Origin of the sequence: Gluconacetobacter entanii (assembly GCF_013155425.1) — a bacterium.
In the GTDB taxonomy this organism is placed as follows: Bacteria; Pseudomonadota; Alphaproteobacteria; order Acetobacterales; family Acetobacteraceae; genus Novacetimonas; species Novacetimonas entanii.
The window spans coordinates 1-56,437 of the sequence record NZ_JABJWD010000020.1 but is presented as its reverse complement, the minus strand read 5'-3'; the positions used below and the strand labels follow the sequence as shown (position 1 = coordinate 56,437).

55 protein-coding genes and 1 tRNA gene (1 of these 56 cut by a window edge) are annotated in these 56,437 nt (G+C 62.6%); 29 read left to right on the top strand and 27 right to left on the bottom strand.

Annotation, left to right across the window (positions count from 1 at the left end; genetic code table 11):
• From hpaD to HNH97_RS04655, 7 genes are all read left to right on the top strand, one after another.
• Positions 1-217 carry the final stretch of a 3,4-dihydroxyphenylacetate 2,3-dioxygenase gene (hpaD, locus tag HNH97_RS04690; protein ID WP_171790056.1) on the top strand. Its footprint begins 764 nt before the window's first position, so the window shows 217 of its 981 coding nt (coding positions 765-981); its start codon lies off the left edge, out of view; its stop codon occupies positions 215-217.
• Positions 218-267: 50 nt separating this feature from the next.
• Entirely contained in the window at positions 268-1,146 is an 879-nt protein-coding gene (locus HNH97_RS04685) for a fumarylacetoacetate hydrolase family protein (protein WP_171790055.1), read from the top strand.
• Positions 1,140-1,943, top strand: a complete 804-nt coding sequence (gene hpaH / locus HNH97_RS04680; protein ID WP_171790054.1) for a 2-oxo-hept-4-ene-1,7-dioate hydratase — start codon at positions 1,140-1,142, stop codon at positions 1,941-1,943. Before HNH97_RS04685 ends, hpaH begins: the two co-directional genes overlap by 7 nt.
• A gap of 13 nt (positions 1,944-1,956) precedes the next feature.
• Positions 1,957-2,757 (top strand): 4-hydroxy-2-oxoheptanedioate aldolase, encoded by an 801-nt coding sequence (gene hpaI / locus HNH97_RS04675; protein ID WP_171790053.1) that lies wholly within the window; start codon positions 1,957-1,959, stop codon positions 2,755-2,757.
• 348 nt (positions 2,758-3,105) lie between these two features.
• Complete coding sequence (locus HNH97_RS18280) at positions 3,106-4,596, top strand: SphA family protein (protein WP_193712777.1); 1,491 nt, start codon at positions 3,106-3,108, stop codon at positions 4,594-4,596.
• Positions 4,597-4,755: 159 nt separating this feature from the next.
• Positions 4,756-6,342: a phosphoenolpyruvate carboxykinase (ATP) gene (pckA, locus tag HNH97_RS04660; RefSeq protein WP_244949310.1), complete on the top strand. Its 1,587-nt coding sequence runs from the start codon at positions 4,756-4,758 to the stop codon at positions 6,340-6,342.
• A gap of 519 nt (positions 6,343-6,861) precedes the next feature.
• On the top strand, positions 6,862-7,230 hold the full coding sequence (locus HNH97_RS04655) for a con-10 family general stress protein (RefSeq protein WP_216657528.1): 369 nt from the start codon (positions 6,862-6,864) through the stop codon (positions 7,228-7,230).
• A gap of 160 nt (positions 7,231-7,390) precedes the next feature.
• On the opposite strand, the gene msrQ is transcribed toward HNH97_RS04655, so the two are convergent.
• From msrQ to HNH97_RS04640, 3 genes are all read right to left on the bottom strand, one after another.
• Positions 7,391-8,008: a protein-methionine-sulfoxide reductase heme-binding subunit MsrQ gene (msrQ, locus tag HNH97_RS04650; RefSeq protein ID WP_171790049.1), complete on the bottom strand. Its 618-nt coding sequence runs from the start codon at positions 8,006-8,008 to the stop codon at positions 7,391-7,393.
• Position 8,009: 1 nt separating this feature from the next.
• The gene (msrP, locus tag HNH97_RS04645) at positions 8,010-8,963 is read right to left on the bottom strand and encodes a protein-methionine-sulfoxide reductase catalytic subunit MsrP (protein ID WP_171790048.1); all 954 of its coding nucleotides are present in this window, start codon (positions 8,961-8,963) and stop codon (positions 8,010-8,012) included.
• Positions 8,964-9,238: 275 nt separating this feature from the next.
• Complete coding sequence (locus tag HNH97_RS04640) at positions 9,239-10,630, bottom strand: NAD-dependent succinate-semialdehyde dehydrogenase (RefSeq protein WP_171790047.1); 1,392 nt, start codon at positions 10,628-10,630, stop codon at positions 9,239-9,241.
• A 90-nt stretch (positions 10,631-10,720) separates the two neighbouring features.
• Between HNH97_RS04640 and HNH97_RS04635 the strand changes: the two genes are divergently transcribed.
• The gene (locus HNH97_RS04635; protein ID WP_171790046.1) at positions 10,721-10,873 is read left to right on the top strand and encodes a hypothetical protein; all 153 of its coding nucleotides are present in this window, start codon (positions 10,721-10,723) and stop codon (positions 10,871-10,873) included.
• A gap of 41 nt (positions 10,874-10,914) precedes the next feature.
• Here the strand turns inward: HNH97_RS04635 and HNH97_RS04630 are convergent, their stop codons facing one another.
• Positions 10,915-11,970, bottom strand: coding sequence for an NAD(P)-dependent alcohol dehydrogenase (locus HNH97_RS04630; RefSeq protein WP_171790045.1), 1,056 nt, complete (start codon positions 11,968-11,970; stop codon positions 10,915-10,917).
• Between the two features lie 301 nt (positions 11,971-12,271).
• Positions 12,272-13,612, bottom strand: coding sequence for a B12-binding domain-containing radical SAM protein (locus HNH97_RS04625; protein WP_171790044.1), 1,341 nt, complete (start codon positions 13,610-13,612; stop codon positions 12,272-12,274).
• 580 nt (positions 13,613-14,192) lie between these two features.
• Here HNH97_RS04625 and HNH97_RS04620 point away from each other — a divergent pair.
• Entirely contained in the window at positions 14,193-15,869 is a 1,677-nt protein-coding gene (locus tag HNH97_RS04620) for a SulP family inorganic anion transporter (RefSeq protein ID WP_171790069.1), read from the top strand.
• A gap of 196 nt (positions 15,870-16,065) precedes the next feature.
• Here HNH97_RS04620 and aroA read toward each other — a convergent pair whose 3' ends face one another.
• Positions 16,066-17,331 (bottom strand): 3-phosphoshikimate 1-carboxyvinyltransferase, encoded by a 1,266-nt coding sequence (gene aroA / locus HNH97_RS04615; RefSeq protein WP_171790043.1) that lies wholly within the window; start codon positions 17,329-17,331, stop codon positions 16,066-16,068.
• Positions 17,332-17,498: 167 nt separating this feature from the next.
• A complete protein-coding gene (locus HNH97_RS04610; protein WP_244949313.1) occupies positions 17,499-19,640 on the bottom strand; it encodes an FUSC family protein in 2,142 nt (713 codons plus the stop codon).
• A 280-nt stretch (positions 19,641-19,920) separates the two neighbouring features.
• Between HNH97_RS04610 and HNH97_RS04605 the strand changes: the two genes are divergently transcribed.
• Complete coding sequence (locus HNH97_RS04605; protein ID WP_227744258.1) at positions 19,921-20,355, top strand: RrF2 family transcriptional regulator; 435 nt, start codon at positions 19,921-19,923, stop codon at positions 20,353-20,355.
• Between the two features lie 123 nt (positions 20,356-20,478).
• Here HNH97_RS04605 and HNH97_RS04600 read toward each other — a convergent pair whose 3' ends face one another.
• The 3 genes from HNH97_RS04600 to HNH97_RS04590 all read right to left on the bottom strand — a co-directional run bounded on the left by HNH97_RS04600 (position 20,479) and on the right by HNH97_RS04590 (position 22,886).
• Positions 20,479-21,630, bottom strand: a complete 1,152-nt coding sequence (locus HNH97_RS04600) for an SMP-30/gluconolactonase/LRE family protein (RefSeq protein ID WP_171790040.1) — start codon at positions 21,628-21,630, stop codon at positions 20,479-20,481.
• Between the two features lie 311 nt (positions 21,631-21,941).
• The gene (locus HNH97_RS04595) at positions 21,942-22,481 is read right to left on the bottom strand and encodes a DUF1269 domain-containing protein (protein WP_171790039.1); all 540 of its coding nucleotides are present in this window, start codon (positions 22,479-22,481) and stop codon (positions 21,942-21,944) included.
• A gap of 216 nt (positions 22,482-22,697) precedes the next feature.
• A complete protein-coding gene (locus HNH97_RS04590; RefSeq protein WP_216657527.1) occupies positions 22,698-22,886 on the bottom strand; it encodes a hypothetical protein in 189 nt (62 codons plus the stop codon).
• Positions 22,887-23,545: 659 nt separating this feature from the next.
• On the opposite strand from HNH97_RS04590, the gene HNH97_RS04585 reads away from it, so the two are divergent.
• Together HNH97_RS04585 and fumC are read left to right on the top strand one after the other, a co-directional pair.
• On the top strand, positions 23,546-25,870 hold the full coding sequence (locus tag HNH97_RS04585) for a TonB-dependent siderophore receptor (protein ID WP_407716822.1): 2,325 nt from the start codon (positions 23,546-23,548) through the stop codon (positions 25,868-25,870).
• A gap of 102 nt (positions 25,871-25,972) precedes the next feature.
• On the top strand, positions 25,973-27,421 hold the full coding sequence (gene fumC / locus HNH97_RS04580) for a class II fumarate hydratase (RefSeq protein ID WP_171790036.1): 1,449 nt from the start codon (positions 25,973-25,975) through the stop codon (positions 27,419-27,421).
• 83 nt (positions 27,422-27,504) lie between these two features.
• Here the strand turns inward: fumC and HNH97_RS04575 are convergent, their stop codons facing one another.
• From HNH97_RS04575 to HNH97_RS04560, 4 genes are all read right to left on the bottom strand, one after another.
• Positions 27,505-28,698 (bottom strand): SMP-30/gluconolactonase/LRE family protein, encoded by a 1,194-nt coding sequence (locus HNH97_RS04575; protein WP_171790035.1) that lies wholly within the window; start codon positions 28,696-28,698, stop codon positions 27,505-27,507.
• Positions 28,699-28,843: 145 nt separating this feature from the next.
• Entirely contained in the window at positions 28,844-29,179 is a 336-nt protein-coding gene (locus tag HNH97_RS04570) for an antibiotic biosynthesis monooxygenase family protein (protein ID WP_110914051.1), read from the bottom strand.
• Positions 29,180-29,222: 43 nt separating this feature from the next.
• A complete protein-coding gene (locus HNH97_RS04565) occupies positions 29,223-29,981 on the bottom strand; it encodes an SDR family NAD(P)-dependent oxidoreductase (RefSeq protein ID WP_171790034.1) in 759 nt (252 codons plus the stop codon).
• Between the two features lie 113 nt (positions 29,982-30,094).
• Positions 30,095-30,451, bottom strand: coding sequence for a YidB family protein (locus HNH97_RS04560; RefSeq protein ID WP_110914072.1), 357 nt, complete (start codon positions 30,449-30,451; stop codon positions 30,095-30,097).
• A 286-nt stretch (positions 30,452-30,737) separates the two neighbouring features.
• On the opposite strand from HNH97_RS04560, the gene HNH97_RS17840 reads away from it, so the two are divergent.
• Positions 30,738-31,076: a hypothetical protein gene (locus tag HNH97_RS17840; protein WP_227744259.1), complete on the top strand. Its 339-nt coding sequence runs from the start codon at positions 30,738-30,740 to the stop codon at positions 31,074-31,076.
• A gap of 167 nt (positions 31,077-31,243) precedes the next feature.
• On the opposite strand, the gene HNH97_RS04550 is transcribed toward HNH97_RS17840, so the two are convergent.
• Positions 31,244-31,591, bottom strand: a complete 348-nt coding sequence (locus HNH97_RS04550; RefSeq protein ID WP_171790033.1) for a DUF3147 family protein — start codon at positions 31,589-31,591, stop codon at positions 31,244-31,246.
• Positions 31,592-31,692: 101 nt separating this feature from the next.
• On the opposite strand from HNH97_RS04550, the gene HNH97_RS04545 reads away from it, so the two are divergent.
• Positions 31,693-33,180, top strand: coding sequence for a cryptochrome/photolyase family protein (locus tag HNH97_RS04545; RefSeq protein WP_171790032.1), 1,488 nt, complete (start codon positions 31,693-31,695; stop codon positions 33,178-33,180).
• 17 nt (positions 33,181-33,197) lie between these two features.
• Here HNH97_RS04545 and HNH97_RS04540 read toward each other — a convergent pair whose 3' ends face one another.
• Together HNH97_RS04540 and HNH97_RS04535 are read right to left on the bottom strand one after the other, a co-directional pair.
• Entirely contained in the window at positions 33,198-34,100 is a 903-nt protein-coding gene (locus HNH97_RS04540) for an ion channel (protein ID WP_171790031.1), read from the bottom strand.
• Positions 34,101-34,210: 110 nt separating this feature from the next.
• Positions 34,211-34,678: an Lrp/AsnC family transcriptional regulator gene (locus tag HNH97_RS04535; protein WP_110914048.1), complete on the bottom strand. Its 468-nt coding sequence runs from the start codon at positions 34,676-34,678 to the stop codon at positions 34,211-34,213.
• Between the two features lie 112 nt (positions 34,679-34,790).
• Between HNH97_RS04535 and HNH97_RS04530 the strand changes: the two genes are divergently transcribed.
• Positions 34,791-35,747, top strand: a complete 957-nt coding sequence (locus HNH97_RS04530; protein ID WP_171790030.1) for a DMT family transporter — start codon at positions 34,791-34,793, stop codon at positions 35,745-35,747.
• Positions 35,748-35,763: 16 nt separating this feature from the next.
• On the opposite strand, the gene HNH97_RS04525 is transcribed toward HNH97_RS04530, so the two are convergent.
• Together HNH97_RS04525 and HNH97_RS04520 are read right to left on the bottom strand one after the other, a co-directional pair.
• The gene (locus HNH97_RS04525) at positions 35,764-35,901 is read right to left on the bottom strand and encodes a hypothetical protein (RefSeq protein ID WP_171790029.1); all 138 of its coding nucleotides are present in this window, start codon (positions 35,899-35,901) and stop codon (positions 35,764-35,766) included.
• Positions 35,902-35,915: 14 nt separating this feature from the next.
• A complete protein-coding gene (locus HNH97_RS04520; RefSeq protein ID WP_110914046.1) occupies positions 35,916-37,640 on the bottom strand; it encodes an ABC transporter ATP-binding protein/permease in 1,725 nt (574 codons plus the stop codon).
• 298 nt (positions 37,641-37,938) lie between these two features.
• On the opposite strand from HNH97_RS04520, the gene HNH97_RS04515 reads away from it, so the two are divergent.
• Positions 37,939-40,116, top strand: coding sequence for an EAL domain-containing protein (locus tag HNH97_RS04515; RefSeq protein ID WP_171790028.1), 2,178 nt, complete (start codon positions 37,939-37,941; stop codon positions 40,114-40,116).
• Positions 40,117-40,459: 343 nt separating this feature from the next.
• Positions 40,460-40,909 carry a DUF2501 domain-containing protein gene (locus tag HNH97_RS04510; protein ID WP_110914070.1) on the top strand — a complete coding sequence of 150 codons (450 nt, stop codon included), beginning with the start codon at positions 40,460-40,462 and terminating at the stop codon, positions 40,907-40,909.
• Between the two features lie 268 nt (positions 40,910-41,177).
• On the opposite strand, the gene HNH97_RS04505 is transcribed toward HNH97_RS04510, so the two are convergent.
• Genes HNH97_RS04505 through HNH97_RS04490 form a run of 4 tightly spaced genes read right to left on the bottom strand, consistent with a single transcriptional unit; the run spans position 41,178 to position 46,504 of the window.
• Positions 41,178-42,857 (bottom strand): ABC transporter substrate-binding protein, encoded by a 1,680-nt coding sequence (locus tag HNH97_RS04505; protein ID WP_171790027.1) that lies wholly within the window; start codon positions 42,855-42,857, stop codon positions 41,178-41,180.
• Positions 42,854-43,474: an SCO family protein gene (locus tag HNH97_RS04500; RefSeq protein ID WP_171790026.1), complete on the bottom strand. Its 621-nt coding sequence runs from the start codon at positions 43,472-43,474 to the stop codon at positions 42,854-42,856. The genes HNH97_RS04505 and HNH97_RS04500 overlap by 4 nt, the downstream gene beginning before the upstream one ends.
• On the bottom strand, positions 43,474-46,263 hold the full coding sequence (gene polA / locus HNH97_RS04495) for a DNA polymerase I (RefSeq protein ID WP_171790025.1): 2,790 nt from the start codon (positions 46,261-46,263) through the stop codon (positions 43,474-43,476). Before polA ends, HNH97_RS04500 begins: the two co-directional genes overlap by 1 nt.
• Before the next feature lie 16 nt (positions 46,264-46,279).
• Positions 46,280-46,504, bottom strand: a complete 225-nt coding sequence (locus HNH97_RS04490) for a zinc-finger domain-containing protein (protein ID WP_110913927.1) — start codon at positions 46,502-46,504, stop codon at positions 46,280-46,282.
• A gap of 71 nt (positions 46,505-46,575) precedes the next feature.
• On the opposite strand from HNH97_RS04490, the gene HNH97_RS04485 reads away from it, so the two are divergent.
• Positions 46,576-47,694: an alpha/beta hydrolase gene (locus HNH97_RS04485; protein WP_171790068.1), complete on the top strand. Its 1,119-nt coding sequence runs from the start codon at positions 46,576-46,578 to the stop codon at positions 47,692-47,694.
• Between the two features lie 58 nt (positions 47,695-47,752).
• A tRNA-Arg gene (locus HNH97_RS04480) sits at positions 47,753-47,829 on the top strand.
• A gap of 34 nt (positions 47,830-47,863) precedes the next feature.
• Here the strand turns inward: HNH97_RS04480 and HNH97_RS18275 are convergent.
• Positions 47,864-48,922: a tyrosine-type recombinase/integrase gene (locus HNH97_RS18275; RefSeq protein ID WP_265176063.1), complete on the bottom strand. Its 1,059-nt coding sequence runs from the start codon at positions 48,920-48,922 to the stop codon at positions 47,864-47,866.
• A gap of 336 nt (positions 48,923-49,258) precedes the next feature.
• Between HNH97_RS18275 and HNH97_RS04470 the strand changes: the two genes are divergently transcribed.
• From HNH97_RS04470 to HNH97_RS04445, 6 genes are all read left to right on the top strand, one after another.
• A complete protein-coding gene (locus tag HNH97_RS04470) occupies positions 49,259-49,726 on the top strand; it encodes a hypothetical protein (RefSeq protein ID WP_171790024.1) in 468 nt (155 codons plus the stop codon).
• A 4-nt stretch (positions 49,727-49,730) separates the two neighbouring features.
• Entirely contained in the window at positions 49,731-50,621 is an 891-nt protein-coding gene (locus HNH97_RS04465) for a YdaU family protein (protein ID WP_171790023.1), read from the top strand.
• Positions 50,618-50,800 (top strand): hypothetical protein, encoded by a 183-nt coding sequence (locus HNH97_RS04460; protein WP_171790022.1) that lies wholly within the window; start codon positions 50,618-50,620, stop codon positions 50,798-50,800. Before HNH97_RS04465 ends, HNH97_RS04460 begins: the two co-directional genes overlap by 4 nt.
• 225 nt (positions 50,801-51,025) lie before the next feature.
• Positions 51,026-51,214, top strand: a complete 189-nt coding sequence (locus tag HNH97_RS04455; protein ID WP_171790021.1) for a DUF2213 domain-containing protein — start codon at positions 51,026-51,028, stop codon at positions 51,212-51,214.
• Positions 51,215-51,245: 31 nt separating this feature from the next.
• Entirely contained in the window at positions 51,246-51,740 is a 495-nt protein-coding gene (locus HNH97_RS04450; RefSeq protein WP_171790020.1) for a hypothetical protein, read from the top strand.
• A 107-nt stretch (positions 51,741-51,847) separates the two neighbouring features.
• Complete coding sequence (locus HNH97_RS04445) at positions 51,848-52,294, top strand: hypothetical protein (protein ID WP_171790019.1); 447 nt, start codon at positions 51,848-51,850, stop codon at positions 52,292-52,294.
• Here the strand turns inward: HNH97_RS04445 and HNH97_RS04440 are convergent.
• Together HNH97_RS04440 and HNH97_RS04435 are read right to left on the bottom strand one after the other, a co-directional pair.
• Positions 52,230-52,604, bottom strand: a complete 375-nt coding sequence (locus HNH97_RS04440) for a PDDEXK family nuclease (protein ID WP_171790018.1) — start codon at positions 52,602-52,604, stop codon at positions 52,230-52,232. The two genes, HNH97_RS04445 and HNH97_RS04440, sit on opposite strands and share 65 nt — an antisense overlap.
• A gap of 278 nt (positions 52,605-52,882) precedes the next feature.
• Positions 52,883-53,419: a hypothetical protein gene (locus HNH97_RS04435; RefSeq protein WP_171790017.1), complete on the bottom strand. Its 537-nt coding sequence runs from the start codon at positions 53,417-53,419 to the stop codon at positions 52,883-52,885.
• A 179-nt stretch (positions 53,420-53,598) separates the two neighbouring features.
• Between HNH97_RS04435 and HNH97_RS04430 the strand changes: the two genes are divergently transcribed.
• Positions 53,599-54,603 (top strand): P63C domain-containing protein, encoded by a 1,005-nt coding sequence (locus tag HNH97_RS04430; RefSeq protein ID WP_171790016.1) that lies wholly within the window; start codon positions 53,599-53,601, stop codon positions 54,601-54,603.
• Between the two features lie 8 nt (positions 54,604-54,611).
• On the opposite strand, the gene HNH97_RS04425 is transcribed toward HNH97_RS04430, so the two are convergent.
• Positions 54,612-55,286, bottom strand: a complete 675-nt coding sequence (locus tag HNH97_RS04425) for a LexA family transcriptional regulator (RefSeq protein WP_171790015.1) — start codon at positions 55,284-55,286, stop codon at positions 54,612-54,614.
• Between the two features lie 97 nt (positions 55,287-55,383).
• Here HNH97_RS04425 and HNH97_RS04420 point away from each other — a divergent pair, with 97 nt between their 5' ends.
• The 3 genes from HNH97_RS04420 to HNH97_RS04410 are packed head-to-tail and all read left to right on the top strand — an operon-like array spanning position 55,384 to position 56,187.
• Positions 55,384-55,593, top strand: coding sequence for a Cro/CI family transcriptional regulator (locus tag HNH97_RS04420; protein WP_216657526.1), 210 nt, complete (start codon positions 55,384-55,386; stop codon positions 55,591-55,593).
• Positions 55,590-55,769, top strand: coding sequence for a hypothetical protein (locus HNH97_RS04415; RefSeq protein WP_171790013.1), 180 nt, complete (start codon positions 55,590-55,592; stop codon positions 55,767-55,769). Before HNH97_RS04420 ends, HNH97_RS04415 begins: the two co-directional genes overlap by 4 nt.
• Before the next feature lies 1 nt (position 55,770).
• On the top strand, positions 55,771-56,187 hold the full coding sequence (locus HNH97_RS04410; protein WP_171790012.1) for a helix-turn-helix domain-containing protein: 417 nt from the start codon (positions 55,771-55,773) through the stop codon (positions 56,185-56,187).
• Positions 56,188-56,437 lie beyond the last annotated feature (250 nt).

Here is a 56,437-nt window from a genome sequence, read left to right as displayed (position 1 = left end):
CCTCGACCCAGACGGGCACAGGATCGAAATCTACTGCTCTGATTACCAGACGGTGGACCCCGACCTTGAACCCATCAAATGGGACCTGAAGGATCCGCAGCGCCAGACATTGTGGGGGGCGCCCGCGCCGCGTTCATGGTTCGAACATGGCAGCGTCTTTACGGGGGCACGGGTGGAAGACCCCCTGCTGAAGGCCCAGCCAATCATCGCACCGTAATGCCGTCCCCTATCGCAAGGGCAGTTCCCGCCAGAGCAGGATCGCGTGAAATGTTTTCGAAATTCATCAGTTTTTCAAATCAGGGACGTCCCGGTTACGGTCTGGTGCGCGAGGACGGGATCGTGGACCTGTCGCGCCATTATGGTGACCGATGGCCCACATTGCGCGCCGTTGTGGCCGCAGGTGCGCTCGACGAACTGGCCCATGATGCGCAGGGATGGGTGGCGGATCTTGTGCACACCGCCATTCATTATGAAATTCCCATTCCTGATGCGGAAAAGATCATCTGCGTGGGTGTGAACTACCCTGACCGGAACGCGGAATATAAGGACGGGCAGGAGGCCCCACCCTATCCGTCGCTGTTCCTTCGTCTTGCACGCAGTTTCGTCGGCCATGACGAACCGCTGCGTCGGCCGCCGGAATCCGTGCAACTGGATTATGAGGGTGAGATTGTCGTGGTGATCGGCAAAGGGGGGCGGCGTATTCCCGCCGAACGCGCGCTGGAGCATGTGGCGGGCCTGTCGCTGTGTAACGAGGGGACGATCCGTGACTGGGTGCGGCATGCGAAATTCAATGTGACACAGGGCAAGAATTTCGATGGGTCGGGTGCGATCGGCCCGTATCTGGTGCCGTTTTCCGATCCGGCGCAGGTGGCCGACATCACACTGGAAACCCGTGTGAACGGTGCGGTGCGCCAGCATGACCGCACGGGGCGGATGATATTCCCGGTTGCGTATCTTGTTTCCTATATCTCGACCTTTACCACCCTGACACCCGGCGACATGATCGTGACCGGCACGCCCACCGGGGCAGGCGCACGCCATGACCCGCCCATCTGGCTGAAACCCGGCGATGTGGTGGAGGTGCAGGCCGATGGGCTTGGCACCCTGCGCAACAGCGTGATCGACGAAGGGGAAAGCCCATGCTGACGACGGCCGAGCGTGAGGCGCAGGTCGCACTGCTGGACACGGCGGAGCGAAACGGTGTGCAGACCGGCCTGATTTCGGGCCGGCATCCCGATGCGGACCTTGACGATGCCTATGCCATCCAGGCGGGGTGGATAAAGCGCAAGATCGAGGCAGGCAGGCGGGTCATTGGGTGGAAGATCGGCCTGACCTCCCGGGCGATGCAGTCGGCGCTGAATATCGAAACCCCGGATTCCGGTGTCCTGCTTGACGACATGATGTTCGAGGACGGGGCACATATCCCGGCGGGACGCTTCATCCAGCCCCGGATCGAGGCGGAGATTGCCTTTGTCATGAAAACCCCGCTGCGGGGTGCGGATGTCGGGATATGCGACGTGCTTGATGCAACGGCCTACGTGGCCCCCGCGCTGGAAATCCTCGATACCCGTATCGTGCGCGTGGACCGTGAAACCGGGCGGGCCCGGACGGTTATCGACACGATTGCGGATAATGCGGCCAATGCCGGGATCGTACTGGGCGGGCAGGCGATCAGGACCGGGGACGTGGACATGCGGTGGATGGGGGCGATCGTTTCGCGCAATGCGGTGGTGGAGGAGACGGGACTGGGCGCGGGTGTCCTGAACCATCCGGTACGCGGGATTGTCTGGCTGGTCCGTCGCCTTGCGGCCTATGGGCAGGGGATTGATGCAGGGCATGTCGTCCTGGCCGGGTCCTTCATCCGCCCCATCGAGGCGCGGCATGGTGACACCATTGTGGCGGATTATGGTCCCCACGGCACGCTGAGCTGTTATTTTGAATAGGGAGACACGGAAAATGCCTGCTCCTGACAACAGGTTCAAGAACGCCATCCGGAATGGGGAATGCCAGGTCGGGTTATGGCTGGCGCTGGCCAATCCCTATACCGCCGAAATCTGCGCCGGTGCGGGGTATGACTGGCTGCTGCTGGATGGGGAACATGCCCCCAATGACATCCCGACCCTGATGGCGCAGCTTCAGGTCCTGCATGGTGGCAGCCATCCGGTGGTGCGGCCCCCGACGGGGGCGGTGTGGATGATCAAGCAGATCCTCGATCTCGGGGCGCAGACGGTTCTGGTTCCCATGATCGAAAGCGCCGGACAGGCGCGCGAGATGGTGCGTGCGGTGCGGTATCCCCCGCAGGGTGTCCGCGGCATTGGCGCGGCGCTGGCGCGGGCTTCGGCGTTCAACCGTATTCCCGACTATCTTGCCACCGCGAATGCGCAGGTCTGCCTGCTTTTGCAGGTGGAAAGCCGCGCGGGCCTTGCCGCGATCGAGGAAATCTGCGCGGTGGAGGGGGTGGACGGGGTGTTTGTCGGTCCCGCCGACCTTGCCGCCGATATGGGATATCTGGGCCAACCCGGTGCGCCTGCGGTGCAGGAAGAAGTGGAAAAGGCCATCCTGCGTATCCGCGCTTGTGGCCGGCCCGCAGGTGTGCTGACGTCTGATCAGGCGCTTGCGCGGCGTTATGCCGAACTTGGGGCAAGCTTTGTCGCCATCGGGAGCGATGTCGGCCTGCTGGTGGCGGCCACGTCGCGGCACCTGCAGGAGTTCCGCACAGGCATGGCGCCGCCTGCGGAACAGGGCGCGGTCTATTGAACAGACCTTCCTGAAAACATGAAAAAAGTTTTTGGTGAAGCTTTTTTCAAAAAGCTTCGAGAAACATCGCCTTTCAGAGAAAAGGCAACGCCCGGAAACGTCTGAATCTCAAGCTTCAAACACGAACGGATGCCCATGCTGCCCCCTCCCGCGTCGTAATGGTGGCGCGGGCCAAGGCATGGGGCCGGAATCTCGATAAAGTCGGTCTGAAAAATTCTCCAGAATAACAAGAAAAAATGGAGTGCAGGTGACATGGCGACGAACGGGTATGCTGTTGTCCCGCCATCGCGTACAGGGCGATATGCCATATATGATGCTGTGGCAGCGGTTTATTTCATTCTTGCAAGTGTGGTTTTCATCGGTCTGGGTGAACATGCCCATGACTATCCATGGGTCATGGCGCATCCCTATATCCTTGCGTTCCTGAAATTCGCCTGCCTTGCGACATTCGGGGAATGCCTGCGCGGGCGCATTGCCTCGGGCCGGTGGATCCCGCGTGCATTGCTGGCGCGCGTGGTGATCTGGGGATGTCTTGGGGTCTGGATCGCCTTTGCCTTTCAGGTGATTGATGCAGGTGTGGGCCACCTGCTTGGCCCGGGCGCGCATTCTGCCCTATGGCGTGCGCTGTGTGCGAGCGTGTGGATAAATATCCTGTCCGGTTATGGTTTTTTCATGATGACCGCGCATTTCGTGACGGACCGGGTCATTGATGACGGGTGGCAATCCCCATGGCACGCCCTGCAACATCCCAGCTTTTCGCCATGGGCGCGCATCGTCCTGCTGACGCTGGTGTGCTTCTGGGTGCCCGCGCATACCATCACGTTCCTGCTGCCGCCTGCATGGCGTGTCGTCTTTGCGGCCTATCTGGGGATTGCGCTGGGGCTTCTGCTGTCCTTCAGCAATGCGCGCGCGCGCAGGCAGGCGCGGATGGACGCCGGCATGGCGGGGCATGGGGTGGCGCTTGCGCTGGGGTGTCTGGTGGTGCTGGCGGCAGGTCGTGCGTACGCCACCGAGGGCGGGGGCAGCGTCTATCCCACCGGGGTCAATACCGTGATGCCCGCCATCCTGCCCGGCCCGAACGAGACGGAACTGTTCAACTATATCGTTGATGTGCCGATGCCTTCGCTGAACAATGCAAAGGGCAAGTCCACCGTGCCGTTCCGTGCCAACCTGTTCGCCTATGCCCCGCGCCTTGTCCATGGATGGAACGTCGATTACCACGGCCTGCACCTTGAAACCGGTATCTCCCCCGTTCTGCAGCGCAAGAGCGTTCGTGTGGGGGACAGCAGCGATTTCGCGATGAACATGTCGTCGTTCGACCTGCAGGCGCTTTACCTGACATGGTCGCGTGGGAATGTGCATCTGATGGTGGGGCAGGATTTCTGGTTTCCCGGCTCCACCTTCAACCGTCGCGCGCTGGCCAATGTCAGCCCGAACAAGGTGACCTTCATGCCCGAGGGCGCGGTGACATGGATGCCGGGACGATGGGAAGTGTCCGTGGAATTCACGGGACAGTTTTCAACCATAAACCCTGCCACCCATTACCATGATGGTGCGCTGTTCGATCTGGATTACGGCATCGGTTATCGCCCCTTTCGCAAAATCCCGAAGCTGCAGATCGGGTTCCAGGGCAATTTCGCCAACCAGTTCAGCGATGACATGCAGTACGGCGTGCCGTACGAAAATGGGTACCGCATGCGCAACTTCACCATCGGGCCACAGTTTGTCTATAGCATCAGGCGCGGCGTGGGCGTGGCGCTGAAGTGGCAGCATAATGTCATCTCCCACAATACGGTGGGCGGGGAGCGGTTCTGGGTGCAGTTCGCGTTCCCGCTGTGAAATGGCTGATGAATAAAACAAAGGTTTTTGGCGAAGCTTTTTTCAGAAAGCTTTGAAGGATGCTGGTCTGTCAAAAAAATCAGCCCCCAAAAACGTCTTCACGGGTTTTGGACATGTCCGGATCCGGCTGTCAAACAAGAAAAAACGGGAGCGAACCTGATGAGCGGTTCCATCACCATGCAGACCACGTCCCCCCATGACGGCGCCTTCACCGATGCGCTGGCCGGGGCGCGGCATGTATTTCACAACCTGTCGGCCGGGGAACTGGTGGAACATGCCCTGCTGCAGGGGGGCGCGCACCTGTCGGATGGCGGCGCGCTGATGGTTGATACGGGGGAGCATACCGGGCGTTCGGCGCGGGACAAATTCATCGTCGATGAACCCGCCACCACATCGGAAATCTGGTGGGGCGAGGTCAACCAGCGCATGACACCCGCCCATTTCCAGCGCCTGCGCACCCGGGCGGAGGACCATCTGCATCGTGGCGTGGTCTATGTGCAGGACGTGTTCGCCGGGGCGGATCCGCAATACCGCATTGCCGTGCGCCTGGTGACCGACAGCGCCTGGCATGCCCTGTTCGTGCGCAACATGTTCCTCCGCCCCACGCCGCAGGAGCAGGAGGGATTTGCCCCGCATTACACGATCGTGCATGCGCCCGGCCTGCATGCCGTCCCGGCGGAGGACGGAACGCATGGCGGCACCGCGATCGCGCTTTCGCTGGAGCAGAAATGTATCGTGATCGTGGGAACCCGGTATGCGGGGGAGATCAAGAAATCCGTCTTTACCCTGATGAACTGGCTGTTGCCGCCCCACGGCGTCCTGCCGATGCATTGCAGCGCTAATATCGGTGAGGGCGGGGATGTCGCGGTATTCTTTGGCCTGTCGGGCACGGGCAAGACGACCCTGTCATCCGATCCGCTACGCCGCCTGATCGGGGATGACGAACATGGGTGGAGCGCGCAGGGCGTCTTCAATTTCGAGGGCGGGTGCTATGCCAAGGTCATCGGCCTGGACCGTGACAGGGAACCGGCCATCTGGCAGGCATCGACGCGTTTTGGCGCGATCCTGGAAAATGTGTCGTCGCATGGGGGTGTCATTGATTTCGATGACGGGTCGCATACGGAAAATACGCGCTCGTGCTATCCGATCGACGCCATCGACCATATCCAGTCCGATGGATGTGGGGGCATCGCGCGCCATGTCGTGATGCTGACGGCCGATGCGTTCGGCGTGCTGCCGCCCCTGTCACGCCTGACGCCACAGCAGGCGATGTATCATTTCATGACCGGCTATACCGCCAAGGTCGCGGGCACCGAAAAGGGACTGGGCGCGATCCCGCAGGCGACCTTCAGCACCTGTTTTGGCGCACCGTTCCTGCCGCGTCCGCCGGAAGTATATGGCGCGATGCTGAAATCCCTGATCGAGGAGCATGGCGTGAACTGCTGGCTGGTCAATACGGGCTGGACCAGCGGGCCATGTGGCACGGGGCAGCGTATGTCGCTGGCCCATACGCGCAGGCTGCTCAATGCCGCACTCGGCGGGGAGCTTGATGGGGCCGTGTTTGAGGAGGACGGGTATTTCGGCCTCCTGATCCCCACGGAGGTCCATGGCGTTCCCTCCCACCTTCTGCGCCCACAGCATGCATGGGCCGATGCGCAGGCCTATGCCCGCGCGGCGGGGGAACTGCTGGAGATGTTTGCGAAAAACGATGCCCTGAAAAAGAAAGTGGCGTCCGGGCGTGCATAGCACGGTCACGGGGCCGTTGTCCGGTCCATGAAACGTCACGGGTTCCTGGTGAAGGTTTTTCCAGGAATATTCAGGCGAACGCTGCCTTTTTAGGGAAAGGGCAGCGTTTTTCATTGGGATCATGGGCATGCACCCCGCAGACCGGGGTTTTTGTCGTGTGTCGGTTCCTGCCGGCACAGTGTTGCGGCATGCCATTTGTCCCCTCCTTCCATCTTTTTCATGCTGTCCATGTCCCATGCCGGTGGGGATGGAGGAAACCGGTCAATAATATTGACACATAATCCGGTGTGTTATTACCAATATAATTCGTTATACATACGATATATATTTACATACGAGCACAAAACGATCATTTTTATTATGCGGATTCTTTTCGGAATGCCGGAACTGCTGCCATGACGCATCGTTGAGTCGTCCACAGCGGCCCTGAAGGGATTGCTTTCCCATTCATGTTTTTCGCACGTGATGGGGAAAAACAAGGGTTCCGAAGCGTCGCTGCGATCTCTGGAGGAGATGACCATGACATATCGTACAGTCAACAGCCTCAATATCGGTACCATTGCCTTCGCTCCGGCGGACAGTCACGGTGGGGGTGGTGCGGCGAACAACCCCGGCAACTTCGCCAATGACCCCAAACGCGCGGCGGAAGCGGGCCATAAGGGCGGGCAGCACAGTTCCGGCAACTTTGCCAACGATCCCGAACGCGCGGCCGAGGCCGGGCACAAGGGGGGGCAGCACAGTTCGGGCAACTTCGCCAATGACCCCAAACGCGCGGCGGAGGCAGGCCACAAGGGCGGGCAGCACAGTTCCGGCAACTTTGCCAACGACCCGGAACGCGCGGCCGAAGCCGGAAGGAAAGGCGGCCTTCACAGCCACGACAAGTCGTGAAGGCAGGCTGAAAGGACGGGACCCGCAATGGGTCCCGTTTTTTTGAAAATCTGCTAAAAGTAACAAAAGTTTTTGGTGAAACTTTTTCCAAAAAGCTTCAGAAGACGCTGCCTTTTTGAAAAAAGTCAGCACCCAGGAACTTTCACCGCATCGGTCCCGGTCACCTGCGCCGCCGTATGATCCACCGGCCCCGCCACAGCACCAGCAGGCACAGCATGGTGGCATAGCCGACACTGGTGGGGGTATAGGTCTTGAACGCCATCAGGAAATGTACCGCGGCAAGGATCGCCACGACATAGACCAGGCGATGCAGCATCCGCCACCGGCGGCCCAGCCTGCGGATCGACCACGTATTCGATGTCACCGCCAGCGGGAGCAGAAGCGTAAACGCACCCGCCCCGATCATCAGGAAAGGCCGGTGCGTGATGTCCCGCCACAGGACGGCCATGTCGAACTGCTGGTCCAGCGCGACATAGACCGCCACATGCATGCAGGCATACCAGAAGGCCAGCAGCCCGAACGTCCGGCGATAGCGCAGCAGGCTGTATCCGCTGACCTCCCGCACGGGGGTGATGCACAGTGTCACCAGCAGGAACCGCACCGCCCACAGCCCCAGCCAGCGTTCAAAGACATTGACCGGGTCCGCCCCCAGCCGGTCATGCGCGCCATACCAGAAATACAGTGCCGCAGGCCCGAGGCCGAGCAGCGTGATGACCCATGTCTCGAACCGCCATGGCATGACGGTCCGGTTGCGCGGTGTGCCGGTCAGGTAGGGCATGTCAGAAGTGGGTCCGCAGGTTCATCTGCCCATACAGGCCCGCGACCTGTTCGCCATATCCGTTGAACATCTGTGTCCTTTTGCGGCCGCCGCCGAAAAAGCCGCCCGCGCCGATCACGCGTTCTGTCGCCTGGCTCCATCGTGGGTGGTCCACATCCGGATTGACGTTGGCAAAGAAACCATATTCCGAAGGGGCCATGCGGTTCCATGTCGTGGTGGGCATCTGCTCCACCAGCCGGATGCGCGTGACCGACTTGATCCCCTTGAAGCCGTATTTCCACGGCACCACCAGCCGTACCGGTGCGCCGTTCTGGTTGGGCAGCGTCTGCCCGTACAGCCCGACCGCAAGGAAGGTTAGCGGGTGCATCGCCTCGTCCAGGCGCAACCCCTCCACATAGGGCCACGGCAGGGCGTCAAGGAGGTTGCGTTGCCCCGGCATTTCCCCGGGGCGCAGCACGGATTCGAACGCGACGTAGCGTGCGCTGCCCAGTGGCTGCGCCTGCTTCAGCAGTGCCGCCAGTGCGAAGCCATCCCACGGGATGACCATCGACCATGCCTCCACGCAGCGCATGCGATACAGCCGTTCCTCCAGCGGCATTTCGGCCATCAGGCGGTCGATGTCCCACACGCGCGGGCGTTCCACCAGCCCCTCGACGGACAGGGTCCATGGGCGTGGCCGGAATGCGCCGCCATAGGTGGACGGGTCGCTTTTCCCCATGCCGAATTCATAGAAATTGTTGTAATGCGTGACATCTTCCAGCGGCGTTGGCGTTTCGGCCGCCTGATACGGGCCGGGCAGCGTATGCAGGGCCGCCGCCATGGCCGGGCCGGCATGGCCGAACGGGGCGGCCAGCGCGGCGGACGACGCGGCAGCCATGAAATGACGACGCGATAGCCATGCCGCGTGTGGCGTGATCTCGCTGGAAGGTGGGCGGGGATAGGACCAGCGTGCCATGGATGCCTCTTTCCCAAAGGGGGACAGCAGCCATATTGGGTGTTGCCCATGCTGGAGGCAAGGTAAGAGGTCGCGTTTGCAGGGGATGGCGGAGGGATTGGGCGCCGTATTTTCAAAAAGGCGATGTTCTTTGAAGCTTTTTGGAAAAAGCTTCACCAAAAACTTTTGATAATAAGAAGTTTTCTGGTTCTTTTTTCAAAAAGGGACATGAAGGTACGACCGGGCCTGCGGAACATGCTGTCCCGCAGGCCCGTGGTCCCCGCATCCCGTGAAGGTCAGGCGGCAGCGTCGATCGGCACGACGTCGATCAGTTTCTTGTTGACGAATTCCTGGATCCCCAGCGACGAAAGCTCGCGCCCATATCCCGACCGCTTGATCCCCCCGAACGGCAGGTCGGCGCGGGTCCAGGTCGGGTGGTTGACGAACACCATGCCGGTTTCGATCTGCCGCGCGATCTCCGTCCCATGGTCGGTATCGCGGGTGAAGACCGATCCCCCCAGGCCGAACGAACTGTCATTGGCGATCCGGATCGCCTCATCCTCGTCGCGCACGCGAAAGAACATGGCGACGGGACCGAACAGTTCCTGGTGGAAGACGGGGTTGTCCGGTGTGATGTCCGTCAGGATCGTGGTCTGCACGAATGCGCCGCGCTGGGGCGGGGGCGGTCCCACACGGATCGCCTTTGCGCCATGTTTCACCGCGATGCGGACCTGTTCGTTCAACTGGTCCGCGGCAGCCTGTGACGACATGGGCGGCAGGCCCGTGGCCTCGTCCATCGGGTCGCCCGGTTCCAGCCGCCCCAGTGCCTCGGTAAAGCGGCGGAGGAATTCATCGGCGATATCATCCATGACGATGATGCGCTTGGACGCCACGCAGCACTGCCCGCCATTGTTCATCCGGCCCCATACGGCCCATTTGACCGCCTGTTCCATGTCCGCATCCGACAGCACGATGAAGGCATCACTTCCGCCGAGTTCCATCGTCGTCTTCTTCAGGTTCTGCCCCGCCCGCGCGGCGATGCGCGCGCCCGCGCCCTCGCTGCCGGTCAGGGCGACACCAATGATGCGCGGGTCGTCAATCAGGGTCTCAAGCTGCGCGTGGGTGGCATACAGGTTGGTGTACAGCCCCTGTGGCGCGCCCGCATCGTCAAAAAGCTGTGCGAAGGCGGCGGCCGACTGCGGCACGTTGGAGGCATGCTTGACCATCACCACGTTGCCCGCCATGAACTGTGGCCCGACCACGCGCGCAAGCTGGTAATAGGGGAAGTTCCATGGCTCGATCGCAAGGATGATGCCCATTGGCTGGCTGATGACCATGGCGTGGTCGCCGCGTCCCGCTTCGTCAGGAACAGGCTGCGGGGCGAGGAATTCCTCCGCCTTGTCGGCGTAGTAGTCGAGGATATCGGCCGACAGCGTGACCTCCTGCTGGCTTTCGCGCAGAAGCTTGCCCATCTCCAGCGTCAGGAGCCTGGCATAATGGTCGCTGTTTTCACGCAACAGCCGTGCCGCCTTCTTCACGATGGCGCGTCGTTCGGAAAAATCGGTGCGCGCCCATCTGGTATAGGTTGCCTGCGCCTGTGCGACGGCCTGTTGCAGTTCGTCGGCGCGCAGGTCGGGAAAGGTCGCGACCAGTTCGTTGGTATAGGGATTTACGGTCTTGTAAGCCATGGAGGACTCCCGTGCAGAGGGGAGCGAGCGTCCATCTACGTGACATCGACGCGACCAGGATGGTCGCGCGACGCTCGTTCCGGAATTGGCGTGCCCCTATCCAACATGCGGGGCGACCAAAGGTTCGGCAGGAAGCGGTTTTTTTATCGGGGCGTGGTGATTGCTTATGAAAAAGGAAAAAGTAAAAGAAGTTTTTGGGCGCCGCCTTTTTTCAAAAAGGCGGCGTTTCTTGAAGCTTTTTGAAAAAAGCTTCACCAAAAACTTTTTGTGGTTTCCGGATGAGCTCAGGCGGTGGCCGGCATGGTCGCCATGTCGATGACAAAGCGGTATTTCACATCGGATTTCAGCATGCGGGCATAGGCGTCCTCGATCTGGTCCATGCGGATCATCTCGATATCGGCGGTGATGTCGTGCTTCCCACAGAAATCCAGCATTTCCTGCGTTTCGGGGATGCCACCAATCAGCGACCCGCTGAAACTGCGGCGCTTCATCAGCAGGCTGAACACCGAAACCGGCAGCGGCGTTTCCGGTGCGCCGACCTGCACCAGCGTCCCGTCACGCTTGAGCAGTTCCAGATAGGCATTGATGTCATGGTTGGCGGCAACCGCATCAAGGATGAAGTCGAAACGCCCATGCTCGCGCGCCATGGCGTCGGCGTCCTTCGACAGCACGACCTCATGCGCGCCAAGGCGCAGGCCATCGGCGACCTTGCTGGCGGATGTGGTGAACAAAACCACTTCCGCGCCAAAGGCACGGGCGAATTTCACACCCATATGGCCAAGCCCGCCCAGACCGACGATGCCCACCCGCTGTCCCGGCCCCACCTTCCAGTGGCGCAGCGGGGAATAGGTGGTGATCCCCGCGCACAGCAGCGGGGCGACGGCGGCGGGGTCAAGCTTTTCGGGGACCTTCAGCACGAAAGACTGGTCCACGACGATGGCACGCGAATACCCGCCAAAGGTAATGCCGCGGCCCTGCCGGTCCTCCCCGTTATAGGTGGGGACGAAGCCCTGTTCGCAATACTGTTCGAACCCGTCACGGCAGCTTTTGCATTCACGGCAGGAATCGACCATGCAGCCAACGCCCACAAGGTCGCCGGTGTGAAAGCGCGTGACCGATGCGCCCACCTGCGCCACACGTCCCACGATTTCGTGCCCGGGGACGCAGGGGAAGATGGTGTTGTGCCATTCGTCGCGTGCCTGGTGCAGGTCGGAATGACAGACGCCGCAATACAGGATGTCGATCTTCACGTCATCGGGACCGGGGTCGCGCCGGTCGAACGTGATGGGGCCAAGGCGTGCATCTGCGGCGCTCGCCGCATATCCGGTGCATGAAAACATGAAATGCCCTTTGTGCCAGGGTGGGATGATGAAGGATCGGCCACACCATATCGCGTGACAGGGGGGCATGCGACCCTGCAACGTAATTGCACGAAAGCGTGAAAGAGGCGGCTGTCCGCTCCCGCGGTGGCGCATGGGGCGCCATGCATCACGGTCCTGCCCCGGATGGGCCGTTATCGCAGCGGCAGGCCGGGGGCAGGGGTTCTTGTGGAAAGCGCCAAAAAAAACGCCGCCCTTTTGAGGAAGGGCGGCGTCCGGAAGGACTATTTCCGATACGGGTTCCGATACGGGCGGCGCATCATCAATAGATATCGAAATCGTTGTTCCCGGTGGACGAAAATGCCATCCGGCGTTCGGACATGTTCAGGATCCACGATGCCATGTCGGACCGCGACTTGGGGAACGGCAGCCGGTGGAAGATCGAACGCATGCCATAGAAGGATTTGTACATCCGCTGGATGCGCTGCTCCATCTGTCCCGGCGTGCAGTCGCGCGGCCAGATATGGCAGACCTGCCCCGGCCAGCGGTCGATGTCCTCGGGGTCGATGATGCGCCCGGCCTTGAGCATCTTGTCAAACAGGGCGGTGCCCTTGGTCGGGGTCAGGATGTTGAAATAGGCCGCCGGGACCTTGTGTTCCTCCAGGAAACGCAGGGTATTGTCATAGACATCGGGGTCCTCGTCATCATAACCGAAGATGAAGTTGAGGGAGTAGCTGATGTCACGGCGGCGCATGTTCTCGAACATCTCGCCATAGCGGGTGGTCTTGTTCCAGCCCTTCTTCATGTCGGCCAGCGTCTCGGCATCGATGCTTTCGATGCCGATATTGACGTGCATGACGCCACTTTTCTGCGCAAGGTCGAGGAAATCGGTATCAAGGCACAGGTTGGACGACCACAGCGTGGACCAGCGGATCTTCAGCGGGACCAGCCCTTCCATCAGTTCCATGGCCCGGCTTTTCTTGCCGCCGAAATTGCTTTCACCAAAGAAGAAATGCGATCCCTTGTTCTTGATGCGCCGGATTTCATCGACCATCTGGTTGACCGGACGCCAGCGATAGCGCCCGCCAAGGTAGAACCGTTCGGAACAGAAATCGCACACGAACGGGCATCCGCGTGACGACTGTACCGCAAAGGTACGGAACGGGCCGAATTTCTTCAGGTCCAGCAGGTCATAGCGCGGCGGCGGCAGGTTATCGAGTTCCTTGAGCGGCGTCGCACGGTAGATCTTCTTCAGCCGTCCCGCCGCCGCATCCTCCAGCATCGTGGTCCAGATCGGCTCCGCCTCGCCCACGCCGACGGCGTCGCAATATTCCGCGGCTTCGTCGGCATAGAAGAAGACATGCGGCCCGCCCATGATGACGGTCACGCCACGGCGGCGGAATTCGGTGGCGATGTCATAGGCGCGCGGCGAATGCAGCGTCCACGCCGTCAGCGCCACCACATCGACGGGGGCATCGAAATTGATGTCTTCGAGTTGTTCATCAAGCAGCGTGACCGACCATTCCCGTGGCGTCAGCGCCGCAAGGTAAGGCAGGGCGAGGGGAACCATCTGGCGTCGTCGGGTCTTGAAAATCGTCCGGTCCGTTTTGGATCGGTAATGCGAGGGCTGGATGATGAGCAGTTTCGGATGGCTGAGGGACATAACAAAATCTATGGCAATGATGGGGGAACGTTTTTTGTGATAATCCTGTTGTCGGGCAGGATAGACAGCGGACCGATGCTGTCCAGATTGAATATATCTATATGTTATATATCAACGCCATGGCTTAATCGACGCAATATACGTGTAGCGCATACCGGGTTTGTAAAAAGATATAGCCTTGGATGGCGGTTCACGATCACATGACAAATATAAAATACAAAACAGTATTTGAAAAAATCATGAATAATAATCCATTATGATTGATGGTTTTTAAGTAAAGGAAATAACACGAAGTATTATTTCGGAAACCGCGCAAAACTTTCATGTTGTCCGTCGGATACTGGATACTTCAAAAGTGAATACCTGATATTTTTGTGGCGAATATGTATGTTTGCCCGTCATGGCGGGCATGCGCGATGCGTCACCGCCTGTCACGTGCCCGTGCGCGCGCGATCCGTGCGTGCTGTGGCGTGCTGCGTGCATTTTACGATATGATCGACGGTCTTTGCCACGGTGACGTGGCGCGGCCCGGCTTTGTGGTCCGGGTGGCAGGATTACGGGCGATTTTGGTATCATGGTCATGAAAACAGGTGCCGCACAGGGCCCGCGCGCGCCGGGGGGATGGCGTGCGCGCCTGCGTGACGTCATCGCGGGGATATCGCTGGCGTCGATGAACATCCCGCAGGTTCTGGGCTACACCCGCATTGCCGCCATGCCTGCGGTGACGGGGCTGTATACGGTGCTGCTGCCGCTGGTGGCGTTTGCGTGTTTCGGCGCGTCGCGTCATCTGGTGGTGGCGGCCGATTCCGCCACCGCCGCCATCTTTTCCAGCGCGCTGGGCCGCATGGCCCCGCCGGGCAGTCCGCATTACATGGCGCTGGTCAGCATGGTTGCCCTGCTCAGCGCGGGATTCCTGCTGGTTGCGCGCCTGTTCCGCCTTGGGTTCCTAGCCGATTTCCTGTCGCGTACCGTGCTGGTGGGGTTCATGGCGGGGGTGGGGATCCAGGTCGCGCTGGCGATGATGCGCGACATGCTGGGCATCGTGACCACCGCGCACAATCCGCTTCTGCAACTGTTCCAGACGGTGGCGTACCTGCCACGGGCCAGCGGGCCGACCATGGTGCTGTCGGCCTGTGTCGTGGGGCTGATCATGGTGGGCGACAGGCTGGCGCCGCGCGCGCCGCTGGCGCTGGTGACGGTGGTGGGGTCGATCATCGCCAGCATGATGTTCGGCCTGTCGGGCCATGGGATAGAGACGCTCGGCCCGATCGAAAGCGGCCTGCCCCGCCTGCATGTCCCCGATGTGTCATGGAACGACATGCTCGCGCTGCTGCCGGTCGCCACGTCGTGCGTGTTCGTCATCATTGCGCAGAGTGCGGCGACATCGCGTGCGTTCGCCCTGCGGTTTCACGACCCGGTGGATGACAATGCGGACATCCTTGGCCTGTGCGCGGCCAATGCCGTAGCGGGGCTGAGCGGGACATTCACCGTCAATGGCAGCCCGACCCAGACCGCGATGGCCGCGCGGGCCGGTGCGCGCACGCAGCTTGCGCAACTGACCTTCGCCGCCGTGACGGCGGTGGTGCTGGTGTTCCTGACGGGGCCATTGCGGTACCTGCCGCGCTGTGTGCTGGCCTCCATCGTCTTTACGGTGGCGGTGGGGATGGTTGACCTGCGCGCGATCCGTGCCATCCGGCGTGAAAGCCCCGGCGAATGCGGGCTGGCGCTGGTGACGGCGGCGGCGGTGGTCGGCATCGGGGTGGAACAGGGGATCTTCCTTGCCATCGCACTGTCGCTGTTTCGCCATGTGCGCCACAGTTACGAACCCCACACCATGATCCTGTGCCATGACCCGCATTCCGGCCTGCTGGAACCGCGCGGTGTCGCCGCCGGGGTGTGGACGTCGCCGGGGCTGGTGGTCTACCGGTTCTGCGCGGACCTGTTCTATGCCAACTCCGCCCGGTTCGTCGCGGATGTGCGCGTGATGGTGGAGGGGGCGTCAAGGCCCCTGTCGTGCCTTGTGGTGGACGCCAGCGCCATTACGGATATCGACTTTTCCGCCGCCAGCGACCTGCGCGACCTGTTCACCGCCCTGCGTGCGCGGGGCGTTACCGTGATCTTTGGCCGGGTCAGCCCCTACCTGCGTGCCGACATGGACCGCCATCGCATCACCCCCGTGGTGGAACCCGCCAACATCCACGCGCAGCTCCATACCGCCGTGGCGGCGGCAGAGGCGATCATCCGGCAGGAAAAGTAATGGTTTCCAAAGGGCAATGCCCTTTGGTGGGGGTTCGGGGGCAACGCCCCTGAGGAAGTCGGCGTTTGCGCCACCCGGGCGGCTTCCCGGACCCGGCAGGGATCGCGATCCCTGCACCCTGATTCGTTAAAAGTCATGGTTTGCAAAGGGCAATGCCCTTTGCCGGGTTTCAGGGCAGCGCCCTGTGCCTTTGTTTCTACCCGCAGGGCGCGATCTTCACGCCCAGCGCCCGCAGCGTGTCCCAGTAGGCCGGGAACGTCTTGCCCACGCAGCCGGGATTGAGGATCGAAATCCCCGGGATCTTCAGCGCCGCAAGGGCAAAGGACATGGCGATGCGGTGGTCGTCATAGGTCTCGATCCGCACCTCTTTGGCGGTCTGCACGGGGTCGGGGCTGGGGAAGACCAGCAGGTCGTCGCCTTCTTCGCGTGCGTAGGCGGGATTGATGCGCTGCATCTGCGTTGCGAGCGCATGCGTGCGGTCACATTCCTTGACGCGCAGGTTCTCGATCCCGACAAAGCGCACCGGCGTTGCGTTGAACATCGCCATGACCGCCAGCGTCGGGATCGCGTCCTGCATCTGCGACCCGTCGATGACGGCGGGCATATGGGGGAAGGACTGGATCACGCGCCACGCGGCGGCATCGGGCTGCGTGAAATCGTCGATGGGAAAGCCGATGTCGATTGCGCCGCCCGACAGCGCCTCGGCCGCCCACAGGTATGTCGCGGCGGAGGCATCGGGTTCGATGCGGAAGTCGGTCGCGGTATAGCCGCCCGGTGCGACGGTCCACGATGCGTCATCCCCGGCCATGACGCTGGCGCCAAAGGCGCGCATCGCCGCGATGGTCAGCCCGATATAGCCCTGCGCCCCGATATGCGGCCCGGACAGGCTGATGCGCACGGGTTTGCTGCTGCATGCCGCCATCATCAGCAGGGCGGAGACGTACTGGCTCGACAGGCTGGCGTCGATTTCCACCGACCCGCCCGACAGCCCGCCGGTGCCATGGATGGTGACGGGCGGGCACCCGCTTGGCGCGCTGGCGTCGATGCCAAGCTGGCGCAGCGCGGTGACCAGCGGGGCGATGGGGCGGCGCGCCATGTTGGCGTCACCCCCCACGACCACCGTGCCGCGCACCAGTGCGCTTGCCGCCGTCAGGAACCGCACCGCCGTGCCCGCATTGCCCAGGAACAGCGGGGCGTCCGGCGCGCGCAGCATGCCGGTGGAGCGCACGACAAAGCTGGTCGCATCGGGCTGTTCCACGTCCACGCCCATCTGCCGCAGGGCCTGCGCCATGTACAGGGTATCATCGCTTTTCAGTGCGCCCGTCAGGTGCGACGTGCCGCGCGCCAGTCCCGCCAGCAGCAGGACGCGGTTGGTCACGGATTTCGACCCCGGCAGGACCACGCGCCCCTGCAGCGGGGCGGTCACGGGCTCTATGCTCAGGCAGGGGAGGGGCGCGTTCATGAAAAGTCCGTCTTCCGTCATCATGGGGTGGGCCATGCCAGCCCCCGCCCTGCCGTCGCGGCGGGAAAGGGCGGGAAGGGAATGGCCCGTTTTCGTCCGGATCTGGCGATATCCGTGCTGCGGTCATATCACCGCGCCGGAGGTTTTACCACGGGCTGTCGCCGTGCTCAGGCGCGGGCGCGCGGGTCGGGACAGGCGGCGCCGGGGCTGAAAAAGACATTCCCCCGGCCCAGTTCGGTCGCGACGATGATCAGGCCGCCCAGCGCGGCACTCAGCGCGATGCGCGTGCCCGTATCGCCGGAGGTCCGCTCCATGCCATGCAGGCGCTCGAACGTGGCGCGGACCTGGCGCGCCAGCGTGGCCGGGCCGGTGGCGGCATGCGACAGGGCATCGAACAGGGCCGACAGGTCGGCGCGCGCATTGTCCGGAATGCGCGGGTCGCCACGGAAATCACGCAGGTACAGCAGGTTGCGGCCAATGGTCATGACCGAAAACGCCCCATGCAGCCACGCATCCGTCAGGCGGTCCCCCCTGTGGCCCATATGCGCGATCAGGTTTTCCATGCCCTGTATGATGCCGCCGATCCAGACGTCTTCCTCCATCCGTGCGGGCGTGCGCCCGATGCGATGCAGGTTGCCCAGCGTGCGGGCGCGGAACAGCGCGCAGAACCGCCGCAGGTTGAACGGCAGAACGTAGCGGAAGACCAGCACCCCGAAGCCAAGGCCGCTGAGCAGCGCGAAGGTGGTGTTGAACCATTGCAGTTCGTCGATGCGGCTGTGGTTGTCGAGGCCAAGCAGGTAGGGGAAGAAATTGCTGAACGACGCGGCCATCGCCGCCGTGGAGGGGTTGCGTGTCGCCAGGCCGCCGATGAACATCGGGATCGCGATGCTGAAGCACAGCACGGGATAGGCCGAGGTCAGCGGCATCACCACGAAGACCGGGACCACGGCGGCCATCGCCGCCCACACCGCGCCATAAAAGAACGCCGCACTGGCCAGCACCGTGTTGCTGAAGGAGGCGAAGCGCGCACACACGACACAGACGAAGGTGACGAACAGCGCACCCTGCGCCCATGCCGTCGTCTCCCATATCAATGCCGCCGTCAGGACCGCGACGCCCGAACGCAGGCCGTTATGCCATGCGGCATGCCAGTTGTCGGGACGCGGCAGGCTGAAACGCCCCGGCGTCAGCGCCTCGCGCGGGTCATCGGCAAAACAGGCGAGGAGGTGGGAAATCTCATGCAGCAGCAGTTCCATCCCCTGCAGCACGATCCGGTCGCCCGTTGCGGCCTCGATCGCAGCATTATCGGTCAGGGGGCGCGTGGTCCATGCGATGCCATCCGCGCACCGTCGGGTCAGGTGCGCCATGTCGGTCCGTATCCGCGCCAGCGCACGCGCATCGCCCAGCGCATCGGGCAGAAGCCCCAGCAGCGCGATCGTATCGTCGATGACCGCACCTGCAAGCGCGGAGTGATCGGGAATCGCCAGCAGGCGGCTGCGCATGCCCAGGCCCCGCGACGTCATGCGCGTGACCAGTCCCAGCGTCGCGCGGGCGAAGGCGACGACGTGTTTTTCCCGCCCGACCTCGATCGCGCTGAATTCGATCCGGTCATTGAGCAGCAGCGCGCGTGAGAAGATGCCATGCAGGTCGCCTTCCGGCGGGGGACGGCCGGCAAGGATGTCGCGCACCGCCATCGCCGCCTGCGTGATGATCTGGCGCAACTGCGTCGTCACGGCCTCGCGCGCCTGGGCCGCGACGTTGGGCAGGCAGACCATGCCCACCACCATCTCGCAGATCACGCCCAGCAGGATGTAGCTGCCGCGCGCCATGGCGAGGGTGAAGACCTGGTCCGCGATGGCCGTCGCACTCAGTGCCACGATGGCGCAGGTATAGGCCGTCAGCACGAAGGCGTAGCTGCGGAAATTGTGCACCAGCGTGCCCAGCGCCGTGCACAGCCCCACCCACAGCGACAGCGCGGGGAAGAACAGCCATGGCGATTGCGGGAAGGCCGCGATCAGCACGATGGCCGAGGCAATGCCCGCCAGCGTGCCGACAATGCGCCAGTGCGCCTTGGAAATGCTTTCGCCGCGCGTGCCCTGCGCCACGATCCACACCGTCATGGGCGCCCATTGCGGTTCGCCCAGTTCCATGCCGAACGCGATGGCCAGCGCCAGCAGGGCGGCGATGGTGGTGCGCAGCGAAAACCCCGCCGCCGTCAGGCGTGGCGCATACAGCCACGCCCCCGGCAGCGCGGTGGTGAAGGGGCGTGCAAGGAAGCGCCACGGGGCGCGCGAAAGGAAGGGCCGCATTTTCACCGATATGGCGCGCCCCGTGGCGTTCGTCACGCGAATATTACAAATTTATCGAAGCAAAATGCACGATTGCCCGCAGGCGCATGCATCTGCCCCAATCCTGCCCCGTTATGGCCGTACAGTCCGGCTTCATGGGTCCGCAGGCAGATGCGCATACAGGCCGCCAGGGTTATAAGAGACTGGTCTAATGTGTTGTCTGTTTGCAGATTTTATATAAAAGTGAAACTGGCGACCCGACGTCGCAGGATCAGTCATTGCGTGCGAGATGCAAAATTAGATGCAGCTTTCCCTACACACAGACCATGCAGTGAAATTCCTTATCTGCATGACGCGATATTCCAGCAGGTCGGCCAGTGTTCAGGACATATCGGGCAGGTGCGGCCTGTCGGCCCAGGAAGTCGCCGGGGTCCTGCACGACCTGGACCGCTGCGGCCTGATCGAACGGTCCACCGCCGGGGATGGGCTGCTGCGCCTGCGCAAGGATCCCGCGCGGGTGCGTGTCGGCGATGTCATCCGCTGTATCGAGGCCGCACGCCCCGCCACCCGGCAGCCCGGCGCCTTTGCACAGATGTTCGACATGGCGCATGCGGCCTTCATGGAGGCGCTGAACGATTATTCCCTGTCGGATATCGCCCACCTGTCTGGCGGGGAGGTCGCACGTACCGGCTTTCCCACGGGTGCGTTTGGCGTCTCCGTCATGGTGCCGGGATAGATAGGCGCGCCTCCATCTGGCGGATAACGGCAGATTGGGGTCGAAAAAGCGTCGAAAGGCACCGCCTTTCCCGATCATGAAGGCAGAGCCCGGGATGTTTATCCGTTTTCCTGCAAAGTCCCCCTACCGCACGGGCCTGAGATGCAGGTCCATGCGGTAGATCGCAACCGGCAGGTTCAGGTGCGACCTGCCATCGCGTTCGAACGTGGCCGTGCGGTTCAACTGCACGGCGGGGATCCATAGCGCGCCATCATGGGCGATCCACATGGCATCGGCCCAGACCAGTCGCCTGTCCGCCACCAGTGTCGAGACCTGTCCCCCCGGCGTAATGCGCAGGATCCGCAAAAGGTTCGTGTCGGACACATACAGGTTGCCGTCCCCGTCAATGGCCGTGCCGCCGGTGGTGGGCGTGTCGTGGAACAGGCGCACCTGTTTCTCCAGCGCGGCGGGCGACAGTCCCGCATCCTCCAGCGCTGCGGTGGGGACGACCCACATGGGGCCGGAACTTGGCTGGAAATACAGCTTCGTCCCGTCGGGGGAGACCTCAAGCTGATCCGCATGGACGCGCGCGGGCCTGCCGTTGCTGATCAGCAGTTGTCCTTCGGCATACATCGGGCGTTCATCGGTGGTGGAGCGCGCATGTTCCAGCACCCGCCGCTGCCGCCCGGTGTTCATGTCCACCACCACCAGTCCCGGATCACCCGCATCCGTCAGGAACAGGGTGGAACCATGGAAACGCAGGTCGTCGATATAGGTATGTGGCGTGCTGGCGCCGGCAAGGCTGATGGTGCGGGTGACCTGCCCGGTCGCGATGTCGATGACCACCAGCTTGGCCTTGGCCCCGGTGGGGGGATTGGGCGCGCCGCCGACATTGGCCTCCCCTGAATCCACGACCCACAGCTTCCCGTCGGGGCCGATGCGGATCGCGTTGACGCGCACGAACGCATGGTCGTTGTCATGCGACGTGGCCCAGTCGTTCCATTTCGCATCGGGATAGGGACGGGCCGTGCCATCGGGGGCCAGTTCGGCCACCGTCGGCCCCGGCGTGTCACCCCCGCCCCAGTAAGGGAAGGAAACGAACACCCGCCCGTCATCCGATACGGTCACCGCGTTCATCACCCGTCGGGAGGTATAGGCGACCTTCAGCGCGGGGGATTCGGTGCGTGTCGGGGTGGCGGCGCCAGCCTGCGGCAGGCCACCGCCCAGACACAGCGCAAGGCCCAGCAGTGCGGGCAGGCGGGGACGGAGGTGGCCGGTGGGGCGGAACAGGCGCATGCGGTTTCCTCGGGCGGTGGTGGGAAATCATCCTATCATCCCGCTCCCGCGCCTGCTCATCAACGATATGTGGGCGCGGGAGCGCGGCCCATGGCCATCACGTCATGGGAAGGCCATGGTTTCCAAGGAGCAATGCCCTTTGGCGGGTTTCAGGGCAGCATCCCGCGCGTCCCCCACGACATTTCAGGCCCGGCCCATACGCATTCAGGGGCGTTTTGCTGGAAAAACCGCAAAAAGAATGCCGCCTTTTAAAAAAGGCGGCATCCGAAAACGCTCATTCCATATTTTCAGAAACACGGGCGTGGCCGCGTTCAGGCCGCCGGCGTGGTCTTCGCCGCGACTTCGCCCAGTGCCGCGCGCAGCTTTTCCTCGTCGGCGGGGGACAGGGAGGTCTGCAGGATGCGGGCATGGCCCTTGAACTGCTTCAGGTCCGCCAGAACCTTCTCAGGCTGCGACTTGCGCACCAGGATGAACAGGGCGGAGGTGTTGACCGGGATCGTCGCTCCCAGTGACTTGATGAACTTGTCATCAATGCCGTAATCGCTCATGGAGCCAGCCAGCGCACCCGCGCCCGCGCCCACGACGCTGCCCGCGACGAACCCGGCCAGCGGGTTGAGGAACAGAAGCCCCACCAGCGCGCCCCAGAACCCGCCGGAGAACAGGCCATAGGATGCGCCCACCTTCTCCAGGTTCACGGTCTGCTGCAGGTGGATCTTGCCCGCCGCGTCACGCACGACGACGACCGCGTCCTCCAGGTCCAGCAGGTATTCCTTTTCCAGCGCCTTGCATTCCGTCAGGGCGGCGGTGGCTTCGTCGATCGCGTCGAAACCGATGACAATCAGGTCGGACATTAATGTTTCCTCAGTCAGCTTGGGCTTGGGGAGCCAGCATACAGGGCATCCAGTGGATGCGATGTTGTAACACTACTGTATTCCCTCAAGGTTCCGTGACATTTTTCAGAATGGGAGCCTCCATGTGAATGCAGGTCTGCCCCCCTTGCGCCGGGACGGGGCCATCACGGGGGCATGGCCAGGGCCCATGATGCGCGTCCACTTCCGCCCATGCGCCTATTGCGGCAGTCCCTGATCGTATCCGCCGCCTGCGGTGCCGCCCCGTTGCGTGGACTGCGTGCCCGATGCGGTCAGGGGCGATGCGGACGGGTCGCCATGGCGCGGTGCGATGCGTGGGTCAGGCCCCATGCACCCGGCCATCGCGATGATACAGGACAGGCAGAGGAGGAGGCGCGGCACGGACATGACGGTTCCCCGGATAATCCCGTCCCGATGCGCGAAACGCCGGGGGCGGGAAGTTCAGCGCCGATGATCTTGTGTCTTCTTTCATCCACACGGCATGGGATGCACGTTGCTGAACGCCCGCCCCGTGGCGGGGTTGCGTCGCGTGTCGTGGCGGCGGGCCATCATGATGGCCCGCCAATGATGTAAATAATTTTCATTCGCAAAGTAATGGGGCCGGCCCCATGTATGTCGTCATGATGGCATCGTGCGGGATGATGTCCTGTCCATGTCACCATGCATGATATTTTGTGCAGGAATCGTCCTGTATTGTCTATATACGGAAGAATATAGTTATTTCGAAAGTTCTGGCCGATATACATTCCAGAAAATTATGTGTCTTTACTGCAACAGTTGGTGCCGGTGCCGCCGCGCCTATGTAATCCCGAACAAAAGAAAGAAACGTTTGGTGCAGCTATGAAATTTATTTTCATGGCAGAGGACGGCCACCGGGACGGTTCGTAAAAAAATGCGGTACATATACGAACGAATATAGACATGCCGTAATCACGATTATATACGCCGGGATATCTTTTATCACAATTCTTTCAGAAGGTAGCCGCATGCGCACGGTCAAGAGGACGGCGATTTATGTTGTTTCGGCAGGACTGGGCCTGACCCCCATGGGCCTGTCGGCCGTTGCCGCCACCGTTGCGCAGCCTGCGTCCAAGGGGCCGTCCACCGGCCATGCCACCACCACGCAGGCCACCACCGCACAGGGCACCGCTGCGCAGGCCGCTCCCACGCAGGTTGCGCCGGGGCAGGAAGCCGTCGCCTCCACCGCCGTTGGTTCCGCCAATGCGGAGGACATGACCGTGATCGGCCACCGGCGCATGGCGTCTGGCGCTGCCGCCGATTACAACAAGAAGACGGCGAACCTCGGCCCGCTGGGCACGCGGCGCACGCTTGACACGCCGATGTCGATCATGACCGTCCCGCATGACGTGATCGTCAACCAGCAGGCGCGCAACGTCAACGACCTGATGCAGTACATGCCCTCGGTCCAGTTGGAAACCCGTGCCGATCCGGGTACCAGCCGTCCGCAGTCGCGCGGGTTCGAGGCGGACGTCATCTCCAACAGCCGCATCGACGGGCTGAACGCCTTTACCGTCACCCCGTATGCGGCGGAGCAGTTCGACAACGTGCAGGTCCTCAACGGGCTGGCCGGTGCGCTGTATGGGCCGCAGAACCCGGCGGGCACGTTCGAATATGGCCTGAAACGCCCGACGGATGAACGGATCAACCGCCTTGCGGTGGGCGTGGATTCCATCGGCACGCTGATGGAAAATGTCGATTCCTCCGGCCGGGTCGGCAAACATGGCTGGCTGGGCTACCGCATCAACCTGCTGCATGGCGATGGCACGTCCTATGTGCAGGACAGTTGGGTGCGCCGTAACCTCGTCAGTGCGGATTTCGACATCCATATCGACCACAACACGGTGCTGGAACTCGACGCCAGCCATTACACGTTCGATGAACGCGGCATGCCCGCGGGCATCAACCTTGCCGGGTACCACCTGCCCACCGCCCCCGACCTGGGCAAGCCGCACATGGGGCAGGACAATGCGGGCTTCAATTCCGAAAACAACGTGTTCCTCGCCAAGCTGAAGCACCGGATCAACGATAACTGGAGCTTCGTCATCGGCGGGCTGTACCAGGATTCCGGCCGTCAGGTGTTCGAGGCGGCGGACACCCTGATCGACAACAAGGGCGATTACAAGCAGGCGATGTCGGCGGCCACCACGGTCAATGACTTCAAGGTCGGCAGCAACATGGCCTATGTCAACGGGCGCGTGCATACCGGCTTCATCACGCATGACCTCGTGATCGGCACCAATGGCTACATGGAAGGCGGCTATAACCCGCTGAGCGGGCAGAGCTATACGGACATCAAGTCCGCCTCGCTCTACAACCCGGTGGGCCGCAACGTGCCGCAGCCCTATTATCACGGCAAGTATGAATCGCAGTATGTGCGTTACCAGTCGATGATCCTGGGCGACACGGTGCATTTCAACCGCCACTGGTCGGCAAGCGGCACGCTGGCGTGGAGCTGGCTGGACCAGGATTCGACCGGCACGATCGCGGGCAAGCCGACCACGTCGATCATCGACGGCTACACCGTCACGACCACGCACCTGTCAAAGGGCGCGACCAAGCATGCCCCCGATGTCGATGCGGCGTTCAGCCCGATGGCAAGCCTGGTGTACAAGCCCACCGACAACCAGACGGCCTATTTCACCTATGGCCGTTCGCTGCAGGCCGGGTCTTCGGTCTCGGCTGGCGCGCTGAATGACAATGAATATACCGCGCCCGTCCGCAGCGAGGAATTCGAGGTCGGGTACAAGTATATGTACCGCAACATGCAGTTCAACATCGCGGGCTTCCGCGCGACGCGCAGCTATTCCTTCATCGATCCCAAGACCGACATCTATGGCAATTACGGCACGCAGCGTAACTATGGCGTCGAATTCCAGGCAATGGGCCATATCACGCCGCGCCTGTCGGTCATCGGCGGCATGACATGGATCGATGCGCAGGTGCTCAACACCGGGACCGCCGCGACCTCCAACAAGCAGGCGGTGGGCGTCGCCCCGCTGCAGGCCAACGTGCTGCTGGATTACCGCGTTCCCTTCGCGCAGGGCTTTGCGCTGAACGGCCTCGCGGTCAATGCCAACGTCCATTACACGGGCCGTCGCGCGGCGGATGTCTACAACTCCACCTTTGCCGGGTCGTATGTGACGCTGGACATGGGCGTGCGCTATCCGTTCCGTGCGGGCAAGCATCCGTGGATGGCGCGTTTCGGCGTGACCAATGTTGCCAACGAACGGTACTGGTCGTCGGTCTATAACGGCACGGCCGAAGGTACGTCGGTCACCACCGCAGGCACCAGCGCCGCCTATGCCGGCATGCCGCGTGCCTATCACTTCACGCTCGAAGCGGATTTCTGATCCGCTGTTTCCCCCGCGCACCGGCTTGTGATGGTGCGTGGGGGCGTATCGGGCGGCAGGCGTTCCCATATTTCCTGAAAACCACAGGAAGGAACGTCCCCCATGACCCAGCCGCCGAAACTGATCGACTGTCCCATTGGCATCAAGGCCACCGGCCTGCGTCGCGAACGTGATTCGATGGGTGACATCGACGTCCCCGCCGACCATTACTGGGGTGCGCAGACGCAGCGCAGCCTTGTGCATTTCTCCATCGGCCGCGACCACATGCCGATCGAGGTCTGCCATGCCTATGGCATCGTGAAGAAGGCGGCGGCGCTGGTGAATGCCGCCGATGGCCGCCTGCCGCAATGGAAGGCCGACGCCATCTGCCGTGCCGCCGACGAGGTCGCAAGTGGCGCGCTGGATAGCGAATTCCCCCTGTTCGTCTGGCAGACCGGATCGGGCACGCAGACCAACATGAACGTCAACGAGGTGATCGCCAACCGTGCGATCCAGCTTCTGGGGGGTGTGCTGGGGTCCAAGACCCCGGTCCATCCCAATGATGACGTGAATATGGGACAGTCGAGCAACGATTCCTTTCCCACCGCCATGCATGTCGCCACCCTGCTGGAAATCGACGACCGCCTGATGCCGCGTGTGGAGGAACTGATTGCCGCCCTGCGCGCCAAGGCGGAGGAATGGCATGACGTGGTCAAGATCGGGCGCACGCACCTGCAGGATGCGGTGCCGCTGACGGTGGGACAGGAATGGTCCGGCTGGGCGTGCCAGTTGGAGGACGCGCTGGATGCGGTAAAGGCCGCGCGTGGCGGCGTGCTGCAGCTTGCGGCGGGGGGGACCGCGGTGGGCACGGGCCTGAATGCACCGCCGGGATTCAGCCATGCCATCGCGCAGCGGATTGCGGCCCTGACGGGGCGGGAATTCGTCACCGCGCCCAACAAGTTCGCGGCCCTTGGCGGGCTGGACGCGATGGTGCGGGTGTCGGCCGCGCTGCGCGGGGTGGCCGTGGCGCTGATGAAGATCGCCAACGACATGCGCTGGCTTGGCTCCGGCCCGCGCTGTGGCCTGGGGGAACTGCACCTGCCGGAAAACGAACCCGGCTCATCCATCATGCCCGGCAAGGTCAACCCGACCCAGTGCGAGGCGATGGTGATGATCTGCACGCAGGTCATGGGCAATGACGCCACCGTGGCCTTTGCCGGAAGCCAGGGGCAACTGGACCTGAACGTGATGCGTCCGGTGATCGTGGCCAACGTGATCCATGCAATCCGCATCCTTGCCGACGGGTGCCACAATTTCCGTGTGTTCTCGGTGGAGGGGACGCGCCTGAACCTCAAGCGCATCCGCCAGTATGTCGAAGGATCGGTCATGCTGGTCACCGCGCTGAGTCCCGAAATCGGCTATGACAATGCCTCCGCCATTGCGCACCGGGCGATGGAGCAGGACATTACCCTGCGCGAGGCCGCGCTGGCGTCGGGACTGGTGGACGGGGCGACGTTCGACCGTCTGGTCAACCCGATGGCGATGGTCGGGCATGGGGTTGGCGGGGCATAGGCAGACACTCGGGGGCTTTGCCCCCGAACCCCCACCAAAGGGCATTGCCCTTTGGAAACCAGGACTTTTAGCGAATCAGGTTGTCAGGACAGGCCCGCGCCCTGCGTATTGACCACCAGTGTAAACAGCGCATCGGCCGCGCACATGAACAGGGTGTCGCGCTTTGGCCCGCCGAACGTCAGGTTCGACACCCCGCGCGGCAGGCGCAGCCGTCCGATCATGCGCCCGGCGGGGCTGTAGACCACGACGCCGCACAGGCCGAGCGGCCCGCCCGCGCCGCACCACAGGTTGCCGAAGATGTCCGCGCGCATGCCATCCGGTCCCAACTGGTGCCCGTCGAGCATCATGTCAGCGAACACGCGGCCATTGCGCACGTCCCCGTCCTTCAGGTCATAGGCATGGATGCGCTGGTCCCCGCCGGGGCCGTCCTGTCCCGGTCCCGCGCCGCTGGAAATCACGTAAAGGATGCTGCCATCAGGCGAAAAGCACAGCCCGTTCGGCCCCGCAAGCTGCTGCTGCGTCAGGACGGCGCGCAGTTCGCCGGTGTGCGGGTCGATGCGAAAGACATGGTCGTCCTGCCGCGCATGGCCTGCGAACTGGGCCACGACCTCCCCGTCCATGGCCCAGCGTTCGCGGCCCATGCGGTTGGCACGTCCCCCCGGCGCGTCGGGGTGGCCTTCGACGATGGTGTCGCCATATCCGGGGTCGGTGAACCAGATGCCGCCATCGGGATGGACCACGACGTCGTTGGGGGAATTGAGCGGCGCGCCCTGGTACCGGTCCGCCAGCACGCTGCACGACCCGTCATGTTCCCAGCGCACGACCCGCCGCATGCCGTGTTCGCAACTGATCAGGCGGCCTTCGGCATCGAACGTATTGCCGTTGCTGTTGTAGGAATAGTCACGAAAGACCGAAACCGTCCCCGTCTCCCACAGGTAACGGTACTGCTGCGCGCGGATCGTGTCACTCAGCAGCAGGAAACGTCCCTGCGTGCTCCACGCCGGACCTTCCAGCCAGTCGCCACCCCGCCATGCCAGCCGGATATTGGCGTTGCCATAGACAAGGTTGGAAAATGACGGGTCAATCGCAAGGATATCCGGATCCGGCAGGTAGGGCGCCGGGGCATGCGGCCCCCACTGCCGCGGCGGGGTGGTGACCACGCTGGACGGTTGCGCCAGCGGGGCGGGCGTGCCGGCCCGTGCGCGCGCCGTCATCAGTCCCGCCGCCGTGACCCCGCCAAGGAGGAGGCTGCGACGTGACAGGGCGGCTGGGGACATGGCGATGGGTTCCTGTGGTCCGGGAAAGGAGACGGAACCCGTGGCCCCGCGCAGGGGCCGATCATACGGGATGCGCGCGGGCATGGAAACGTAACATTCCGCGTGCCGCGCGCAAATGTGACAGGATGGGGCGGGGCCTGTGGCCTCAGCCCTCGCCGTCGGGCATGCGCGCGACGATGTTCTGTACCACATCGAAGCCTTCGAATACGGGCGGGCCGATCATCAGCGGTTTCTTCGTGCCCGCGCTGGCGTGGGCAGCGCGGAATTCGTCCGAACGGGTCCAGTTTTCAAATGCGGCGCGGGACTGCCAGATGGTGTGGGAGGCATACAGGATGTAGTCGTCGTGACGCGGACCGGCGAGTAGCTGGAAGCTGATGAAGCCGGGCACGGTATGCAGGTGGACTTCGCGCCCCAGCCAGCGTTCGCGAAAGGCGTCCTCGTTTTCGGGGGGAATGCGGAATCTGTTCATGGCAATATACATGTGCTGCGATCTCCTCGGGATGGCTGCAATGGGTGGCAGTGTATCAGCGTCCGCCCGAAACTGTCATGATGCTGCCGGTCATGTACGAAGATGCGGGGGAGATCAGGAACAGCACCGCCTGCGCGATTTCGTCGGGATGGCCGGTGCGGCCCATCGGCACGACCTTGTCCACCAGGGCCTCGGTTTCCGGGGGGACCATGTCGGTCGCCGTCAGGCCGGGGGCGACGGCGTTGACGCGCACGCCCTCCCGCGCGACCTCGTTGGCCAGTCCGCGCGTGAAGGTCTCGATCGCGGCCTTGGTCGCGGCATAGGGGACCAGTCCCGGCAGGCCGCCCAGGCGCGCCGCGACCGAGGACAGGTTGACGATGCTGCCGCCCTGTCCGCCATGGCGCGTGGACAGGCGGCGCACGGCCTCGCCCGCCGCCAGCATGCTGCCACGCACGTTGATGTCGAACAGGGCGTCGAGTGTTTCGGCCGTCTGTTCATCCACGCGGACCTTCGTCCCCGTGACGCCTGCATTGTTGACCAGTCCGCCCAGCGGGCCGAGTTCGCGCGTGGCGCGGTCGAACAGGGCGGTGATCTGCGCCGGGTCGGCCACGTTCGCGGCAATCGCCACGGCATGGCCCCCCTGTGCGCGGATGCTGGCGGCCAGTTCCTCCGCCGGGGCGGCGGTGTGGCTGTAGTTGATCGCCACGGGATAGCCATGGGACGCCAGCAGGCGGCAGATCGCATGGCCGATGCCACGGCTGCCTCCCGTCACGATGATGGCCCTCTTGTCGTGTTGGGTGTCGGTGGTGGTCATGGTCGTCTCCGTGATGCGTCGGTCCGTCGTGTGACGCATACGGTCGCGTCAATGACCCCGCCGCGCAAGGGGGATGGCTGCATCCCACCTGCCCCATTTTCCCATGCGCGCCGTCAGCCATCCAGCCGCGACAGGTGGGGCAGCAGGTCCGCCAGTCCCGCGATGGTCGCCGCGTGTGACAGTCCCGTCTGGCGGGAAAAATGGTCGATCACGTCGGCGGGCAGCAGCTTTGTCACGACGTCCGCCTGCGTCGGCGCGGGGGAGGGGGCGGCCTCCCACTGCCGCACGGTCGGCTCCAGCCCTTCGTTGCGGGCGCGTTCATGCAGGATGCGGCGTCCGGTGCCGTTGCGTGCGCCCATATATTCGATCATCGCGCTCATCAGGCCGGACTTGTCCGTCCGTGCGCCCGTCAGGACGTCCGCAACCTTGCCTGCCGCATTCCCCAGTTGAGTGGCTGTTTCGTTGGCCATGATGCCGTTCCTTTCGGTGCTGGTTGTGGTGTGGGGTGTCAACGCAGGCAGGCGGGGATGCGTATCATCACAGATAAATGATGTTATTTCCTGGATTTTCACGTAATAATCGGGAAACTTTTCGACATGTTCCGCGTTGGACACACGTCCCGCCGCGCCCCGGATGGCGGTCCGGCCCATGTTGTCGCGTCGCATTGCGCCGCCTGCCGCGCACCGGGACCTCCATCGCGCATGCCCCATTTCAGGCCCGTTTTCCACGGCCCATTTTTTCAAGGAGGATCAAGACATGCTGCGTCATCATGAAACCGGACATCACGACCTGCGCATCATGGCGTGCGCACTCGTCACGATGTTCTGGGGCATGACGCAGGCCCTGCCCGCCCACGCCGCCGCCGGGCGGGAGGACCAGGCATCGGCGTGCAAGAAGGACGTCTTCAGGCTGTGTTTCATGGACATCCCCAATGAACAGTTGATGGAGGAATGTCTTGAAAGCAAGCTCGACAAGCTTTCCCCGGGCTGTCGCGCGATGTTCGAGGAGCCGGAGAACACGCCCCAGGCCGCCCCTGTCGGGCAGAACGTGCAGGCCACGGTCCCGGCGCACGCATCCCCGCCTGCCTCCCCCTGACGGGGAAGGCGTCTGTCCGGACGGATATTTCTGAAAAAAGATGTATCCGAAAGGATATTTAAAAATATCGGATAGAATTTATAGAAGTTTCTGGTGCAGATTTTTTAAAAAGCTTCTGGGAACGCCACATTTCCCTAAAGGACACGGCATCCGGAAACTCCCGGTCCCTACAGGTTCACGCCCATGCGCGCGGCGCACCATGTGACCCCCATGTAAAGTACGGCGGTCAGCACGCATCCCATCAGCAGCGCGGGATAGAAACCGACCCCATGGCGCATCAGGTACGGGATCAGCAGGAACATCGGCAGCGACGGGATGACGTACCAGAATGTCGCCTCCACATGGGTTTCCATGCGGACCGGATCCTTTGTTTCCGCCCACAGCCACAGCATCCCGAACACCGAGATCAGCGGCAGCGATGCGACCAGCGCGCCAAGGGCGGGATAACGCCGCGCAATGGTGGAGACGAGGGCGATGATAAGTCCCGACAGGACAGTCTTGAACATGAAGAACATGGGCGCGCGCCGGTTATCCAGAAAAGAGGGCAGGTTTTACTTGCAACGGTTTGCAAGGGTATAGCACACCGGCAGGTCCTGCCATCACTGCCGGAATGGACATGCCCCGATCTTCCCCGCCCCCGACTTCCCCTGCCGAGACACCCTGCGCTACCGCGCCCGTCATCGTCTGGTTTCGTGACGACCTGAGGCTGGCGGACAACCCGGCCCTGTCACATGCCGTCGCATCGGGGCGGCCGGTGCTGTGCCTGTTCGTGCATGACCCGGGCCATGCGTTCGCGCGTGCGCTGGGCGGGGCGGCGCAATGGTGGCTTGATGGGGCCTTGCGCGCGCTGCGGGCGGACCTTGTGCGGGTGGGGGCGGTGCTGCATGTGGCGCGCGGTGATGCCGCAACGCTGGTGCCGCAACTGGTGGCGCAGGCGGGTGCGGCGGAAATCGTGTGGAACCGCCGTTATGATCCCGTGGGCCGCGAAACCGATACCGCCATCAAGGCCGTCGTGAAGGAAGCGGGTGTTGCGGCCCACAGCTTTGCCGCCGGCGTGCTGCATGAACCATGGACGGTACGCACCCGCACGGGCGATGCGTTCCGGGTCTATACCGCGTGGTGGCGTGCCGCGCGTGCGATGGGCGAACCGCTTCCGCCCCTGCCCGCGCCTGCGCAGGTTCCCGCGGCCCCGCCCCCCGCCGCGTGGGCGGAACAGTGCGTGGGGATTGACGCGCTTGGCCTGTGCCCGGTGGCCCCCGACTGGGCCGGGGGACTGCGCGCGGCATGGCAACCGGGGGAGGCACGGGCGCGCGAACGCCTGCACGGCTTCGTCCACGATGGTCTGGCGGGATATGGCGATGCGCGCGACCGGCCGGACCTGCCTGCGACGTCGCGCCTGTCGCCGGACCTGCGCTTTGGCCATGTCTCCCCCCGGCAGGTCTGGCACGAAGCCGTCGCGGCCGTGCGCGGGGGGGACGGGGCGGGTGAACAGGATTTGGGGAAATTCCTGTCGGAACTGGGATGGCGCGATTTCGCGGTGTCCCTGCTTTATGCGCAGCCTGAACTGGTATCGGGCAATTTCCGTACCGAATTCGATGCGATGCCATGGCGCGATGACACGGATGACCTGCGGGCGTGGCAGCAGGGGCGCACGGGCTACCCCATCGTGGACGCGGGCATGCGGCAGTTGTGGCACACCGGATGGATGCATAACCGGGTGCGCATGATCGTGGCGTCGTTCCTGACGAAACACCTGCTGATGGACTGGCGCGTGGGGGAGGCATGGTTCCGCGACACGCTGGTCGATGCTGATATCGCAAGTAATGTCATTAACTGGCAATGGGTTGCGGGATGCGGGGTGGATGCCGCGCCCTATTTCCGCGTGTTCAATCCCGTGCTGCAGGCGCAGAAATTCGACCCCGATGGCGCGTATGTGCGCAAATGGGTGCCCGAACTCGCGCCGTTGCCCACGTCATGTATCCACACCCCATGGACCTGCGATCCCGCGATCCGCAGGCGCGTGGCCTATCCATCGCCCATCGTGGACCTTCAGGGCGGACGGGCGCGCGCACTTGCGGCGTGGAAGGGCCTGTCAGGCGCGTAACGGGTGGATGGTGGGGGTCAGGCGCATTTTTCGAGGTCGTCGAAACGGGTGTAATCGACCGTGATGCTGCCATCGGGGTTGGTGTTGATGATGTCCACGAAATGGTGGTCATACAGCATCCGGTCGAACCCGTAGGCCGTGCGGGCGAACACCGACTGGCCGGAGGCCTCGTCCGTGCCGGTGATGGTGACGATGATCTCCGCCTCCTCCGCGCGCAGCATGTCCAGTGTTACGCCATGCAGGGGGCTGGACCCGTCAATCACATGCACCGGCAGGCACGCAAAGCGCAGGACCGGGATGTGGGACTGCCGCAGGGGCAGGGGCGCGAACTCCCGCGTGACATGGCCGTCAGGCTGCGGGATCAGGCGCGCGAGCGAGAATTCGATATCCGCGCTCAGGATCGGGCTGCGGCGGCAGTTGGCGACACGCACGTCGAGGTGGGGTGTCGCGTTGTCGTTGATGATGACGGCGCGCTTGCTGAACATGATGCGCGCGCGCGGGCGCGAAAACCGGGCAAAGACCAGGCCCGTCGCCACGGCGTTGATCATCATCCCGCCCAGCACCTCCGTCGTCGCCAGCAGGTTCGCCGTGCGGCCGACCGGGGCCATGACGCCATACCCCACGGTGGACAGGGTCTGGACGCTGAAGAAGAAGTAATCGAGGAAATCGCCCTGCCGCGCGCCGGACACCTGTGACCCCACCGCCATGTAGGCCAGCGCGAAGACCACGTTGATCCCGACATAGAACGCGATGGACCAGTACAGGAAACGGCTCCACCGTGCCGTCAGCGCATGGTGGTAGAAATCGGACCAGAACCGGTCCGCCTGTCCCACGCGCACGATGGTGTCATGGCCCCTGTCCTCCAGCACATGGGGATGGCGCGAGGCCATGGGGGATGGGGTGGGGGCAGGCTGGATCATGGGATGGGTCCCCGTGGCGCGACTATGACATAGTGTGTCATGGCTGGCGCCATCATGCCAGCCAGCCTTCGTGCCGGGGGCCCATGCAAATCCTGCGGGACAGGCGCAGGCTACAGCGGCACGCCGGTCCCGGTCTTTACACGGTCAAGCACGACCACGGTGTGATAGGAACGCACCAGTTCGTTGTCCGCCAGCAGGCGCGCGGTCCGTTCCTCGTAATCCTCCATGGACGGGACCAGCAGGATCAGGACGAACCCCGCCGTCCCGGTGACACAGTAACATTGCTGCACCTCGGGGGCGTCGCGGAAGAACGCCTTGACGGCCGACACCGTGGCCGAACGGTCATCCGTCAGCGTGACATTCACCAGCACGGTGATGGGAAAGCCCACGGCGGCCTGATCCACGATGGCGACGGTCCGGCGGATGATGCCCTCCTTCTGCATGCGTGCGATCCGGCGCTGCACGGCGGGGGGCGACAGGTTGACCCGGCGTGCGATTTCACGCTGTGGCTGGCCCGCATCTTCCTGCAGCAGGCGCACGATGGCCAGGTCATGTGGGTCCAGCCTGTGAGTGGACATTGCGCGTTCCTTCGGTTTCATGAGCGAAAATTGCACATCCCTTCCCAAAAAAGAGCACATCCCCCGGTATTCTCAAGTTATTTCCTTATGGTTACGAACTGTAAGGTACGCCATGGGCAACGAACGCAGACCCGTTGACGCACGGGCCACGACCATCATGGTCATGATGTGCGCGATCTGGGGCACGCAGCAGGTCATCATCAAACTGGCGGCGGCGTCCATGGCGCCGCTGCTGCAGGTGGGGGTGCGTTCGGGCATCTCGGCGGTGCTGGTCGCGCTGGTGGTGCTGTACCGGCGCGACCATGCGGCGCTGGCACGATGGACGCTGCGTGGCGGCGTGCTGGCGGGACTGCTGTTCGGGACGGAGTTCGTGCTGGTGGGGGAGGGACTGCGCCTGACCACGGCGTCGCATATCGCGATCTTCCTCTATACCGCGCCGATCTTCGCGGCGTTCGGCCTGGGGCTGTGCCTGCCGGAGGAGCGCCTTGCCCCGCTGCAATGGTGTGGCATCGGCCTGGCCTTTGCCGGGGTGGTGGCGTCCTTTGCCGGGCGTGGACCGGCGCCCGCGGGCAGCATGGCGTGGCTGGGTGACCTGCTGGGCATTGCGGCGGGTGCGGCCAGTGGCGCGACCACGACGGTCGTACGGGTGTCCGCCCTGTCACGCGCGCCCGCGTCGGTGACGCTGCTGTACCAGCTTGTGGGGGGATTCGTGCTGGCCACCGCTGCCGCCGTGATGATGGGCGAGGTCCGGGTCACATGGACGCCCGTGCTGGCGGCGGGGTTGCTGTATCAGAGCGTGATCGTCTCCTTCGCCAGTTATCTGGCGTGGTTTGCGCTGCTGCGGATCTACCTTGCCTCCCGCCTCGGGGTGATTTCCTTCATGGCGCCGGTGTTCGGGACGGTGTTCGGCGTAACGGTGCTGGGCGAGCAGTTGGATACCGCCTTCATCTGTGGCGCGGTGATGATCCTGGGGGGCATCGTGCTGGTCAGTGCGCAGGACCTGCTGCGTGGCGGGCGCAGGGCGCGGGCCATCCCGGACGGGGGCTGCATCACCGGGAACGGGACGTGATGGGCATTGATGTACCTCAAAGTACACTTTCCCCGGAAAGCTGTACCTGAAAAGTGGTTTCAGGCATGGCGCTGACAAACGGATAAAAGTTTTTGGGTGCCGCCTTTTTCCAAAAAGGCGGCGTTCCTTTGAAGCTTTTTGCAAAAAGCTTCACCAAAAACTCCTGATTTATGGAGACTGGAGCGTGATGCACGTGTCATGCGCCGCCAGCAGGGAGGCGCGGTGCGTGATCGAGACGATGGTGATGCCCGGACATTCCTGCCGCAGCAGGGCGTACAGCATGCCTTCCGCCGTGGCGTCGAGGCTGGAGGTCGATTCATCGAGGAAGACCCACGCCGGGCGCGCCACAAGGATGCGCGCGAAGGCAAGGCGCTGCTGTTCCCCCGGTGAAAGGGTCTGTCCCCACGGCGCTTCCTCGTCCAGCAGGGGAAGCAGGCGTTCCAGCCCCACCGCCGCAAGGGCCGTGCGCATGTGCGCATCGTCCACCTGCGTGTCGGCCATGGGATAGCATACGGCGCGGCGCAGGCTGCCCACCGGCAGGTAGGGGCGCTGCGGCACGAACATCATCGGGGTGTCGGGACGTTCGATTTCGCCGCGCGCGAAGGGCCAGATCCCGGCGATGACCCGGAACAGGGTCGATTTCCCCGTCCCCGACGGCGCGGAAATGACGGTCATGCCCCCATGGCGCAGTGTCATCGACACATGATCCAGCATGACCGTGCCATCGGGGCGCAGGACCGTCAGGTCACGCAGGACCATGTCCGCCCCGGCGGCGGCGGGAATGACGCGGCATTCCCCCTCCATCGCGCGGGCGCGGTCCATGACGCGCTGGAACGTCGCCAGTCGCGCGACCTCGGCATGCCATGTGGCCAGCGAGGCGTAGGAGGTCGAAAACCACCCCATCGCCCCCTGCACGCGCGAAAATGCCATGACCATCTGCATCAGCGTGCCGAACGTCATCTTGTTGGCGAAATAGCGGATGGAGCCGACGAGCAGGGCGAAATTGCCGGAGATGACCTCCAGCCCCGTCGTCAGCAGCCCCAGCATCCGCGTGCGGCGCATGATGGCGAGGAAATTGTCATAGACGGCGGAAAATGCGTGTTCCAGCCCGGCTTTCTCCTCCGCCTCGCCGCGGTACAGGGCGATTCCCTCGGCGTTGTCGCGCACATGTACCAATCCGTAACGCAGGTTGGCTTCCGTGCGCTGCTGCAGGAACTGCAGTCCCGCGAGGCGGTGCCCGACAAGGTGTGTGACCCATGTGGCAAAGACCGAATATACCAGCGCCGCCCAGAAGAAATAGCCCGGGATGGTGATCCCCAGCACCACCAGCGGCCCCGACAGCGTCCACAAAAGCCCGGCATAGCTGAACAGGGTGACGACATTGGTGACGAAGTTGACGAACTGCGTCAGCGTATCGCTGATGAAGCTGTTGATGTCCTCCTGTATGCGCTGGTCGGGGTTGTCGGCCCCGGCCTCCAGCCCCGAGGTGACAAGGGCGATGCGGTAATAGGTCTGGTTTTCCAGCCACTGCGCCGTCATCCGCCGCGTCAGCCACCGCCGCCAGCGCAACTGGAGCAGTTGCTGCAGGTACGGCAGGTACACCCCCATCAGCAGCGCGGGCGCGGCGACGGGGAAGAAACCGGGGATGATGGCGCCGCTTTCGCTACGCACGTACCAGAACAGGCCGCGCAGGAAGGTCTTTACGTCGCGCTGCTGCAGGGCGGTGTAATAGACGTTGCGCGCGAACGACTGCACCAGGTCGATTCCCACCAGCGAGAAGGTCAGCGCCAGCACGCCCAGCAGCAGCGCCCACGCGCGCCCGCGCTCCTCCGACATGAAATAGGGACGGGTCAGGTACCAGACATCTTTGAGCACGAGGCGTAAATGCTGCATGTTCCATGGTCCGCACGGCAGGGCAGGCAGGAGTGCACCGCCCGGCCTTCGTGTGTGTCACGAAGCGCGACGGGACTCAATCTCCATCACGCCGGCATGGCGGGGGTGGCGTTGCATTCTTGTATGAACCCCGCCAAGGGGATAAACGGTTAGGGAGAACCGGTTGAATGACCCTGTGCGGCGCACATGCGCGTATCGCTGTCCCCAAGTGTCGGCAATGTCGCAAAGCAGGGCGGTCATGGCCGTTTCTGGCCCGGATTCCCGTGCCGGCAGCGGATTGCAGAAGAAAAACGATGATATGACAACCTATACGCATTCTCCGGACCTGCAGCTTTCCGACCTCGCGCTCCAGCATATTCCCGAGGCGGTGGTCCTGATCAACGACCGGAACGACATCGTTTTCTATAATGACGCGGCACAGAGACTGTGGGGTCTCCCACGTGACGAGGTGATGGGCCAGAACGTGCGCTGCCTTGTGCCGCCCGCCTATCGCGCGGACCATGACGGCTTCATCGCCCGCCACCGGGAGGCGGGCAGCCACCATAATGTCGGCACCACCCGCGATGTGGAGTTCGTCAATGCCGGCGGCGAAGTGCGGCGCGGGCGGCTTTCGCTGTCGCAGGTGGTGCGTCCGGGCCTGCCGGGCATCTTCTACATGGGCGTCATGACCGACGTGACGCAGGAACGTAATGCCGAAAGCATCCTGCAACTGCGCAATGACCTGCTGCGCAGCCTGACAACCGAAAAGCTGCCCCTGGACCAGAGCGGGCAGTTCCTGTGCCAGCGTATCGAAAACACGGTGTCCGACTGCTGCGCGGTGCTGCTGCATCCGGGCGGGCGCGACGGGCGGATGGACGTGACCGCCACCACCACCCTGCCGCGGCGCATGCGCAACGCGCTGGCGACCTGCGTGCCCGACGCGGCGGCCGTGGCCTCCATGAAGGACGATCCCGCCGTTGCGGTGGACCTGGCATGGACGCGCCATGCGGTGCTGGCGCGCTCGTTCGGGTTCGACATGTGCGTCGCCGCCCCCGTCACCACCCATGACGGCACCCCGGCGGGCATCCTGGCGCTCTACCTGCGCGACAGCAGCGTGAAGGACTGGGCGCTGGCCGTCATGAAGGCCGCGACCCCGTTCTGCACGCTGGCGCTGGGGCGCGATGCGGCACGGCAGCGCATCTCCGAACTGTCGGAACGCGATACGCTGACGGGACTGCTCAACCGCTCCTCGCTCAACCGCTATATCGAGACGATGACATCGGACCGGCAGGATGCCGTCTTTACGGTCATGGTCCTCAACATCGACAGTTTCCGCGACATCAACAACGCGCTTGGCCACATCCACGCCGACAACTTCCTGCGGGAGGTGGCGAAGCGGCTGCAGAAGCTTTCGGCCGGGCGCTACATCATCAGCAGAAGCAGCGGGGACGAGTTCATCGTCGTCGTGCCCAACTGCCCCCGCGCGCTGGCGATGGACCAGGCGACGCGCATCATCCGCGCCATCGCCGAACCGATCGAGGTCGATGACAGCGCCATCACCCTGTCGGTATCCATCGGCATCGCGTGCTTCCCCGATGACGGGCCTGATGGCGAATCCCTGCTGGGCCATGCCGACGTGGCCCTGCAGCAGGCGAAGAACGAGGGGCGCGGCACCTACAAATTCGCGGATTCGAGCAAGAACCGCCTGGCGCAGGACCGCCTGCTTCTGGGCAGCGCGCTGCATGAGACCGTGTCCAAGGGGCTTTTGCACCTGTACTACCAGCCGCAGATCGACACGATGACGGGTGCGCTGTACGGGGTGGAGGCGCTGGCGCGGTGGCATCATCCCCACCTTGGCAACATCTTCCCCTCCCGCTTCATCGCGGTGGCGGAGGAAACCGGCCAGATCGCCGCCATCGGCCGGTGGTCCCTGCAGGAAGCCTGCCGCCAGATGGCGCAGTGGGACCGCGAGGGCATCCACGTGCCCACGGTTGCCGTCAACCTGTCCGCCGCGCATTTCGGCGATCACAGCGTCCCTGACTATATCGCCGGCCTGCTGCGGACCTATGACCTGACGCCTGACCGCCTGACGGTGGAGATCACGGAAAACGTCATGATGGAAAGCGGCAAGGCCACGCATGACGTGCTGCAGGCCATCCGCAATATCGGGGTGGGGCTGTCGATGGACGATTTCGGCACGGGCTATTCCTCCCTGTCGCGCCTGACGCGCCTGCCGCTGACGGAAATCAAGATCGACCGCAGCTTCATCAACGATTTCGAGCACGACACCAATGCGCAGGCCGTGACCACCGCCGTCATCGGCATCGGCAACCGCCTGGGCATGACGGTCGTGACCGAAGGGGTGGAAACCGTGCAGCAGCGGCAACTGCTTGAGGACCTGAAGTGCGATGTGATGCAGGGCTACCTGTTCGCCCGGCCGCTGCCCGCGGATGAACTGGAAAAATGGATCCGCACGCGTGAGGCGGCCGGGGCATAGGCCGGCCCTGCCGCCCGCGATGGGGCGCGGCCATACATATTTGGTAACATAATCTTGAGTCCGGCATCCCCCGATCATAACAGATCGGCAACGCACCGCAGTCGCCCGCAGGGATCGGTTCAGGAAAACCCGTGACGCAGAAATGATTTTGCGTATCCGCCCCATGACGGAGGGTGGCCTGCGCCCATGGCATTGCTGTTATATATCCAAAAGACGAATGTCTGGCATATGCAGTGTAGGGGGCCGGGGCGGGCATCCCATGGTAACATGACACTTACTGACACACGCCAGTCACGCATGCCGTTGCGTCTGGTCGCGCAATAATTGAATAAAGGTGAACAAAATGATCTCGTGTCTCGGTCGCGTCCTTTCCGCCGGTGCCGTTGCAACCGTGCTGGCTGCTGCTCCCATGCTGGCACATGCCGAAACGAATCCCCCCACGGGTGCGGGCGTCGCCAACCAGGTGGAACAGATCAAGATGGGATCGCTGTCGGAAAAGACGGTGATGTCCGCCGTGTCCTCGGCCAAGCCTGCCGACCTTGGCGGTATCCTCAACTACTGCATCCAGTCCAACTACCTGACCGCGTCCGAGGCATGGCCCGTCCTTGCGGCCCTGAACAAGAAGACCAACGACGTCCCGTCCAACAGCAAGGGCAACATGTCCTATGCCGATGGCTCCACCGGCCTGCTGAAGGTTGGCGGCAAGGCCCCGATCTCGCTTGAGGATGCCTCGACCGATATCCGTCGCGAAGCCTGCGCGAAGGTCGAATCCCGCGCGAAGTCGATGCTCTGACCTTCTTTTACATGCGGGCGTGTCCTTTTCGGATGCGCCCGTGTTTCAAGAAGAAAAAGCATGAAGACCTTTGAGAATTCCAGGATTTTCCGCACATCCTGATCTGGAAATGTCGTCAGGATAATCAAAGTTTTTGGTGAAGCTTTTTTCAAAAAGCTTCGACGAACGCCGCCTTTTTAAAAAATCCGGCCCGTCGGAACCTTTAAAGGGCAAAGGCAGCCCCGATCCGGAGAAAGACCGCCCGGTCTTCCCCGCTGCCCCCGTCCCGTTACTGCACCCACACCTGTGAGAAGATCATGTGGTACAGGGTGGTATAGAAATAATTTCCCAGCCGCTTTGACACCAGGTCCACATAGTTCATGTGGATGACCGGAACCCCGGGGGACTGCTGGGTGATCAGGTCATTGGCCTGCATCCACAATGCGCGCGCCGCGTCGGGATCGACGGTTGCACGCGCACGGTCCATCACCTGCTGCACCTGCGCGTTGCAGAAGCCGGAGATGTTGATCGAACTGTCGGAATGGGGATGGAAATTCTCGCACCCGAACAGCGTGTCGAGGAAGTTGGAGGGCGAGGGATAGTCCGCATACCATTCGCGCAGGCTGATCTGCACATGGTTGTCGGTATTTTCGATATAGGTCGAATGGATGGTCTGCGACACGCTGCGGACATGCGCGTTGTAGCCGATGGCCTGCAGCATGCCGCGCACATAGGTCCCCATGCTCATGTCCACCGCGTTGGCCGCGACGACCAGTGTCACGTCCTGCCCCGCCGTACCGCTTTCGCGTACCAGTTGGCGGGCGCGTTCCAGATCCGGCCCCCGCCATGCGGGCGCGGGATGGCCAGGGGAGGCATCGCGGGTATAGGCGCACTGCCCGTCATTGGGCAGCAGGCCGGGGGGTACCATCGAACATAGCGGCGTGCCCAGCGCGCTGCCACCGGCCAGGATGCTCATCGCCCGGCGGTCGAGCGCGTAATTGACCGCCTGACGCGCCTTCAGGTTGTTGAATGGCGGCAGGTTGACGTTCATCGGCAGGAAATACAGCCCGTACAGGGGCTGTACATGCACCTGCGCGGTATAGCGCGCGCCCAGTTCGCCCAGACGGTCCAGCGGCTTGTTGCCAAAGGCCCAGTCGTACTGCCCGTTTTCCACCGCCGTGACCCCGTCCTCGTCCGACAGGCCGAAATCATAGGAAATGGCATCGACGTAGCCGTCTGGCTGCGCGTCGTTGTTCCATGCGTGGAAATAGGGATTGCGCGCCAGTTGCATATGCTGCTGCGGGTCATAGGCGACGATATGGTATGGCCCCGTGCCGGGGATCGGGCTGTTGCCCACGTCATGCAGCGGCGTGTCGGCCGGCAGGATGGAGGCATGGGGGAAGGCGATCTTCTGCGGGAATTCCGCGTCGGGTTCCTTCAGGCGGATGGTGATGCGCCGGGTTGCGGGATCGGTCTGCACCCCGTCGGCCAGGGTGCAGTGCGCGGGGTCGCGCATGCAGTCGTCCGAACCGATGATCCCGCCATAGAACGAACCCGCCGTCGGGCTGCCGACGATGAAGATCCGCCGCAGCGACGCCACCACGTCGTCAAGCCCGACCTCCCGCCCGTCGGAAAAGCGCACGCCACGGCGCAGGGTGAAAATCCATGTTTTCCCCCCGTCCGGTGTCTCGGGCAGGGATTCGGCAAGGTCGGGGACCAGTTCGCTGCCGGCCGGGCCCTGTGCCTTGCGGAAGTTCAGCAGCCCGTCATAGACGACATTGAACAACTGCATGTACATGGTGGCATAGTCGATCTGCGGGTCCAGCGTCCCGGCGGACGCCCGCGACGTCAGCCGCAGCGTCCCGCCCCGGTGGCTGTCCTGCTGGTCCTGCGCATGCGCCGTCCCCCCGCCGTGCAGGCAGGTCATGCCCGCCACGGCCAGGGCAAGGCCCAGTCGGAGTGGCGTCATTTCTGGGCTGCCATCAACTGCTCGATGCGATCGGCAATCTCCTGCCCCGTGGCGGTCGTGGGGATCGTGCCGGAATACCGTTCGGTCGGCGACATGATGACGATCTGCGACGCCGGTTCCATCATGTAGTCCCCACCCTCAAGCGGCTGGCGCACATAGGGGGCATGATATTCACGGGCCACGGCCTCGATCATCTTGGGCGATCCCGTCATGCTGAACAGGCGCGGGCCAAAGCGCAGCGTGTAGGTGCGCAGCACGTCGGACGTGTCACGCATGGGGTCGAGCGAGATGAAGATCGGCGCGACATAGCGCGCCTTTGCCGGGCCGAGGATGTCCATCGCCTTGGCCATCGCCGCCATGGTGGCCCCGCACTGCGTGTCGGGGCAGTGGGTGGAGCCGAAATAGACCAGCATCCAGCGCCCGCGGAAATCGCTGTCGAGCACCGATCCGTCCGCCCCGTTGACCAGGCGGAAGGACCCGCCGACCTCGTTGCCATAGGTGGTCAGCGGCGGGGCCATCCGGTCGAAGATGCGGTAGCCCACATATCCCACCAGCGTTGAAACCGTCAAAATCACCACCGTGACGATAAGGATAAACCTGTCGCGTTTACTCAGCATCAGTGTGCGTCCGCCCAATTCGTTCCGGTCCCGGTCTCCACCACCAGCGGCACGGAAAGGGTCGCTGCGGATTCCATGACCTGCTTTACAAGGGCGGCGAGACGGTCCGCCTCTTCGTGCCGCACCTCGAACAGAAGTTCGTCATGGACCTGAAGCAGCATGCGTCCGTCAAGCCCTGCCTCACGCATTTCGTGAGGAATCCGCACCATCGCACGCTTGATGATGTCGGCTGCCCCCCCCTGAAGCGGGGCGTTGATGGCCTGGCGTTCGGCGTAATTGCGTCGTGCAGCGTTGCGCCCGTTGATTTCAGGCACCCAGCAGCGCCGCCCGAACGGTGTCACCACGTATCCCCTGGCGCGGGCCTCGTCACGTGTGCGCTCCATGTAATCGCGGATGCCGGGATAGCGCGCGAAATAGGCGTCGATATAGCCCCGTGCCTCCCCCGGCGGGATGCCAAGCTGCCGGCCGAGGCCAAAGGCGCTGATGCCATAGATGATGCCGAAATTGATCGCCTTCGCCCGGCGGCGCGTCAGCGGGTCCATCCCTTCAAGGGGGATGCTGAACACCTCGGACGCGGTACGGGCATGGATGTCCTGCCCCAGCGCGAACGCTTCCTTCAGCGCGGGGATGTCCGCCACATGCGCCAGCAGCCGCAGTTCGATCTGCGAATAATCCGCCGACAGCAGCACATGGCCCGCAGGCGCGATGAAGGCGCGGCGTATACGCCCGCCTTCTTCGGTGCGTACGGGGATGTTCTGCAGGTTGGGATCGTTCGACGACAGCCGCCCCGTCGTCGTCACCGCCATCTGGAAGGAGGTATGCACCCGCCCCGTTTCGGGATCGACCTGGTTGACCAGCGCATCGGCATAGGTGCTCTTGAGCTTGGCCAGTTGCCGCCACGCCAGCACCTCCGCCGGGAGGTCATGCCCCTTGTCCGCAAGGTCCTGCAGCACGGACGAATCCGTCCCCCACGCGCCGGACTTCATGCGCTTGCCACCGGGCAGGCCCATCTCGTCAAACAGGATCTCGCCCAACTGCTTGGGGGAGCCGACATTGAACTCCCGCCCTGCAAGGGTGTGGATCCGCGCCTCGATCGTGGCCATGCGGCCCGCGAATTCGACCGACATGGCGCGCAGGTCGCTGGCATCGACCGCAATCCCCACCCGTTCCATGTCCGCGAGTATCCCCACCAGTGGGCGTTCCAGTTCCTCATACAGCGCCAGCGCCTGGTTGGGGCGCAGCAGCGGGCGCAGCACCAGCCACAGGCGCAGCGTGACATCCGCGTCCTCGGCGGCATAGGTGGTGGCGCGCGCGATATCCACGCGGGTAAAGGGCACGCGGTTGCGCCCGGTGCCCGTCACCTCGTCATAGGGGATGGGCGTGTGGTCCAGGTACAGCCGCGACAGTTCATCCATGCCCTGCGTATGCTTGCCCGCGAACTGGGCATAGGAAATCAGCATCGTGTCGTCGATGGGCGTAGGTTGCGGGGCGCCCGCGCGCACCAGCACCTCCAGGTCGAACTTGGCGTTCTGGAACACCTTGAGCACCGACGGGTCCACCAGCAGGTCCGACAGGCACTCCAGCGCCACGGCGACATCCATCTGCGTGACCGATGCGCTGTCCATCAGGTCGCCCTCATGCGCCAGCGGGATGTAGCACGCACGCCCCGGCCGCGTGGCCAGCGAAATCCCCACCAGTCCCGCGCGCAGCGGGTCGAGGCCATCGGTTTCCGTATCCACCGCGCACACGCCCGCGGCCTGTGCCTCCGCCACCCATGCGCGCAGCGTGTCGGCGTCGGTGACGGTTTCATAATTGCCATAGGGCGCATCGGGCGCGGCGAGGGGGGCTGCCGCCGCATCACCCGAAACCGCCGCATGGACCGGGGCCGCGCGCCTTTTCGCCGCCGCCGCACCGGCACCCGTGGCGGGCAGGCCGATGCGCTGCATCAGGGAGCGGAAGCCCATTTCCTCCAGCCACGGGCCGAGTCGCGCCTGGTCCACGTCGCAGCAGGCCAGATCCGACAGCGGGACGGGGCAGGGCGCGTCCTCGCGCAGGGTGACAAGCTGGCGCGACAGGCGGGCCATGTCCGCATGCGCGATCAGGTTGTCGCGCCGTTTCGACGCCTTCATCCCCGCCGCCGCGTCAAGGATGGCGTCGAGGGAGCCGTATTCCTCCATCAGCGTTGCTGCCGTCTTCGGCCCGATTCCCGGCACGCCGGGCACGTTGTCCACCGGGTCACCGATCAGGGCCTGCACGTCGATGACCTGCGCAGGCGCGACGCCGAACTTGGCGCGCACCTCGGCCTCGCCAATGGGTTTCTGCTTGATCGGGTCCATCATCTGCACGCCGGGGCGCACAAGCTGCATCAGGTCCTTGTCGGAGGAGATGATGGTGCACGTCCCCCCCGCCTCCGTCGCCTTGCGCGCATAGGCCGCGATCAGGTCGTCGGCTTCCCATCCCGCCTCCTCGATCGCAGGCACGCTGAAGGCGGCGGTCGCGTCGCGCACCAGCGCGAACTGCGGGCGCAGGTCCTCCGGCGGTTCGGGGCGGTGGGCCTTGTACTGGTCATACAGGTCGTTGCGGAACGTGTGGCGTCCCGCGTCGAAGATGACCGCCAGATGTGTTCCCGCATGTTCGCGCAGCAGGCGCGCAAGCATGTTGGTGAATCCGAATACCGCATTGACGGGCGTTCCGTCCGGGCTGGTCATGGGGGGCAAGGCGTGGAAGGCGCGGAAAATGAAACCGGAGCCATCCACAAGGATCAGGCGGACCTGCGCGTCAGTGTGCATCTGGATCAGGGGTTTTTCAGTGCGTATCGCCGCTGGTTGCCTCGGGGTTGAGCACGAACAGGCGCGAGCAGTAGGGGCAGAACGTCTGGTGGTCCGCGATGCGCAGGAACACGCGCGGATGGCCCAGCGCGCCAAGGCCGCCGTCGCATGACAGGACGCGCGAATCGACCACGATCGTCTCGATCAGGCCCAGGACGGGATGGGGCGTCGGGTTGGGCTGGTGTTTGGTCAGGTCTTGCATTTCGATGAACCTCGGGCTTGTTGTCCGGACATGGAGTGCGATGCCCCGGCAGACCCGTGGCGTCGATGATGATGATACGCAGGATTGCCGTGCTTTCAAACCTTCGCCTGTCACGCCTGCTTTATCCGGCGTTCCTTCTGCTGCTGGCCGGATGCGCGACACATGATGCCCCGACGCCCGTCCCGCCGTCCCGCCATGCGGACCTTGGCCGCCTTGTGCCGCCCGACCGGGTGATGGACGTGCCCGGCACGGGGCGGGTGCCGATGCGTGTGTGGCGCGCGACCGGGACGCCGCGCGCGGTGGTGCTTGCGCTGCATGGCTTCAACGACAGCCGCGATGCGTGGGAACGCCCCGGCCCGGTGCTGGCACGGCAGGGGATCACGCTCTATGCCCCGGACCAGCCGGGATTCGGCGCGATGCCGGACCGTGGCGGATGGGCGGGGACGGACGCGCTGGTTGCCGCCGCCCGGGTGGAGGCCGCGGCCATCGCACGTGAAAATCCCGGCCTGCCGCTCTATGTGATGGGCGAAAGCATGGGCGGGGCTGTGGCGGTGTGCATGTCGGCGCAGGATGGCGCATCGGGGGAGACGCACGCGAATGTGTCGGCAGGCCCCCCCGATATCGCGGGCTATATCCTGCTGGCGCCGGCCGTGTGGGACCTTGGCGCGGGGACGGATGCGACGTTGCGGGCGATGGCCACCCTTGCGCCGCAATGGCGGCTGACGGGACGGGAACTGCCGGTGCATGTGACCGCATCCGACGACATTCTGGCGCTGGCGCGGCTGTATTACGATCCGCTGACGCTGCGCACGACACGCACGACCGCGCTGGCGGGACTGGCGACGCTGATGCATCGCGCGGCGCATGAGGTGGGGCATATGCACGGCCCGGTCCTTGCGGTCTATGGCGGGCGGGACCAGTTGGTGCCACTTGCGGCGATGACACGGGCATGGGCGCACCTGCCGCCCGGCGCGCGGCGTGACTTCATCCCCGCGGGCTATCACCTGCTGCTGCGCGGGCGGCAGGGGGATAAGGTCATGCGTGACATCGTGTCATGGATCGAACGCCCCGACGACTTCCTGCCGTCGGGCGGGGATATCGCGGCCAGCACATGGAACGACGCACGGGCCGGCCATGCGCAGCCCCCCTTCTTCCTGCCCGCGCAGATGGACGGGCTGGTGCGGAAGTGAAATTGCACGATTTCAGGGCTGGCGTTCGCGGCCCCGACAGGGTATGCAGGGCGGCAGTGGACTCGTAGCTCAGCTGGATAGAGCGTCGCCCTCCGAAGGCGAAGGTCGAAGGTTCGAATCCTTTCGAGTCCGCCACACATGCTTAAATATGGCAGATTTCTGCGGGTTTCTAGGTAAGTTTGCCAACTTCATTCCGAAGTTTGCCAATTTGTTCGAGCCTCCGCATTGCATCTCCGGCCAATTTCGCCTGTTCGACGGCCCGCGTGTAGCGCTCAATTTCGGACAGCGTTCTATGCCCTGTAATGGCCGCGATTTGATGGGTAGTGCAGCCTGCCTCTGCCAAGCGACGGGCTGCTGCTTTTCGTAATCCATGCGGGCTGCATCCCTTCGGTAGGCCAGCTTCAGCGCACCACGACACGAAATTGTTATAGAAGCCATTCACAGAAAATGGTTTCCCACGATCTGTCGCCAAAAATGTTCCAGCCCCACAATCTGTCCACGCCCCCAATTCGATCTCAAGTGCAGGATGAACGGGAATCATCAGTTGGGCACCTGTCTTGACTTGCTTTACGCGGATCGCCCCTTGCGTCATGTCAGACGGCCCCATGCGCACGGCATCACTACGCCTCTGCCCCGTATAGAGCAGTAGGGCCAGCGCAAGCCGTGGCTTGCTGCCAGACGGCCAGAACCTTTCGTATTGTGAAATTTCATCATCAGTCCATGAATGAATGCCGACGCTGCGAATCTTGACCCTTTTCACGCCAACAGTCGGGTCTGTATCGCGCCAACCAAGGTCAATGGCGTATTGCATGAGCATCCCCCACAGACGCAGCATGCGGTTCGCTGTGGTCGGACTATTGGACTGTTCCTGCAATAGGTAGCGCACATTGGCTGGCTGCATTTCAGACACAGGCAATCCCGCATATTTCTCTGCCCGCATCCGTTCTAGCAATCGCCGATAGACCTGCTGTGTGCTTGTCCCCAATCCTTTGAAATGTGGTGTTTCATACCATCGCCCTATTAAATCGGACACGCTGCCCGAAGGGATATGTGCGGGACGCTGTGGCACAGCCTGGTCGTTCATCGCTGCATCGTAGGCAGTCAGGAAAGAAGGGTCAGATGCATCAGGCAGGCGCCTCTGCTTTTGTCCTGACCTCCTGAAATAGTATCTTGTTTTCCCGTACCTGTCTTTGAAGCGATGAACGTATTTCAAACGAATGATCGTCACCTATATGTATCCCACCCATTGGTGACGACGGGCGTGGATGCAATGCCAGCGCGATAGTCCACCCATCTATCCAAGTCTTCTATCAGAAATCCCCGGCATTTGTCCGTCAGGGGAACGGTGCGAAGTTGAGGCGCTATGGACTGGCGGAATGTTGTTGCAGACACACCAACATAACTGGCTGCGTCCTTGGCGCGCATAACGCGAGGTCGGATAGCGGTTCTCTGTTCATGCGCGCCTGCGTGCTGCCGGATTCACGGTCGGCGTCTGCCGGTCGCTGGACCAGGTGCTGGAGTTCCTGCGCGAGAACGGCGTGCCTGTGGCTGGGAAGGTGATGGCGTGACTGCGACAACGAATACACCCGATCGGCTGCGCAAGGCGTGGGCGGTTTTCGTCAAGGGGTACGATGGATTTGAGATCTATTACGCTCCTACGGCCGGGAAAGCCCGTATGCAGGCATATTACAGTTGCGAGAGTGCGCGGGTAATCGACATCAAGGTGCGGCGGTATAAAGAAGCTGACCAGTTTCTTCCTGCTCGACACCCCATCGCAAACACCATGACTAGTCAGGAGACTCACTGCCTCCTACATGCCTTTGGCGCTACCTGCGGCGACCCCTCAAAGGCGGGATATCGCGATTATTTCTACACATCCCGAAACGACGCAGACCTATGCGGCCTCACCAGAAAGGGATTAATGCGACCCAATGAAAAATGCGCGTCGAATGATGGAAGTGTCTATTTCATCATGACGCCGCTTGGTCGCGAAGTCGCGCTCTCACTTACTCCACTTTACGGCGCGAGGTGATGGCATGAGCAAATCAGACATCTGGATGCCGATTTATATCGGCGATTATCTGTCCGATACCATGCGCCTCACGACGCTCCAGCACGGCGCATATTTTCTGCTTATGCTGGAGTATTGGAAGCAAGGACCGCTGCCCAACGATATGGCGGAACTGGCAGCCATTGCAAAGCAGGACAAGCGTGCGTGGGAAAAGGAGGTCTGGCCTACGCTAAGGCGGTTCTTTTCCGTGCAGGATGACGGGCTTTTGCATCAGAAGCGCATGGACAAAGAGCGTGCAAGCGCTGCCGACAGGAAGACCAAACGCACCGCTGCTGCAAATGCAAGATGGAAAGGGAAGGATAAGCAGGAAGCATCCAATGCTGATGCAAAAGCAGATGCAAATGCATCAGCATTGGATGAGCAGAATGCATGCATAAAGGATGCCCCGCGCGCGTCATGCGCGTCCGCGTTACCATCACCTTCACCTTCTTCACTACGTTCAGAAAATACCCTCACTACGTTCGGGACACCGGCTGCGCCGTCGTCGCCTGACGAAGATCCTCCCGCACCGACGCTGGCTGCCCCCAAAGCGAAGACCCCAATGCCGCCCGACCAGCGCGCGGCGCTGTTCGGCATCGGGACGCAAATCGTGTGCGCGATGACGGGGAAGCCCACGCGGGCCACGAAGGAACTGATTGGGAAATGGCTAAAGGACATGCGCGACGATTGCGCGGTGCTGAATACCATCATCCAAGAGGCGGCGGATACGCGGCCCGCTGACCCTGTGGCGTGGATCACTGCTGCTGTGAAGGCGCGAAGTGGATCGAAGCTGGACGCCATGGCTCGTGACTGGCGATTGGACGAAATTGACCTCGACGCCGCGGCGGAAGAGGATTGCAGGAGGCAGGGGATTTGAACCAGGTATCCGACCTGCGCAGCACGCAGGAAGCCCGCGAGCGCGAGGCCAAGGATCCGCAGTCGTTCTACCGCGAGGTGAACCTGTCGGGGCCACCTCCTGAACGCCCCGAAGACAATGTGAATGATCCCGGACTTGAGGACCTCATGAACAGGGCCACGTCCAGCGAAGAAGGATAATCCATGGCCCTGCGTTGCACATCCGCGAAAGGTGTGCGCGTGCCGTGCGTGCGGGCCAATGCCGGGGTTCAGGCACCCACGCCCGTCACACCTCAAGGCCGGGCAGGATCGTCTACGCTACAACCTTAAGGAAGGCGCGCTGATCGACGGTAAGCGCATTTTCCCCGGCGAACTGCCCAACTGCCGGTGCACGGGCAGCGTGATCATACCAGGATACAACGACTGATGAGCGAAATACTCGCGCATGACCGCATCGGCTCCGTCCGTGTGACGGACGAAGACGGGCGCCTGTTCGTCGCGCTGACCCATATCAGCAAGGCCAACGTCTGCCCCTATCGCGGGGCCGAGATATGCGTACGATCAACCCGCTGCCCAACGCGGGGCGGGTGCTTGAGGCGCGTGAGTTCGGACTGATATGGGAGCGGGTCATCCCGGCGGCACTGTAATGGCCCGGAAATCCATCGAATACACCGTCACCAGCGATGGCGAGGACAACGGCAAGGTCTTCGTCATCACCCGCATGAGCGCGTTCGAGGCGGACAAATGGGGGCGGCATGTGTTGCAGGCGGCAATCCGATCGGGCGCCGCCATCCCCGACACCATGGTCGCCAATGGCATCGCCGGCCTGGCCGGGGCGGGTATTTCCATCTTCGGCGCAATAGACCCCGACACGACCGACCGCCTGCTGTCGCGCCTGATGGAGTGTGTGCAGATCCGGCGTGATCCGGCGCATCCCGAGGTTGTCCAAAAGCTGCTGCCGGTCGATATCGAGGAAATCGAAACCGTGGCGACCCTCCAGAAAGAGGCGTTCATGCTCCACGTGGGTTTTTTCAGGGGCGCGGCGCGGTTGTTTTCCCCCCTCGTCGGACAGATGGCGCCCGGTCTCGCCGCAGGGCAGCAGAGTGCGCCAACCTCACCCGGCCCGTCGCCTGCGTCCTGATGTCCCGGCTTGCGACGCTGCATGAACTCCAGACGGTCTATGACAGCGAAGGTCTGTATGACCTGCTGGAGGCGGCGTCCGTCATGAACTACAATCAAGGATAACCCATGGCTACAGTCATTGACGCGCTGGTCGTCACCCTCGGTCTGGACGGTCGGGGCGTCACGAAGGGACAGCAGGCCGTCACCGGCGATATGCGTCGTGTCGAGAAGCAGGCCGACCATACCGGAAAGACGGTTGCCGACAGCGGCAAGGCAATGGGGGATTCGTTCCGCAGCGTCCGCACGGAGTTGCTTGGCCTGTTCGCACTGATGACCGCAGGCCGTGGGCTCAAGGATTTCATCAGCAGCACGACCGCAAGCAACGTGGCTGCCGGGCAGTTGTCTCACAACCTCGGCATGTCCACGCAGAGCCTGACAGCGTGGCAGAAGGTGGCAGAGTCCACCGGCGGTTCTGCATCGGACATGTCCAGCAGCCTGCAATCGGTGGTCAGCCAGTTCCAGACCATCGAGGGGCGGCGCAATCTGGCGCATCCGGTGAGTAGCCGATCTTGAAACCCCAGCAATCCTCGACCATGAAGCCAATTTCTTTGACGGGTGCGATCTTGGTCGCATAGGCGATCTTGGCCTCGATTTCGTCCTCATGGCCGCGCTGCATGGCGTAGGTCTGAGGCACTTCCTCGACAATGCCGCTAATGCGCTGGGAAACGAGATCAGCAGCCAGACGTCGAACAGTCTCGTTATTGGCGATCTTTCCCGTCGGCGTAATCAGTTTCCCAATCACGCTGGCAGTCAGGATACCGCAACGCGCCTGCAACCAATCATCGGTTCCCTGTTCAAGGTTCTCATAGGCGGTGAGGGCCATCACACACCCCCCGCCGGCACACGCGACCCATCCGGCAGAAACCAAACCCCGAACGGTGGTATGGCGGTCGCATACTGCGCGCGGGGTGCATCGGCGCGGACAATCAGCGCCCGGTCATCCCCATTGGCCCAAACTCGGCCAGACTGCCGGGACCGCAGCCCCGGTGGCCCGGACGTGTCAGGGCGTGGTGAAGACGACAAAGCCCCAGAACAGGACGGCCAGCCATAAACAGGCGAGGGCCAGCATCGCGAGGCCGCGTGTGGCGGGAGTGTCGGGGATCATGCGCGCACCGCCTTCCCGTTCTCGATGCGATAGAGAACTCCAGCCTCAATGCCGTCCTCCCCCTCGTAGAGATTGACGAAGCGATTTCGGGTGCCATCGTGCCAAACGAGTGATGCGCAACCGCCTTTACCCAGGCTGACGGACCCACGGCGACCAGCAAATGCAACGGTCACATTGTCACCAGTGCATTCGATCCGCGCGCCGTAGCCCGATGAACCGATCTGCGCGTCGTTGCCAGTATCAACCTCACCAGCATCCTTTGTGGCGCTCAGGATCGCAGCGACATCGCTTTCTATAAACTCGGCAGTGATGTTTTCCACGCGGAACGCCTTATCGGCCAGCCAGCGGGCATCGCCGCGCCGCTTGTCCGCATACAGGGCGTTCATGACCTCGCCATACGTTCCACCCTGGGGGGACTTCTCGCGGAACCAGTCGCGTCCGTCGGAGCATGCGCCCCATTCGCGGATCTTGAGGAGGGTAATCTGTGCGGGGTTGTTTTCGGGAGCAGTCTGCTGCTCGACCTGCTGGGTCACTTCCCATCTCCGTGTTGGTGATGGGGGTATGTAAGCACAACTTACTTACGTACGCAAGCGAAAAAGTAAGCGCCACTTACTGTTTTGGAATTAGGTAAGTTTTCCCGTTTTTTGTGATTTATAATAGACGCTCATGAACATGCATTGTAGCCTTATGCATGCACAAAAAGGAATTAAGCATGCATAAATCGGGCAGGGCGGCTGGCGGTAAGGCACGAAAAGATGCATTAACGCCTCAACGTCGTTCAGAAATAGCAAAAAAGGCAGCAAGTGAGTCTGCGAGGCTACGATCAATGCCGATCTTGCGGGCAACGCATGGTTCACTTGATCATCCATTGCGCATAGGGAGCCTCGAAATTCCCTGCTACGTACTCGAGGACGGTACGCGAGTAATTACACAAACAGGCGTCCTCAACGCTATGCAACTGCCAAACAGAGGGGGGGCCGAGGGCCGTACGAGACTGGCCAGATTCTTCGACGGAAAAGTGTTTTCTCCTTATCTTTCAAAGGAGTTATCAGAGAGTACGAACGCGCCAATTAAATTTAGAACACCAACTGGGGCACTCGCTTACGGTTACCGCGCTGAAATGCTCGTACACCTATGCGAAGCCATATTAAAAGCGCGCGACGAGGGGCTTAACGAACGGTACATCCGATTCGCGGTACACGCCGACATTATTATGCGTGGCTTGGCCCACACTGGAATTACCGCTCTCGTTGATGAGGCTACCGGATATCAGCGAGACAGAGCGCGAGATGCCCTAGCTACGATATTTGAGGCTTTTGTCAGTAAGGAAATACAGAAATGGATTCGAAGATTTCCGCCTGAATTTTACGAGCATCTATTTAGGCTGAGAAATCTTCCAATGTCGGAAGGTCAAAAACGGCCAGCATACTTCGGTAGGCTAACAAATAACATAGTTTATAGAAGACTTGCCCCCGGCCTCTTGGATGAATTGCAACGCGTTAATCCGGTTGATCCGGATAAGAAGTCAAGAAGAAGCACTCACCATCAGAGGTTAACTGACGATATTGGCGTAAGCGCACTTACTTCTCATCTAGGAGCAGTCATCGCCCTCATGTCAATTACACCAGATGGTGAATATGATAAGTTTATTGAATTATTAGATAAAGCAAAGCCTATCCTAAATGTGGAAGACGCATCTTTGTACGAAAGAGAGTAAATTCTTAATTACTTCCACACCCATTTACCGACTACACGGCCGTTGACAGCTACATCTTCCAATGGCCGTTCATAATCTGCATATTCAGGATTGACGCTACTTATCCTTACGCACGGCTTGTCTGACCCGACCAATATCTCAAGCCGCTTAAGCACAAATCCGTATCCATCCCATAGTACAAAAGTGCCGGGCGGCGACGGAACTCGCTGCCCCAGATCAACCAAGACCTTTTCGCCATGCGCGTACTCGGGGGCCATACTGTCTCCGATGACTGATATCACCTTAAGGCTGTCGATGGCTGACAGGTGCTTTCCTAGAAATTCAGCAGGGATCTGCCATTCTGCTACCACGGACTGATTGCGCTCGTTCCCAAAATCAGGCGGTAGCATTCCAGGGCCAGCGGATGCCGTGACGTTAATCTCCGGTATGATAACCGCATTTAAGCACCGCCCAGCCGGGGATATCATAGGCGCTTCATCGTCTTTCGGCTTTTCGTCTGTCGGTCCGTCTAGGTCGCCCAGAATGGCCTTGAGCGCATCCATTCGCTTGCCTTTTGGATATCCGCCATCAGGCGACAGCCACTGGCTTACGGCCTGAGATGTTATTCCTAGCTGGCGCCCAAGTTCAGCCGGGCCAATTCCGGCAGCATCCATAGCGATACGAAGGTTCTTTTTGAAAGACATGCTTTCAGATTATCCAATCCAATCGTAAGCGAACACGTAAGAATTGCTTGCCGTCTGCTGTAAGTTATGCTTACTGTCCAGAATGGACACAGAACGCGTGGCAAGAGCCATATCTGCCGCCGGTGGCGTAGGGAGCCTCGCCCAGCGGATCGGCATAACCACCCAAGCGATTTCACAGTGGAGGCGCATCCCCCACATGCGCGTCCATGATGTGGCTGAAGCGACAGGGATACCTCTTGAAGAACTCCGCCCGGACCTGTTCCGTGGCGTGACCGTCGTGCGCCCCGAAGGGGAGGTGGTGCGGTGAACATCCCCAAGGCATGGACCGCCATCGCCATCGCCATCTTCTCCGAATCCGAGGGTCGCTTCATTCCCGCGCCCGGAGCAAAAATCACCGAAGCCCAGACAATGGGAAATCCTGCAATTCAGCGCCGCACGGTTTCTGTTGGCGGACGCAAGATCATGCAAGTGAGGGCAAAGTGACATGGCAACCTCAGTCATTTCAGTGCTGCCGTCTGGATATCTTGGCCTTGGCCATCTGACCCCTTTCGGCATCCAGACCAGCATCGAGAACTTCGACGATTTCGATCATGTCCAACGCTGGGCGAAAGGCATGCGCCTCAAGCCAAAATACGAGATCGGCGGGAAACTGATCCGGGATACAGACCTCCTCATTCTCTCCAAGGTTTCTGATGTGAGTGTCGGGCAGATTTCCTTCGACATTGCCATGTCCGTAACGACAGTCACCAAGTCCATTGATCTCCTGTGTTCGGCCGGTCTTGTTGTCGTGGAGTGGGCGCGTCCGAAAAAATATTGCGTCCCCTCCATTACGGATGCCGGGCGCTCGGCGCTTGCCACGTTCAGAGTTCGTAACCCCCTCCCCACGCGGGAGGCCCGGTGATGGGACGTCACATCGACATAACCGGGCAGAAGTTCGGGCATATGGTCGCCCTGAAATACGTCGGCAGTTCTGTCTGGCGTTCGCGGCCCTTGCGAACGGGGTGGACCCGGCGTTCGCGTCGGGGCGGATGCAGGATGCGATCGCGCGGATCTATTTCATCTCCCGCAAGGCGGCGACGGCGACCGTGGTGTCGTGCGTGTGCGCGGGTGCGGCCGGGACGGTCGTACCGTCCGGGACACTGGTGCAGGAT

Excerpts from the sequence above, each read along its gene's own strand:
- HNH97_RS04685 (WP_171790055.1), top strand. The coding sequence starts at position 268 with ATGTTTTCGAAATTCATCAGTTTTTCAAATCAGGGACGTCCCGGTTAC.
- hpaH (WP_171790054.1), top strand. The coding sequence starts at position 1,140 with ATGCTGACGACGGCCGAGCGTGAGGCGCAGGTCGCACTGCTGGACACG.
- hpaI (WP_171790053.1), top strand. The coding sequence starts at position 1,957 with ATGCCTGCTCCTGACAACAGGTTCAAGAACGCCATCCGGAATGGGGAA.
- pckA (WP_244949310.1), top strand. The coding sequence starts at position 4,756 with ATGAGCGGTTCCATCACCATGCAGACCACGTCCCCCCATGACGGCGCC.
- HNH97_RS04655 (WP_216657528.1), top strand. The coding sequence starts at position 6,862 with ATGACATATCGTACAGTCAACAGCCTCAATATCGGTACCATTGCCTTC.
- msrQ (WP_171790049.1), bottom strand. The coding sequence starts at position 8,008 with ATGCCCTACCTGACCGGCACACCGCGCAACCGGACCGTCATGCCATGG.
- msrP (WP_171790048.1), bottom strand. The coding sequence starts at position 8,963 with ATGGCACGCTGGTCCTATCCCCGCCCACCTTCCAGCGAGATCACGCCA.
- HNH97_RS04640 (WP_171790047.1), bottom strand. The coding sequence starts at position 10,630 with ATGGCTTACAAGACCGTAAATCCCTATACCAACGAACTGGTCGCGACC.
- HNH97_RS04630 (WP_171790045.1), bottom strand. The coding sequence starts at position 11,970 with ATGTTTTCATGCACCGGATATGCGGCGAGCGCCGCAGATGCACGCCTT.
- HNH97_RS04625 (WP_171790044.1), bottom strand. The coding sequence starts at position 13,612 with ATGTCCCTCAGCCATCCGAAACTGCTCATCATCCAGCCCTCGCATTAC.
- HNH97_RS04620 (WP_171790069.1), top strand. The coding sequence starts at position 14,193 with ATGAAAACAGGTGCCGCACAGGGCCCGCGCGCGCCGGGGGGATGGCGT.
- aroA (WP_171790043.1), bottom strand. The coding sequence starts at position 17,331 with ATGAACGCGCCCCTCCCCTGCCTGAGCATAGAGCCCGTGACCGCCCCG.
- HNH97_RS04610 (WP_244949313.1), bottom strand. The coding sequence starts at position 19,640 with ATGCGGCCCTTCCTTTCGCGCGCCCCGTGGCGCTTCCTTGCACGCCCC.
- HNH97_RS04605 (WP_227744258.1), top strand. The coding sequence starts at position 19,921 with ATGCAGCTTTCCCTACACACAGACCATGCAGTGAAATTCCTTATCTGC.
- HNH97_RS04600 (WP_171790040.1), bottom strand. The coding sequence starts at position 21,630 with ATGCGCCTGTTCCGCCCCACCGGCCACCTCCGTCCCCGCCTGCCCGCA.
- HNH97_RS04595 (WP_171790039.1), bottom strand. The coding sequence starts at position 22,481 with ATGTCCGACCTGATTGTCATCGGTTTCGACGCGATCGACGAAGCCACC.
- HNH97_RS04590 (WP_216657527.1), bottom strand. The coding sequence starts at position 22,886 with ATGTCCGTGCCGCGCCTCCTCCTCTGCCTGTCCTGTATCATCGCGATG.
- HNH97_RS04585 (WP_407716822.1), top strand. The coding sequence starts at position 23,546 with ATGGGCCTGTCGGCCGTTGCCGCCACCGTTGCGCAGCCTGCGTCCAAG.
- fumC (WP_171790036.1), top strand. The coding sequence starts at position 25,973 with ATGACCCAGCCGCCGAAACTGATCGACTGTCCCATTGGCATCAAGGCC.
- HNH97_RS04575 (WP_171790035.1), bottom strand. The coding sequence starts at position 28,698 with ATGTCCCCAGCCGCCCTGTCACGTCGCAGCCTCCTCCTTGGCGGGGTC.
- HNH97_RS04570 (WP_110914051.1), bottom strand. The coding sequence starts at position 29,179 with ATGTATATTGCCATGAACAGATTCCGCATTCCCCCCGAAAACGAGGAC.
- HNH97_RS04565 (WP_171790034.1), bottom strand. The coding sequence starts at position 29,981 with ATGACCACCACCGACACCCAACACGACAAGAGGGCCATCATCGTGACG.
- HNH97_RS04560 (WP_110914072.1), bottom strand. The coding sequence starts at position 30,451 with ATGGCCAACGAAACAGCCACTCAACTGGGGAATGCGGCAGGCAAGGTT.
- HNH97_RS17840 (WP_227744259.1), top strand. The coding sequence starts at position 30,738 with ATGCTGCGTCATCATGAAACCGGACATCACGACCTGCGCATCATGGCG.
- HNH97_RS04550 (WP_171790033.1), bottom strand. The coding sequence starts at position 31,591 with ATGTTCTTCATGTTCAAGACTGTCCTGTCGGGACTTATCATCGCCCTC.
- HNH97_RS04545 (WP_171790032.1), top strand. The coding sequence starts at position 31,693 with ATGCCCCGATCTTCCCCGCCCCCGACTTCCCCTGCCGAGACACCCTGC.
- HNH97_RS04540 (WP_171790031.1), bottom strand. The coding sequence starts at position 34,100 with ATGATCCAGCCTGCCCCCACCCCATCCCCCATGGCCTCGCGCCATCCC.
- HNH97_RS04535 (WP_110914048.1), bottom strand. The coding sequence starts at position 34,678 with ATGTCCACTCACAGGCTGGACCCACATGACCTGGCCATCGTGCGCCTG.
- HNH97_RS04530 (WP_171790030.1), top strand. The coding sequence starts at position 34,791 with ATGGGCAACGAACGCAGACCCGTTGACGCACGGGCCACGACCATCATG.
- HNH97_RS04520 (WP_110914046.1), bottom strand. The coding sequence starts at position 37,640 with ATGCAGCATTTACGCCTCGTGCTCAAAGATGTCTGGTACCTGACCCGT.
- HNH97_RS04515 (WP_171790028.1), top strand. The coding sequence starts at position 37,939 with ATGACAACCTATACGCATTCTCCGGACCTGCAGCTTTCCGACCTCGCG.
- HNH97_RS04510 (WP_110914070.1), top strand. The coding sequence starts at position 40,460 with ATGATCTCGTGTCTCGGTCGCGTCCTTTCCGCCGGTGCCGTTGCAACC.
- HNH97_RS04505 (WP_171790027.1), bottom strand. The coding sequence starts at position 42,857 with ATGACGCCACTCCGACTGGGCCTTGCCCTGGCCGTGGCGGGCATGACC.
- HNH97_RS04500 (WP_171790026.1), bottom strand. The coding sequence starts at position 43,474 with ATGCTGAGTAAACGCGACAGGTTTATCCTTATCGTCACGGTGGTGATT.
- polA (WP_171790025.1), bottom strand. The coding sequence starts at position 46,263 with ATGCACACTGACGCGCAGGTCCGCCTGATCCTTGTGGATGGCTCCGGT.
- HNH97_RS04490 (WP_110913927.1), bottom strand. The coding sequence starts at position 46,504 with ATGCAAGACCTGACCAAACACCAGCCCAACCCGACGCCCCATCCCGTC.
- HNH97_RS04485 (WP_171790068.1), top strand. The coding sequence starts at position 46,576 with ATGATACGCAGGATTGCCGTGCTTTCAAACCTTCGCCTGTCACGCCTG.
- HNH97_RS04465 (WP_171790023.1), top strand. The coding sequence starts at position 49,731 with ATGAGCAAATCAGACATCTGGATGCCGATTTATATCGGCGATTATCTG.
- HNH97_RS04455 (WP_171790021.1), top strand. The coding sequence starts at position 51,026 with ATGAGCGAAATACTCGCGCATGACCGCATCGGCTCCGTCCGTGTGACG.
- HNH97_RS04450 (WP_171790020.1), top strand. The coding sequence starts at position 51,246 with ATGGCCCGGAAATCCATCGAATACACCGTCACCAGCGATGGCGAGGAC.
- HNH97_RS04445 (WP_171790019.1), top strand. The coding sequence starts at position 51,848 with ATGGCTACAGTCATTGACGCGCTGGTCGTCACCCTCGGTCTGGACGGT.
- HNH97_RS04440 (WP_171790018.1), bottom strand. The coding sequence starts at position 52,604 with ATGGCCCTCACCGCCTATGAGAACCTTGAACAGGGAACCGATGATTGG.
- HNH97_RS04430 (WP_171790016.1), top strand. The coding sequence starts at position 53,599 with ATGCATAAATCGGGCAGGGCGGCTGGCGGTAAGGCACGAAAAGATGCA.
- HNH97_RS04425 (WP_171790015.1), bottom strand. The coding sequence starts at position 55,286 with ATGTCTTTCAAAAAGAACCTTCGTATCGCTATGGATGCTGCCGGAATT.
- HNH97_RS04410 (WP_171790012.1), top strand. The coding sequence starts at position 55,771 with ATGGCAACCTCAGTCATTTCAGTGCTGCCGTCTGGATATCTTGGCCTT.